At 40.3% G+C, this 57,671-nt stretch carries 39 protein-coding genes and 12 tRNA genes (1 of these 51 running past the window's edge); 24 read left to right on the top strand and 27 right to left on the bottom strand.

Annotation, left to right across the window (positions count from 1 at the left end):
* The 3 genes from M23134_RS38425 to M23134_RS18170 all read left to right on the top strand — a co-directional run.
* On the top strand, nucleotides 1–951 hold a 951-nt coding region (locus tag M23134_RS38425; RefSeq protein ID WP_002698532.1), incomplete at its 5' end, for a tetratricopeptide repeat protein.
* A 725-nt stretch (nucleotides 952–1,676) separates the two neighbouring features.
* Nucleotides 1,677–4,907 (top strand): WD40/YVTN/BNR-like repeat-containing protein, encoded by a 3,231-nt coding sequence (locus tag M23134_RS18165; protein WP_002698533.1) that lies wholly within the window; start codon nucleotides 1,677–1,679, stop codon nucleotides 4,905–4,907.
* A gap of 573 nt (nucleotides 4,908–5,480) precedes the next feature.
* Entirely contained in the window at nucleotides 5,481–6,164 is a 684-nt protein-coding gene (locus tag M23134_RS18170) for a DUF2306 domain-containing protein (RefSeq protein ID WP_002698534.1), read from the top strand.
* A 37-nt stretch (nucleotides 6,165–6,201) separates the two neighbouring features.
* Here the strand turns inward: M23134_RS18170 and M23134_RS18175 are convergent, their stop codons facing one another.
* Entirely contained in the window at nucleotides 6,202–9,450 is a 3,249-nt protein-coding gene (locus tag M23134_RS18175) for a sensor histidine kinase (protein WP_002698535.1), read from the bottom strand.
* Between the two features lie 32 nt (nucleotides 9,451–9,482).
* A complete protein-coding gene (locus M23134_RS18180) occupies nucleotides 9,483–10,223 on the bottom strand; it encodes an RDD family protein (protein WP_045113852.1) in 741 nt (246 codons plus the stop codon).
* Between the two features lie 112 nt (nucleotides 10,224–10,335).
* Here M23134_RS18180 and M23134_RS18185 point away from each other — a divergent pair, with 112 nt between their 5' ends.
* The gene (locus M23134_RS18185; RefSeq protein ID WP_002698537.1) at nucleotides 10,336–11,355 is read left to right on the top strand and encodes a stage II sporulation protein M; all 1,020 of its coding nucleotides are present in this window, start codon (nucleotides 10,336–10,338) and stop codon (nucleotides 11,353–11,355) included.
* 282 nt (nucleotides 11,356–11,637) lie between these two features.
* Here the strand turns inward: M23134_RS18185 and M23134_RS18190 are convergent, their stop codons facing one another.
* Nucleotides 11,638–12,477, bottom strand: a complete 840-nt coding sequence (locus M23134_RS18190) for a 1,4-dihydroxy-2-naphthoyl-CoA synthase (protein ID WP_002698538.1) — start codon at nucleotides 12,475–12,477, stop codon at nucleotides 11,638–11,640.
* Between the two features lie 173 nt (nucleotides 12,478–12,650).
* On the opposite strand from M23134_RS18190, the gene M23134_RS18195 reads away from it, so the two are divergent.
* The gene (locus M23134_RS18195) at nucleotides 12,651–13,763 is read left to right on the top strand and encodes an AAA family ATPase (protein WP_002698539.1); all 1,113 of its coding nucleotides are present in this window, start codon (nucleotides 12,651–12,653) and stop codon (nucleotides 13,761–13,763) included.
* 354 nt (nucleotides 13,764–14,117) lie between these two features.
* Here the strand turns inward: M23134_RS18195 and M23134_RS18205 are convergent, their stop codons facing one another.
* The 3 genes from M23134_RS18205 to ruvB form a co-directional block, all read right to left on the bottom strand.
* Nucleotides 14,118–14,498, bottom strand: a complete 381-nt coding sequence (locus M23134_RS18205) for a hypothetical protein (protein ID WP_045113834.1) — start codon at nucleotides 14,496–14,498, stop codon at nucleotides 14,118–14,120.
* 54 nt (nucleotides 14,499–14,552) lie between these two features.
* On the bottom strand, nucleotides 14,553–15,716 hold the full coding sequence (locus M23134_RS18210; RefSeq protein WP_002698543.1) for a leucine-rich repeat domain-containing protein: 1,164 nt from the start codon (nucleotides 15,714–15,716) through the stop codon (nucleotides 14,553–14,555).
* Nucleotides 15,717–15,971: 255 nt separating this feature from the next.
* The gene (gene ruvB / locus M23134_RS18215; RefSeq protein ID WP_002698550.1) at nucleotides 15,972–17,009 is read right to left on the bottom strand and encodes a Holliday junction branch migration DNA helicase RuvB; all 1,038 of its coding nucleotides are present in this window, start codon (nucleotides 17,007–17,009) and stop codon (nucleotides 15,972–15,974) included.
* 122 nt (nucleotides 17,010–17,131) lie between these two features.
* Between ruvB and M23134_RS18220 the strand changes: the two genes are divergently transcribed.
* Together M23134_RS18220 and M23134_RS18225 are read left to right on the top strand one after the other, a co-directional pair.
* Nucleotides 17,132–17,620, top strand: a complete 489-nt coding sequence (locus M23134_RS18220; protein ID WP_002698552.1) for a hypothetical protein — start codon at nucleotides 17,132–17,134, stop codon at nucleotides 17,618–17,620.
* A gap of 173 nt (nucleotides 17,621–17,793) precedes the next feature.
* A complete protein-coding gene (locus tag M23134_RS18225) occupies nucleotides 17,794–18,489 on the top strand; it encodes a hypothetical protein (RefSeq protein ID WP_002698553.1) in 696 nt (231 codons plus the stop codon).
* 4 nt (nucleotides 18,490–18,493) lie between these two features.
* Here M23134_RS18225 and M23134_RS18230 read toward each other — a convergent pair whose 3' ends face one another.
* Nucleotides 18,494–19,084 (bottom strand): hypothetical protein, encoded by a 591-nt coding sequence (locus M23134_RS18230; protein WP_002698556.1) that lies wholly within the window; start codon nucleotides 19,082–19,084, stop codon nucleotides 18,494–18,496.
* A 379-nt stretch (nucleotides 19,085–19,463) separates the two neighbouring features.
* Here M23134_RS18230 and M23134_RS18235 point away from each other — a divergent pair, with 379 nt between their 5' ends.
* Nucleotides 19,464–20,369: an NDR1/HIN1-like protein gene (locus M23134_RS18235; RefSeq protein WP_002698557.1), complete on the top strand. Its 906-nt coding sequence runs from the start codon at nucleotides 19,464–19,466 to the stop codon at nucleotides 20,367–20,369.
* A gap of 12 nt (nucleotides 20,370–20,381) precedes the next feature.
* Here M23134_RS18235 and rlmB read toward each other — a convergent pair whose 3' ends face one another.
* The 3 genes from rlmB to M23134_RS18250 all read right to left on the bottom strand — a co-directional run bounded on the left by rlmB (nucleotide 20,382) and on the right by M23134_RS18250 (nucleotide 22,209).
* Nucleotides 20,382–21,122, bottom strand: a complete 741-nt coding sequence (gene rlmB, locus M23134_RS18240) for a 23S rRNA (guanosine(2251)-2'-O)-methyltransferase RlmB (protein WP_002698560.1) — start codon at nucleotides 21,120–21,122, stop codon at nucleotides 20,382–20,384.
* A 21-nt stretch (nucleotides 21,123–21,143) separates the two neighbouring features.
* On the bottom strand, nucleotides 21,144–21,668 hold the full coding sequence (gene nuoB / locus M23134_RS18245) for an NADH-quinone oxidoreductase subunit NuoB (protein ID WP_002698562.1): 525 nt from the start codon (nucleotides 21,666–21,668) through the stop codon (nucleotides 21,144–21,146).
* A gap of 130 nt (nucleotides 21,669–21,798) precedes the next feature.
* Entirely contained in the window at nucleotides 21,799–22,209 is a 411-nt protein-coding gene (locus M23134_RS18250; RefSeq protein ID WP_002698564.1) for a DUF1987 domain-containing protein, read from the bottom strand.
* A 754-nt stretch (nucleotides 22,210–22,963) separates the two neighbouring features.
* On the opposite strand from M23134_RS18250, the gene M23134_RS18255 reads away from it, so the two are divergent.
* From M23134_RS18255 to M23134_RS18310, 12 genes are all read left to right on the top strand, one after another.
* A tRNA-Ile gene (locus M23134_RS18255) sits at nucleotides 22,964–23,037 on the top strand.
* A gap of 5 nt (nucleotides 23,038–23,042) precedes the next feature.
* Nucleotides 23,043–23,115, top strand: a tRNA-Thr gene (locus tag M23134_RS18260).
* 231 nt (nucleotides 23,116–23,346) lie between these two features.
* Nucleotides 23,347–23,420: transfer RNA gene (locus M23134_RS18265), tRNA-Met, on the top strand.
* Nucleotides 23,421–23,433: 13 nt separating this feature from the next.
* Nucleotides 23,434–23,510, top strand: a tRNA-Pro gene (locus M23134_RS18270).
* 37 nt (nucleotides 23,511–23,547) lie between these two features.
* Nucleotides 23,548–23,624: transfer RNA gene (locus tag M23134_RS18275), tRNA-Pro, on the top strand.
* 10 nt (nucleotides 23,625–23,634) lie between these two features.
* A tRNA-His gene (locus M23134_RS18280) sits at nucleotides 23,635–23,709 on the top strand.
* A 157-nt stretch (nucleotides 23,710–23,866) separates the two neighbouring features.
* Nucleotides 23,867–23,939, top strand: a tRNA-Arg gene (locus M23134_RS18285).
* Nucleotides 23,940–23,959: 20 nt separating this feature from the next.
* Nucleotides 23,960–24,032: transfer RNA gene (locus M23134_RS18290), tRNA-Arg, on the top strand.
* Between the two features lie 13 nt (nucleotides 24,033–24,045).
* Nucleotides 24,046–24,118 (top strand) — tRNA-Arg (locus M23134_RS18295).
* A 20-nt stretch (nucleotides 24,119–24,138) separates the two neighbouring features.
* Nucleotides 24,139–24,210, top strand: a tRNA-Ile gene (locus M23134_RS18300).
* 268 nt (nucleotides 24,211–24,478) lie between these two features.
* Nucleotides 24,479–24,551 (top strand) — tRNA-Lys (locus M23134_RS18305).
* Between the two features lie 159 nt (nucleotides 24,552–24,710).
* Nucleotides 24,711–24,784: transfer RNA gene (locus M23134_RS18310), tRNA-Trp, on the top strand.
* A gap of 213 nt (nucleotides 24,785–24,997) precedes the next feature.
* Here the strand turns inward: M23134_RS18310 and mtaB are convergent.
* The 4 genes from mtaB to M23134_RS18330 form a co-directional block, all read right to left on the bottom strand.
* Nucleotides 24,998–26,314 (bottom strand): tRNA (N(6)-L-threonylcarbamoyladenosine(37)-C(2))-methylthiotransferase MtaB, encoded by a 1,317-nt coding sequence (gene mtaB, locus M23134_RS18315; protein ID WP_002698568.1) that lies wholly within the window; start codon nucleotides 26,312–26,314, stop codon nucleotides 24,998–25,000.
* Nucleotides 26,315–26,613: 299 nt separating this feature from the next.
* Nucleotides 26,614–27,132 (bottom strand): hypothetical protein, encoded by a 519-nt coding sequence (locus M23134_RS18320; RefSeq protein ID WP_157558537.1) that lies wholly within the window; start codon nucleotides 27,130–27,132, stop codon nucleotides 26,614–26,616.
* Between the two features lie 354 nt (nucleotides 27,133–27,486).
* Nucleotides 27,487–27,993 carry a hypothetical protein gene (locus M23134_RS18325; protein ID WP_045113836.1) on the bottom strand — a complete coding sequence of 169 codons (507 nt, stop codon included), beginning with the start codon at nucleotides 27,991–27,993 and terminating at the stop codon, nucleotides 27,487–27,489.
* Between the two features lie 101 nt (nucleotides 27,994–28,094).
* The gene (locus tag M23134_RS18330; protein WP_157558538.1) at nucleotides 28,095–28,673 is read right to left on the bottom strand and encodes a hypothetical protein; all 579 of its coding nucleotides are present in this window, start codon (nucleotides 28,671–28,673) and stop codon (nucleotides 28,095–28,097) included.
* Nucleotides 28,674–28,876: 203 nt separating this feature from the next.
* On the opposite strand from M23134_RS18330, the gene M23134_RS18335 reads away from it, so the two are divergent.
* From M23134_RS18335 to M23134_RS18345, 3 genes are all read left to right on the top strand, one after another.
* Complete coding sequence (locus tag M23134_RS18335) at nucleotides 28,877–29,569, top strand: VOC family protein (RefSeq protein WP_002698573.1); 693 nt, start codon at nucleotides 28,877–28,879, stop codon at nucleotides 29,567–29,569.
* Between the two features lie 441 nt (nucleotides 29,570–30,010).
* Entirely contained in the window at nucleotides 30,011–30,442 is a 432-nt protein-coding gene (locus M23134_RS18340; protein WP_002698575.1) for an organic hydroperoxide resistance protein, read from the top strand.
* 118 nt (nucleotides 30,443–30,560) lie between these two features.
* Nucleotides 30,561–31,013, top strand: a complete 453-nt coding sequence (locus M23134_RS18345) for a MarR family winged helix-turn-helix transcriptional regulator (RefSeq protein WP_002698577.1) — start codon at nucleotides 30,561–30,563, stop codon at nucleotides 31,011–31,013.
* A 140-nt stretch (nucleotides 31,014–31,153) separates the two neighbouring features.
* Here the strand turns inward: M23134_RS18345 and aroQ are convergent, their stop codons facing one another.
* The 9 genes from aroQ to M23134_RS38435 all read right to left on the bottom strand — a co-directional run bounded on the left by aroQ (nucleotide 31,154) and on the right by M23134_RS38435 (nucleotide 47,028).
* The gene (aroQ, locus tag M23134_RS18350) at nucleotides 31,154–31,582 is read right to left on the bottom strand and encodes a type II 3-dehydroquinate dehydratase (protein WP_002698579.1); all 429 of its coding nucleotides are present in this window, start codon (nucleotides 31,580–31,582) and stop codon (nucleotides 31,154–31,156) included.
* A 12-nt stretch (nucleotides 31,583–31,594) separates the two neighbouring features.
* Nucleotides 31,595–32,077, bottom strand: coding sequence for a hypothetical protein (locus tag M23134_RS18355; RefSeq protein WP_045113837.1), 483 nt, complete (start codon nucleotides 32,075–32,077; stop codon nucleotides 31,595–31,597).
* Between the two features lie 243 nt (nucleotides 32,078–32,320).
* A complete protein-coding gene (locus M23134_RS18360; RefSeq protein WP_002698582.1) occupies nucleotides 32,321–34,327 on the bottom strand; it encodes a 7TM diverse intracellular signaling domain-containing protein in 2,007 nt (668 codons plus the stop codon).
* A 163-nt stretch (nucleotides 34,328–34,490) separates the two neighbouring features.
* Nucleotides 34,491–36,506 (bottom strand): 7TM diverse intracellular signaling domain-containing protein, encoded by a 2,016-nt coding sequence (locus tag M23134_RS18365; RefSeq protein WP_002698584.1) that lies wholly within the window; start codon nucleotides 36,504–36,506, stop codon nucleotides 34,491–34,493.
* Between the two features lie 262 nt (nucleotides 36,507–36,768).
* Entirely contained in the window at nucleotides 36,769–38,556 is a 1,788-nt protein-coding gene (locus M23134_RS39915; protein ID WP_085986339.1) for an eCIS core domain-containing protein, read from the bottom strand.
* A 205-nt stretch (nucleotides 38,557–38,761) separates the two neighbouring features.
* Nucleotides 38,762–39,448 carry a leucine-rich repeat domain-containing protein gene (locus M23134_RS18375; protein WP_002698587.1) on the bottom strand — a complete coding sequence of 229 codons (687 nt, stop codon included), beginning with the start codon at nucleotides 39,446–39,448 and terminating at the stop codon, nucleotides 38,762–38,764.
* A gap of 68 nt (nucleotides 39,449–39,516) precedes the next feature.
* Complete coding sequence (locus tag M23134_RS18380; RefSeq protein WP_045113838.1) at nucleotides 39,517–42,810, bottom strand: SpoIIE family protein phosphatase; 3,294 nt, start codon at nucleotides 42,808–42,810, stop codon at nucleotides 39,517–39,519.
* Between the two features lie 168 nt (nucleotides 42,811–42,978).
* On the bottom strand, nucleotides 42,979–44,847 hold the full coding sequence (locus M23134_RS38430) for an eCIS core domain-containing protein (protein WP_198145044.1): 1,869 nt from the start codon (nucleotides 44,845–44,847) through the stop codon (nucleotides 42,979–42,981).
* A gap of 150 nt (nucleotides 44,848–44,997) precedes the next feature.
* Nucleotides 44,998–47,028 (bottom strand): eCIS core domain-containing protein, encoded by a 2,031-nt coding sequence (locus M23134_RS38435; RefSeq protein WP_198145046.1) that lies wholly within the window; start codon nucleotides 47,026–47,028, stop codon nucleotides 44,998–45,000.
* 525 nt (nucleotides 47,029–47,553) lie between these two features.
* Between M23134_RS38435 and M23134_RS18395 the strand changes: the two genes are divergently transcribed.
* Nucleotides 47,554–49,782, top strand: a complete 2,229-nt coding sequence (locus M23134_RS18395) for a tetratricopeptide repeat protein (protein WP_002698593.1) — start codon at nucleotides 47,554–47,556, stop codon at nucleotides 49,780–49,782.
* Between the two features lie 848 nt (nucleotides 49,783–50,630).
* On the opposite strand, the gene M23134_RS18400 is transcribed toward M23134_RS18395, so the two are convergent.
* The 4 genes from M23134_RS18400 to M23134_RS18415 form a co-directional block, all read right to left on the bottom strand.
* On the bottom strand, nucleotides 50,631–51,071 hold the full coding sequence (locus M23134_RS18400; protein WP_002698597.1) for a hypothetical protein: 441 nt from the start codon (nucleotides 51,069–51,071) through the stop codon (nucleotides 50,631–50,633).
* A gap of 366 nt (nucleotides 51,072–51,437) precedes the next feature.
* Complete coding sequence (locus tag M23134_RS18405) at nucleotides 51,438–52,007, bottom strand: hypothetical protein (protein ID WP_045113839.1); 570 nt, start codon at nucleotides 52,005–52,007, stop codon at nucleotides 51,438–51,440.
* Nucleotides 52,008–52,215: 208 nt separating this feature from the next.
* A complete protein-coding gene (locus tag M23134_RS18410; RefSeq protein ID WP_198145047.1) occupies nucleotides 52,216–53,244 on the bottom strand; it encodes a hypothetical protein in 1,029 nt (342 codons plus the stop codon).
* An 88-nt stretch (nucleotides 53,245–53,332) separates the two neighbouring features.
* Nucleotides 53,333–57,671 carry the end of a LamG-like jellyroll fold domain-containing protein gene (locus M23134_RS18415; RefSeq protein WP_045113841.1) on the bottom strand. 4,388 nt of this gene lie beyond the right edge of the window, so 4,339 of the gene's 8,727 nt are visible here — the last part of the coding sequence; its start codon lies beyond the right edge, outside the window; the stop codon is at nucleotides 53,333–53,335.

A 57,671-nucleotide genomic window follows, 5' to 3' on the forward strand; every position in this document is an offset into this window, starting at 1 on the left:
AGGATTCAACCCAACGACGAAGATATTTGGATTAACTTAGGGGTAGCTTACGAAGGCTTAGGTAAATACGAAGATGCCATTGTGGCTTATCAAAAAGCGATTGGGATCAGACCTAACTATGAAAAAGCTTGGTTTAATTTAGGGGTAAACTATGAATGGCTGGATAAATATGAAGAGGCTATTATTGCTTACCAAAAGGCTATAGAGATTAAGCCTGGTTATGAAAATGCCTGGATTAACTTAGGGGTGGTTTATAAAGGTTTGGGTAAGTATAATGATGCGATTACTGCTTACCAAAAAGCGATCGAGATTAACCCCAATTTTGAACAGGCATGGGCTAACTTAGGCGTTACTTATGACGACTTAGGTAAATACGAGGATGCCATTGTAGCTTATCAAAGAGCGATCGAGATTAGACCTAACTACGAAAAAGCCTGGGTCAACTTAGGGGTGGTTTACAAAAGTTTAGGCAAGTATGATGATGCGATTGCTGCCTATCAAAAAGCTATCGGGATCAAGCCTGATTTTGAACAAGCCTGGATCAATTTAGGTGTTACTTATGACGACTTAAATAACTATGAAGAAGCCATTGTAGCCTATCAAAAAGCCATAGAGTTTAACTCAGCAAATAAAGAACTATTACTGGACATAGGTTGGCTTTACTTTATTCAGGGAAAATCTCAATCTGCCAAACCCTATTTTGAGCAATCCATAGAGTTATCTCATTCTCAAATGAATTTGGGGCATGTATATTTGACAGAGGGTGATGCACAAAAGGCAATGGAGTTTTACCAACAAAGCCTACATAATATTGAAGACAAAGCCGAGTTCTTTGAAGGTTTTCAAAGCGATTTCCCCTACCTCGAAAAGCAAGGTATCAATCGTGAAGCATTTGATGAAATAGTGACACAATTGAAGCAACAAAGTGTCAATGATGAATTGCCAGATTAGCGTATAAATACTTGTGGCTTGTAGCTTGCCTCTTGTTGCTGACTTGCTTAACACTTTTTTAACATCCCCAAAAAATGATAAATTCCGCCGAAAGGCACCTGCCCCACCTGTGTTTACCTGAATAAAAGCCCCCACCTGTAAAGAGTTTTGGATAGCCAAAAATGAAGATGTAGTTTGTCGGGATAAGGACTGAATTGATGGTTAAAATAATTAAGTTCATCGGGCAAGCCATTTTTTTATAAAAAAGTGATCTCCCTAATTTACAAAAGTATCACTTCTTCTTTCACCCCTGATTTTATAAGTTTAAATACCTCCAGATTATTTTTAAAGAGTTGATGTGATGGTGGCTAGTAATATTAAACATGGGAATAATACAATTTTTAGTGAGAGGCTGGTTTTGTTCCTACAAAAATAGCTTCCAAGTGGCAAGGCAAACAGTTAATTTAGGGGGATTAAAAACAACTATAGTGTCATAACATAATACTCCACTGGTTTTTTCAGTAAGGAAAACAGTGTTCTTAAAAGCTAAAGCATTGCCAAATAATGGATGTTGGCTTTACTACAATGGCTTCTAACTAACAAAATTATAAACACTTAAAAAAAGTAACTTATAAACTTGTTAGCTACCCGTGGAACAGGACATAGCATCGGTATCTAAAGACTTGCACCTGTCGTTGCTATGGACTATCGACTGAATAAGGTGGATTATTGATAACATTTATATTATGCAGAAACATATACAAAATATTTTGTGGGCAGTTTTTATCTTGCTTTGCGCCACCTTGCCAGGGCAAGCCCAAAAACTGGACATGAAAAAGCTCAAAGGAATGAAAGCCCGTAACATTGGACCTGGTGGGATGAGCGGAAGAGTTACATCAATAGATGCCTTATATGATCACCCCAACATCATCTATTGTGGTACAGCATCGGGTGGTTTGTGGAAGTCAGAAAGTGGTGGAGTGGATTGGAAACCTATCTTTGAAAAAGAAAAAATAGCCTCGGTAGGTGCCGTAGCAGTAAACCAGCAAAACCCTCATATAGTGTGGGTAGGTACAGGAGAAGGAAACCCTCGGAATAGCCAAACCAGTGGGGGAGGGGTGTTTCGTAGCCAAGACGGTGGCAAAACCTGGAAACTAATGGGACTTGAGAAAACCCGCACCATTCACCGCATTGTGTTGCACCCAACCAATCCTAATATTGTATATGTGGGAGCGCAAGGTTCTGCCTGGGGCGATCACCCCGAGCGTGGCGTATACAAAACTGTAGATGGCGGAAAAACCTGGAAAAAAATACTTTCTGCCAACGACCGCACCGGGGTAGCCGATATGGTGATGGATCCTACCAACCCTAACAAACTCATCGTAGCCTTATGGGAGTTTCGCCGTTGGCCTTATAAGTTCAAATCAGGGGGCAAAGGTTCAGGTTTGCACGTAACCTTTGATGGTGGCGAAAGCTGGAAAAAACTTAGCAGTAAAGATGGTTTGCCTAAAGGCAACTTGGGTAGAATGGGGCTTGCCATTGCTCAGAGTAATCCCAATGTAGTATATGCTTTTATCGAAGCTAAGAAAAATGGCATTTATAAATCTACCGATGGAGGGCTTAAGTGGCGCAATGTGGGGGCTAAAGGTCCTTTTGGCAATCGCCCTTTTTATTATGCCGACATTTATGTAGATACCCAAAACGAAAATCGTTTGTATAGTCTGTGGTCTAATTATTCGCGTAGCGAAGATGGCGGAAAAACCTGGAAAATGATTGGTGGGTATATGAACAATGTACACCCTGACAACCACGCCATGTGGATTCACCCTAAAAATAGTAAACTCATGATGCTGGGCAACGATGGTGGAATGTACATTAGCCGCGACCAGGCAAAGACCTGGAGGTTTATGAATAACATTGCAGTAGCGCAATTTTACCACATCAATGTTGACAATGCTACGCCTTACCATGTATATGGTGGTATGCAAGACAATGGTTCTTGGGGTGGCCCTGCCTATGTATGGCGCAGGGGAGGTATTCGTAATAGTTATTGGCAAGAGCTTAGTTTTGGTGATGGTTTCGACGTAGTACCTACTTCGCCTACTACTGGTTACTCTATGTCACAACAAGGTTTTATGGGACGATACGACCGTAAAACCGGAAGCCAGGAACTGCTACGTCCTGTGCACCCCGAAGGCAAAACTTTGCGCTTTAACTGGAACGCGGCAATTGCTATAGACCCTTTTGATAAAAACACGGTATACTTCGGTAGTCAATATGTACACAAAAGCATCAATGGTGGTGAAGACTGGAATATTATTTCGGAAGACTTGACCACCAACGACCAGGAAAAACAAAAAGAAAGCAACAAAACCGGAGGCTTGACCCCTGACATTACGGGTGCCGAAAACTTCAACTCTATTTTGGTCATTGAGCCCAGTCCTAAAAAGCAAGGCTTGTTATGGGTGGGTACCGACGATGGCAAACTACAGATTACCCGCGATGGGGGCAAAACCTGGGAAGATTTGACCAGCCGCCTGAAGGGAGTACCCGCCGGAAGCTGGATTCCCCAAATCAGGGCATCTAAGTACAACGAAGGCGAAGCGTTTGTAGTGATTAACAACTATCGTCGCGATGATTGGAAGCCTTACTTATTGCACACCACCAACTATGGCAAAAGCTGGAAGAACCTGGTAGACACCGACAAAGTATGGGGGTACATGCGCTCGTTTGTGCAAGACCCGGTAGAACCTAAGCTCATGTTTGCAGGTACCGAGTTTGGGTTGTATGTAAGCATAGACGCAGGCGCAAATTGGACAAAATGGACAAATGGTTACCCTACAGTATCTACTATGGATATGGTGATTCATCCCCGCGAGCACGATTTGGTGATTGGTACTTTTGGCCGTGCAGCGTATGTATTAGATGACATTCGCCCTTTGCGGGTGCTTGCCAAAGAAGGTAGCAAAAAAGTAATGGAGCAAAAAATCAAAGTATTTACTCCACCTACTGCAGTACTGGCAAGCTATCAGCAAGGTGCTGGCGGGCGTTTCTTTGCGCAAGGTGAGTTTGCCGGGCAAAACCGTCGTCGTGGTGCAATGTTGAGTTTTTGGGTAAGCAAGCCCCAAAAGAAGGGTGGTCAGAAAGCCAAAGCAGACAGTAAAACGAAAACTGCTACAAAAGACCCTAAGGATAAAAAGAAAATGAAGAAAAAAGGCAAGCAGGTTAAACTAGAGGTATTTGATGAAAGTGGTACTTTGATTCGAACGCTTAAAGTAAAGCCCCGCAATAACGGCTTAAATCGTACTTACTGGAGGTTAGATCGCAAAGGAGTTCGTTTTCCTTCTTATCGCAACGCAGGGCGTAAACGCCGAGGCAAAGGTGAGCCAGGTGGTGCCAGAGTGGTTCCAGGTACTTACAAGATACGTATGAGCTACTTGGGGCAAAAAGACTCTACTACCATTAAGGTAATAGCTGACCCACGCAAGAGTGAGCCAATAAGTGTAGCAAAAGCAAAGCTTGAAACTGCAGAGAAAATGATGCAAAAGGTAGCGGTATTAACCAAAGCCGTAAACCGCATGAAAGAAGCGAAAAAAACTATGAAAACAGCCATGGCACAGCTCAAAGGTCAAAAAGGTGATGGCGTGAAAGCAGCTCGCAAGAAAGGCAAAGACACCAAAAAGAAAATGAAAAAGCTAATGGAAATGGTGCTGGGCAAACAAAAACAAAAGGGAATCAACCGCAACCCAAAACTAGTAACCCAACAATTAGGCATGGCATCTTACTATATGAGCAATGCTTTTGGTGCGTTTAACAGCAACCAGAAAAACATGATGCGTCTTGCCGAAAAAGCAATGAAGGATGCTGTGAATCAAATCAATGAATTTTTTGCCACAGACTGGAAAGAGTTCCGTACTGCGGTAGAAAATGCCAAACCTAAACTGTTTAAAGACTATCAACCTTTGAAAATGGACTAACTTTTTAGAATTTGTCAATCAAAGTATATAACGCCACTGGAGCATACTCTAGTGGCGTTTTTGCGTTGACTAAAATTTAATGTTTTGAATGTCAGGTTTTTATGTATTTTTGGCTAATTTTTTTAGCAATTGATTTTTTTAATTAGCATAAACTATTAACTTTGTGTCAGCATAGTCCAAAAATGTTGGGGGTAGGTCCTTTAATTTAATTAAAGGGCTTCCTTCAATTTTTTTCCTCCCCTCCCTCTCCTTATATATTTTCAATACTCCCTCACTTATACAACCAAATGTAAACACACACACACATTAAAATAAGTATGTACCCATTTGATTTTTAGCTCGTCCTCAGGTGTTAATTTCCACACCATAGCTATGAACTATGTATTGATATTCCCAAAAAGCATAGTTTCATTCCATAAAAACATAAATACGATGTTTCCTAAAATCAATGTATTTCGTAAATTTAAAACGAGAAATTATAGTTTTTCGAATTTTATCCTAAAAATGGGAGCCATCTCTAAGCAATTAGTACCTCTAACAAAGTGAAATGAGGGCAACCTAAATCATTGCACCATGAAACAAATTCAAGCTCTAGCACGCGCAGGTTATATTACAGCCTGTATACTTACTGTTGTAGGAGTATATGCTTGCCTTAGTCGTTACATTTTACCTGAAGGAGTACATCTCTGGTTATCCAATATTTTATATGGTACAGACTATACCCGCGATGCATTACCTGCGCTTGCCTCTAAGCCTGGCATTGAAGTAGTACACCGTATTTTTGGTGCAGCATACCTTATCATAGGGCTCATGCAGTTTAGCAAAAGTTTTCGCCGAAAACGTCCTCAATTGCACCGTACTTTGGGCAAAATATTTATGGTATTCAGTATTACAGGAGCTGTGTCTGGCATCTTGTTCGCCATTTTAGTGCCTTTTGCTGGTGTAGTAGAACTGATACCCGTATTGCTATTTGCTTCGTTTATGATATATGCCACTTATAGAGCCTATGCCCATATTCGTAGGGGGGAGGTTACTCAGCACCGCGAATGGGTTGCCCGTAGTTATGCTATAGGTTTAGGAGTTGCTTCTATCCGAGTGGTGTTTTTAATCTTGAAACAAATGATCATAGCGAACGATCGCGATATTTTGATGGCAGCATTTTGGCTAGGTTGGATACTTACCCTAAGCGCAGTAGAAGTATATAATCAAATGTTACAGGCACATACCAATAAACGTAAAGCAAAAGCTACGGCATAACTTTATCAAACCACAGGAAAACTGTTGTTCCGCAGTACTAAGTCTTGTGTAGAGGAAAACTAATGGTAAACGTAGTACCTTTGTCAGGCTCGCTTGTTACGCTAATGTCAGCCTTCATCGCCTCCAGTTGAGTTTTTACCAAATATAGCCCAAAACCTTTGCCTGGGCGTTTGGGGTGAAAACGTTGGTATAAATTAAAAATTTTCTGTTTGGCATAATGCATCTCAATACCCAGCCCATTATCAGCAACAGTAATGAACACCTTTTTTTTCCTTTTATAGTGTGCAATACGAATCATTGGGTCTTCATCGTCTTTACTGTATTTGAGCGCATTATGAATCAAGTTGTAAAAAATACTTTGAAAATAAGGGCGTACCCCGTTTAAAGTCAAAGGAGCAAATTGATCAATATTGATCGTAGCATTGGTTTTATCTATGTCATCTTGCAACGACTGAATAGTTTGCATGAGCAAGGCTCTTAATTCTACCTTTTCAAAGTGTTGGTCTACTCCATTGCGTACGTCCAGTATAGTTACCAAATCACGAATTACCTGATCGAGCTCATCTATGCTTAGTTTTAAAAACCCTACTATATCAGGGGCTACTCCTTTGGGCATAATTTGCAGTAAACCTTGAATACGAGCAATAGGACCACGGATGTTGTGGGCAGTAATAAAAGCAAATTGTTCTAGCTTGGTGTTTTGTTCCAATAAATCTTCATTGAGTTGAGTGAGGTTTTGGGTACGTTCCCTTACCTTGTCTTCCAGGTTTTCCCTGATGGCCTCCAGCAATTCATTTTTCTCAATCAACATCTCTGCCTGTGTTTGTAGCTCCTCATTTTGAGCCTCAATTTCATTATTTTTGGTTTCTACCTCTTGGGTACGTTGCTTTACAGTGGCAGTAAGTTTTTGCGCTTTACGCTCTAATTGCCGGGTGCGAATAATATATAATACAAACACCAGCCAAAAAGCAAGCCCTGCACATAAGGCTACAAACCACCATTGCCGCCACAAAGGATGGGTAATGATTACTGTAACTTTGAGTCCCTTGTTTTCCCACTGCCCTTCCGAGTTAGCCGCCTTAACCTCAAGTTGATAAGTACCAGGAGCAAGGTTATTAAACTGAATATAGCGGCGTTTGCCCATTTCTATCCAGCGTGTATCAAGCGGCGTCATTTTGTATTTATAACGAGTATGCCCTGGCAACGAATAACCCAAGCCGGCTACTTCAAACGAAAACTTACGTACTGTTGATCCCAGGGTAACTAAGCCTGCTTGAGCAATTCTTTCCACACCAAAACTTTCGTCAAGACGAAGCCCTGGCTTACCGTCTATGGTAAAGCCAATCAAAGTGGTTTTTGGAATGTACCGTTGGGTTTGTAAAGCAGTACCAGGAGCAAAATAAGTGAGCCCGTTAATGCCCCCAAAATACATTCTGCCGTAAGGCGATTTGAAAAATGATGCCGTATTAAACTCGTCACTCTGGAGTCCATCGGTTTCTCTGAAATTTCTGAATTGTCGGGTTTTGGTATTAAAAAAACTGAGTCCTTTGTTGGTACTTAGCCATAGGTGTTGGCGGCTATCTTCTAATATACCATACACTACCAGGTTAGGTAAACCATCCTTTTTGCCATAATGCGTTGACTTGTGGCTTTTAGGGTTATATAAGGTCAAACCTCCCCCCCAGGAGCCTATCCATATTCGTTGTTTCGAGTCTCTAAAAATGTGGGTAATAATGTTAACCTGAACAGGAGATTGGGAGTTACCAGCTTTAAAATGATGTTTCAGTTGTCCTCGCTGATCAAACTCCCGCAGCCCCAATCTGGAGCCCTCTAGAAACCCCTGCAGCAAGGGTAGGCAAGTGTTTACTGATTTGGTATAGCTCAAGTGGGTCAATTGCTTGGTTTGGTAATTCCACAATTTAGTCCCTGCATCAGTAGCCAGCATAAGGGTATGAGGCGCTATAAGTAATATTTGATTGATCCCGATATCTCTGCTAAGTACTTGGTTGTCTACATTGATAAACTGGTCATTTTCAAGTTTCCACAAACCATCTTGAGAGCCAAGCCAAAGCCTTTGGGTGCTATCAGCTACAATACAATTGATGCGATTGCTACGTACACTGGCATTATTGGTGAGTACCCTTGATTTTTTGTTGAACAAATCAATGATATTTAAACCTAGTGCAGTACTTACATAGAGTAGGGTATCATTGGCGGTATAAATTGCCTGTGTGTACATTTCATCAAGGGTAACACGTGTATTAGGAAAAGCACCAATGTAGCCAAAACGCGATAGGTTAAGGTCTAATTTGTTGAGTCCGTAGCCATTGGTACCCAACCAAATAATGCCATCCTGTGACTCATATACTGAGGTAACCAAATCTCTGGATAAGCTAAAAGGGTTGTTTTTTTCGTAAGTGATATTACTCAGGTATTTGCCTTTGGTATCCAAAATGCTCACATTTCCCCACGACATCCACACTTGGTTATTAGATAACTCTTTCATTGCTGTCACTACCTTTTGACCTTTTGCCTGTGGTACCTTCCTGAAAACCTGTTCCAGTGCATCAAATACATAAGCATTTTCGTGTACCGATCCAATCACTACATTTTCTGAAGTTTTAATTACATAAGTAGGTGCTTGCTTACTGGCAAGACGTAGAGTCCAGCTTACTTTATTGTCCCTTATTCGTGCTTGGTAAATTCCTTGGTGGGTAGCAATCCATTCGCTGATGGGGGCATCAAAGGCAATGGCATATACATGAACTCCCTTAAACTTTTCGTAGCGTTTAGGTATGCTCACTTTGTGAGTGTTGGCATTGAACAAAATTACCCCTTTAGAGGAGGTAAGCAATGCTTCTTGTGAGTTTTTCCAATAAATTTTTTTGATAATCAGGGGTTCACTTGAGGCATTTTGGGGAAGTGCTATTGGGTAAGATACAAAGCTGTCTTGGTTTACCTGATACCTAGACAAAAAGCCTGGAGTGCTAATCCATAAGTTTTTTTGAGGATCGAGCGACAATTGCATAATGGTGCTATTGGGCAAACTTTGAGGGTTGTCTGCTTGATGATAATACTGTTTGAATGTATACCCATCGTAGCGGTTAAGCCCATCGCGACTACCCACCCACAAAAAACCAAAACGATCTTGAATGATAGAAGAAACAGCAGATTGTGACAAGCCCTCTTTTACCGTAATTTTTTTGAAACGGAAATTAAACTGAGCGTAACCAAAGTAGTTGCTCAGGCACATAAAAACTATGATTATAGAGATCCTACATCTCATATAGTTCTTTTGAGTTTGAATGAAGCATTTGTTTAAAACTCCTCCTTATTTGCCAAATAATTATAGTCTTGCAGTATTGTACGTAAAAAAGGCATGGGTTGACCATCATAAGTGATATTGAGTGTTTCTTGTATCTTTTGAGCCAGCGAGTGAAAAATTTGAGGGTCACGTATTTTTTTACGTTTTGCTATGAGATCTTTGATAATATTAATGTCATTATCAGACAATATCAACACCTGTTCATAAGTAGGTTGGTAATGTTCATCGTCTATAGTCTTAAAAATACGTCTAAGATCGGCAAGCTCTATTTTGGGTTTTACTTTTACTACTGTAGTACCTGCGGCCATGTCTGCCAAACGCTGCCCTTTGCCATTGACCGAGAGGGCTATAACCGCCACAGCACCTTGCAATAAGTAAATGTCTACAATACGCAATACCCAACGAATGAGGTAATGAGTAACAGTAGGTTGAGAACCATCTACGCATATCACCTTTATTTTTCTTTGTTTCTTACCCACAGTTTGCCCGTTGAAAAATACCTCGGAAGCCAATGTATAAAATAACACAGGTAAAAATAAAATTACCCGAAAGGGGACAAAAAGATGGCTCTGTACGAGTGATTCACCCAGGTGGTACAAAATAAAAAGGGCCACAATAAGGTAGGCCACAATAATAGCAAGATCGATAAGAAAAGCGAGTATACGATCACCAATGCTGGCTAGGTCATAATCTATTTGAACATTTTGGGTAGTTTCAATACTAACTCTACTCATCTTTTCATTGTTTTTGCGTACATTAGCAAAGAGCAGCAAGGTATGAGCCGCAAATTACAAGTTATTAAACGCTTTTTTAACCTGTTGAGACGAACAAAAAAAGTGAAAATTCATGCGTGAAACCACCTTTGTAAAGAAAAATATAGATAAATGGGAAAAGTTTGAGAACTTATTAAAGAAAAAACGTCCCAACCCCGATCAACTGGCCAATTTGTTTATCGAAATCACTGACGACTTGGCTTATGCCCGCACCAATTACCCCAGAGGCAAGACAACCGCCTATTTGAACAACCTTGCCGCCAAAGTTCACCAATCTATTTACCGTAATCGTCGCGAAGCTGGAAGCCGCATCATCAGCTTTTGGCTATATGAGTTGCCCCAACTATTTCGCAGCGTACACAAAGAGTTTTTCTATTCTTTTCTTATCTTTTTTATTGCTTGTTTGCTGGGGGCGCTTTCTACAGCCTATGACGATCACTTTGCCCGTTTGATATTAGGGGATGGTTATGTAAACATGACATTGCGTAACATAGAAAACGGTGACCCTATGGCAGTGTATAAGGGGACTCATCAAAACGATATGTTTTTTTCTATTACTATGAACAATATCAGGGTGGCTTTTAACACCTTTGCCTTGGGTTTACTTTTCTCGTTTGGCACTGGGTATTTTCTCATGGTAAATGGCTTTATGTTAGGAACTTTTCAGTTTTTTTTCTATCAAAAAGGGCTACTTTGGACATCAGTGTTAAGTATATGGATACATGGCACGCTCGAAATCTCTGCAATTATTATTGCCGGAGCAGCTGGTTTTGCTTTAGGCAATAGCATTTTATTTCCGCGTACCTATTCACGAAGTGTATCTTTTAGACGAGGAGCGGTCAAAGGAACAAAAATTATTGTAGGTCTTGTACCAGTGTTTATCATTGCTGGTTTTCTCGAAAGTTTTGTCACCCGTCTTACTGACGCCCCCATTTTTCTGAAGCTACTCATTATTGGAGTGTCAGCTGCTTTTATTGTTTATTACTTCATTATTTATCCTATTAAACTAGACAAACAAGCGCAAATTAATCCAGTGAACTATTTTGGTATGCAAGAGAAGGTAACAGAAGAAGAGAAAGAGAGCTTGGTATAAGTAAAAGACCTGGGCAAAGCATAAAAAACGATCAGCTAGTTAACTGATCGCTTGAAGTTACTCTACCCAGCTTTTTTCAAGTACCGTCATCGCCTCAACTCGTGAAGGCACGAGCTGATCGAAACCTTCAAAAATAATGTTTCCAGACGCTGTGATGAGGTGATTTAGCTTTGCTGAGCACCGACATTCATCGGTATCTAAGGATTCGTAAACTCGGTTGTGGAGACACAAACCGAGGCGAAAAAAAATAGTAGGGTAGAGTAGTTTGAAGTACTTCCTTTTTTAAGGAAACTTTGGGAATTTATCAAAGTCGGGTTTTCTTTTCTCCAAAAAAGCATTGCGTCCTTCTTCTGCCTCTTCGGTTTGATAAGCCAAGCGGGTAGCTTCACCAGCAAACACTTGTTGTCCTACAAGCCCATCATCTATGAGGTTAAAAGAAAACTTAATCATTTTGATTGCAGTGGGGCTTTTTTGCAAAATCTCTTGTGCCCATTGATACGCCTCGTTTTCTAACTCGTCATGAGGTACTACAGTATTCACCATTCCCATTTGGTAAGCTTCTTCGGCAGAGTAGCTTCTTCCTAGTAAAAAAATCTCACGAGCACGTTTTTGCCCAATCTGACGTGCCAGGTAAGCCGATCCATACCCCCCATCAAAACTTGCTACGTCCAAATCGGTTTGCTTAAAGATAGCGTGCTCTTTGCTGGCAAGCGTCAGGTCACATACTACATGCAGGCTATGCCCACCACCTACTGCCCAACCAGGGACTACCGCAATCACGATTTTGTTCATAAAACGGATCAATCGCTGTAAATCCAATACATTGAAGCGTGCAATGCCATCTAAGCCCTTATAACCTCTGGCACTTCGGGCATTTTGGTCACCCCCCGAACAAAAAGCATACTTTCCATCCTTAGGCGAAGGCCCTTCACCAGTCAGCAAAATTACACCAATTTCGTTGCTCTCGTGTGCATCGGTAAATGCATCCAACATCTCGGCAATGGTTTTGGGACGGAACGCATTCCTTATTTCAGGACGGTTAAATGCAATGCGCGCTACTCCATTGAGTTTTTTATAAGTAATATCTTCGTATTCTTTGACGGTTTTCCAATCTAAAGCCATATTGTTTGCAGATAGTTTATTGAGTAATTTTACAAAAAAATAAAGGTAAAAAAGTTAGTGGTAAGCTAAAAAAATAGCCAAGCTTTAGTTATAGCTCACTATAAGGAAAATGATGGTTATTTGCCAGTAAATATTTTCTTTTTATCTTTTCAGAAATAACGACCAATCAAAAAATGGAAGAATATTACCAAAGCATAGAAGATTTTATCTTGACGCAAATGCCGCATACCCCACAAGACATTTACAATAAAGTTCGCTTACACGGTTATATAGGACAACACAAAGCAGTACAGGCCATTAGCCTCATGGCTTGCCGCCATATTCGTCGTCTTAAGAACGTGTTTGTAGACAAAATACCTAAAGATGAATTGCCACCCAAAGACAACTATTTACTGGTAGGCCCTACCGGGTCAGGCAAAACCTACTTAGTCGACATTGTTTTCAACAAAATTCTTCACTTACCCACTACTGTGATTGATATCACCTCTTACTCCGAAACAGGGTATATTGGGCAAGATGTGGTATCTATACTTACTCGCCTGGTAAACGCAGCAGATGGTAACTACGACCTTGCCGCCTTGGGAGTAGTATGTTTGGATGAGTTTGATAAGTTGTCTACCAGTAAAAACAGTGCAGTATTTGCCGGGCAAGGCACTACTAAAGATGTCAGTGGTTTTGGTGTGCAAAAAGAGCTGTTAAAAATACTGGAAGGTGCCGAGGTAGATGTTCCCGAAGAGTTGAGTCATTCGGCGTATGCTCCCCGCGACACTATGAGCACCGAATTTATCTCTTTTGTAGCGTTGGGTGCCTTCTCAGGCATTACCAAAACCATTAATCATCATAACCAACAAATAGGCTTTGGCAGCAAAACCGAAACCGCTTATACCGATGCCATTGCCTATCAATTAAACGAAAATGACCTGAACAAAACCGTCTATTTTCAAGAGTATGGTATTATGCCAGAGCTTATTGGGCGTTTCTCACGCATTGTTCCCTTTCATCCTTTAGACAAAGCACACCTTCAGGATATTTTGGTAAAAAATACCCTCAAGCGCTATGAAAAAGAACTAGCCTTGGTAAAATCATCATTGAAAATAGACGATGATGTGCTTGAAAAGATCGTAGATCAAGCTATAGAAATGGAAACGGGAGCACGTGGGTTACGCACCTCCTTGTTTGGTTATATAGAAGATGCCTGTTTTGAATTGTATTCTCATCTGGAGCAGCAAAATACCAAAATTCATCTGTTTTTGGAAAAAGATAAAATCCAATGGGAGATTGTATAAAAACGACTTGCTTTCAGGCAACCAAACAACTGACTGATTGATCACCTTTGTGTCTTTATCAAAGAAGCCTTAAGAAGCCTTTGGTGACTTTTAAGTTCCTTTTCGAGAAGTTTAATTTTGGCCTTGTAGTACAGGCTTGAGTCTGTTTTGGGGTGTGCCGATACCTTGGTATGACTAGTGGGTCTGTAAGACACCAATAAGAAAAAAGCGATCCCTCCGATGATCATAAATAATACTCGGAGGAGTTTCCTCTGTGATTCCACGTTTGTAGGTGATTAAGTAAATAAAAAAACCGCTTTTAAACGATGGTTTAAAAGCGGAGCACAAAGTTAATGCTTTATTTTATAAATAGTGTTATTTATCTCTGCCACTTTCGGCTTTTTGAGTAGGTTTTTGCAATATTTCGGCCACCCTCTTTAAAGAGTCATGTTGATTTAACAACTTTTCATAAGCGGCTTTAGTAGCTTTCAGCTTATTTTTTAAGTGATAAACCTGGGGTAAGTCGCCCTGCACGGGTTTACTTACCTTACGAGCAGCCACTGGCCTATGAACAGGTTTGTTGGCTTGAGATAACTTGGCCGTATGTTTTGCTTGAACAGCCTGCTTGGTTGGTACTTGTTTTTTTTGTGGTTCGGGAGTTTGTTGCTTTTTTACCAAGTATGATGTAAGCCCAAACAATCCGACAAAAGCAATAATAGTTAGTAAAACATTGACAAATTTGCGTTGTGATTTCACAGGATTTAATAGTTTTTTTGAACAATTACTGTGCTCATAAAAGGCATTGCCATACTAATAAATAATGGTAGTAGTAACTGGCAACACACTTCGAAGTTTATTCTTCTCAGCGGAAGATAATCGGTTATTCGCGACGTTCAAAAGCTTTAATTTTTTGAGTTGACCAATGTTAGCAGGTATGGTAGATATTTGATTAAAGCTTAAGTTAAGTTCCTCAAGATTAGATAATTGGCTAATCTCTACAGGAAAATTGGTTAGTTTATTTTTGCTTAAATTGAGTTTCTTCATCTTTTTCCAGGCAGCAATGCCAGTTGGCAATCTACTAAGGGCATTTTGCTGCAAATTCAACTCCTCTAACTGTTGAAGGCGGGTAATACCCGAAGGTATTTGAGAAAACTTATTTTTTCGCAAGTTGAGAGAGGTCAGCTGGTTAAGCGAAAAAATATGTGAAGGAAAAACCTTGAATCGGTTTTGACGAAGGTTGAGCTTTTTTAGGTTAGCCAACTGAGTAAAAGACATAGGCAAAGTAGTGATGCGGTTTGCCTGAAGGTTTAGTTCCTGAAGCTGGGTCAGTTGACCAAACGATTTGGGCAAATTTGTAATGCCATTGGCGGTAAGATCAAGAGTTTGGAGTTGAGTAAGTGCTCCAATTTTATTTGATATTTTTGACAAACGGTTAAACTTGATATTTAATGAGCGAAGCCCACTCATATTTGCCATTACATCAGGAATGTCTTCCAGTAAATTATATTCAAGATTTAGCCTCCTCAAATACTTCATCTTTGCCATTTCAGTGGGCAAAGATGTCAGTTTATTGTTTTTCAGATTAAGTACTTGTAGATAGTCCAACGAATCGGCAATTACTGGTGGTAGTGAATCGAGCTCACTATAAACCATTTCCAGTACCTGTAGATTACGCAATTTGAGGATGTCTTTGGGAAAATAAGTAAACTTCTTGAGTGGAAAATCAAGCACAAAAACACTGTCTACATTTTTGAGTGCTTCTTTCAAGGAATGATAAGCCATTTGATCAGATAAATCTTTAGGCTTAAGCAAAATTCGCTTTCTTTTTTTAGTAGAGTCTTTAGTTACAGGAGTAACAGTAGTGGTAGTATTTTCTGTTTTATCTTTATCACGGTTACGTTTGCGACGTTGAGCATTAACAGTGTCTACCAAAAGTCCTGAAAGCAGGCATAAAATGAGTATTTTTCTCATCATAATTAATAGATATTATAAGCTTTAGAGCTTGTATAAGTTTCACCTTCAGAATCAAAAATTACTTTCAAACCAGTTGATGAAATTTAAACAAGCACTTGGGTGCCTTCAAAAACTACTTTTGCTACAAAAAGGTTGCTTAATCATTTCTTTTTTTCACTCTTTTTGTCATTGCTCAAGAAGCAATTAACTAAAAACAAGTGATTGATGGCTGGCACCCTGCAAGGTTATACACTAAATAACGCAATTATAACGCAATTAGTCAAATAAACCGGGCGATTTATTGGGCAGAGTTTTACCCAAATGTTGGTAGGCTTCTTCAGTAGCCTCTCTTCCTCTGGGAGTTCTTTTAATAAACCCTTGCATGATTAAAAATGGCTCGTACACTTCTTCTATGGTCTCTGCCTCTTCGCCACAGGCAGTAGCAATGGTAGACAAACCCACTGGACCACCCCTAAACTTGTCTATAATGGTAGTCAAAATTCGATTATCCATTTCGTCCAGTCCTTTTTGATCTACCTCTAAAGCATCCAACGCCATTTTGGCTATTTCTAGAGTAATAGTGCCATCACCCTTTACTTGAGCAAAATCACGGGTACGACGCAACAGGTTATTGGCAATACGTGGAGTACCCCGGCTACGAAAAGCAATCTCATAAGAAGCATCATGCTCAATAGGGGTGCCCAATATAGCACAAGAACGACGCACAATAGTAGATAGTAAGTCGGCATCATAGTACTCAAGGCGTGCCTTGATACCAAAACGAGCCCTTAGCGGAGAAGTAAGCAAACCTGCTCTGGTAGTAGCGCCAATCAGTGTAAAAGGATTTAACGCAATTTGTATAGTACGGGCACTTGGTCCTGAATCGAGCATAATATCAATCTTGTAGTCTTCCATTGCCGAGTACAAGTATTCTTCCACTATAGGGTTCAAGCGGTGAATTTCATCAATAAACAACACATCATTCGTTTCCAGATTGGTCAATAGCCCCGCTAGGTCACTGGGTTTGTCTAGTACAGGGCCAGAGGTGATTTTGATTTCAGTGCCTAATTCATTGGCAATAATGTTTGACAAAGTAGTTTTACCCAAACCGGGAGGGCCGTGGAGCAATACATGGTCTAAGGCTTCTTCACGTTGTTTGGCAGCTTGTACAAAAATCTTCAGGTTAGTTACAATTTTACCCTGCCCCGAAAAGTCATCAAAGTTGAGAGGACGCAAGGCTTTTTCAATCGCCTGATCACCCTCACTTAGTTGGTCTTTATCAGCCTGTATATGCTCGTTTCTTAGGTTCTCCATAATACAAATATACTAACGTGAGCAACACACAGGCAAACACTTGCTCATATTTTTGGCAAAAAGCCAATGAGAACTTTCTAATAGCATTTGCCTTCAGTAAATATGTTTTGTAATTTTCGGGTATGATTGCAGAAGTATTGGAACAAGACAGCCAGAGATTAGTTTTACACGTCAAAGGCAGGCGCAAAAACTTGAGTTTTGTTCTCAAGATAGGTGTAGCCATTATGGTTGTATTACTTATACTACTTAAGCTTATTGGTATCAATTGGTGGCTGGCAATATTGATGGCTTTAGGCGGTGCTGTGCCTTTTGTGATTGTGCTTACTACTTTGTTTTTGAGGGTTTTCAAACCTTCCCGTTATTTTGTGTTTGACAAAGCCTGGAACTTGTTCCAGTATATGAGGTTTGCTCTGGACGAAAAAGGAGAGAAAATAATGGAGACTTCTTTGTCTTCTTTGAATAAAATAGAGGGGGTATATGACAAAAAAACAGCCCAGGAGGTATTGTTACTTGCGTTTGACACTGACGATCCAATTATCTTATGTGAAGCCCCTGAAAGAGGTAGTACACTTGCTGACAAAGAGCATATTCTCTTGTTTTTGAAAGGTTAACGCCTCCTTGGGAAATGTATAAATAAACCTGAGTAAAATTGAAAAAAGTTAAAATAAATCTTTTATTTGTACAGGGAGCTATGTAAATTCTCTTTCCAACCTTTGCTGGTTATTGATCACACAAAATCAATGACCAAAGCCTTTTCGTCAACTAATATTTCAACAAAAAGCCCATGGGACATCGAACCAACTATATTTTGATAGAAAATAAAGAACATGACATTTACTATGCACACTGGGACGCCAACATCATAGGGCGCAAGCTTTTTTATGGACCAGACTCACTCGTACAATACATTAGACCCTTAAGTGTATCTGAAAAGCTGCTGGATACTGTTTGGGGCGAGGGAGCCGCATTGGTAGATATGGACCAGCAAAAACTGTTGTTCTGGGGCGACGAATTTTTATGGCATACTCCAGCATTGGTCACTTGTTTTGTACAAATGCTGCGAGAGACTACCTGGAAAGGCTGGCAGGTAGAATGGGCAAGTGAAGGACAAGTAACTATAGCCAAATACCTTGGGGTAGATACCCAAACAGTGCTCAATACTGAAGAAGAGGAAGATGATGATGAAGGGGAGGAGGTAGAAGCAAAAGAAGCTACCACATACACTGTAGCCGAGCTTGCCAATTTACTTGATCAAATGCTTCAAAATCATTTACAAAATCTTGACTATGACCCTACTGCAACCATTCGGAGTTTTATCAAAGACCACCATAAAAAAGGAAAAGAGGTGACAGTGAACCCTCACGCACTGGAGTACAACAATATAGAGGATCGCCACAGAGAACAAGTCATCCAGCAACTATCGACTTGGATCGCTGATTTGAGAGAAGGTAAGGTATCCCTTCCCCCAAATAAAGCCTAATAGGTTAAGATATTTGCAAATAGATCACAGTTGCCAGTATAATTCGCCGTAAAATATCGTTAGGAGGAACCACATCCTTTATTTCAATAAACATACGACTATTACTTGTACCTGACAGTAAGTTAGTCCACGAAAACTCACCACCTGCCTTTCTCGATAGTTCCGCCATCAATTGATTGTCCATGGTGAAAAACTGAGTTTTTCCAGTAAATGAAGGTTTAATGATAAACAATGGGTTGCGTTCAGTATCCCACACCTCAAACGGTTTACTGAAAAACAGCAAGTCACGTGGAAATTGTGCAATGATGTCCCCTTGAGGGTTTAATACATCTATAAAAGAGACTTTTCCAAACTTAGCCTCTTTTTGCAAAGTAAATACCAGCTCCCCTATGGGATTATATGCTTTAAATGCAAAAGGAATGATTCCACCCAGCATGGTCATACGCAATACCCCAGTGACCAAATCAGATTTCTCTTCTATCTCAATAATAGGTGCTTTGGTCTCGTAGTCAAAAATACTATATTGACGCAACATTCCGCGTGATACACTAATTCCTTCAAGTACATATTTGTTTCGGTTAAATATAGAAAGCATATAGTTTGAGGTTATTTGGTTATAAGTGTTTAGTTGTATATGTAATTAGTTTAGGTATTTAGTCAGGTGCCATACTATAATGTAACTGCCTTATTATAAATGACCTAAGTATACTTGTAGTTTATTGCTCATTCTAATATTGAAAAGCGTAATTTTAATTACGAAATGCCTGCTGGAAGGTTGGCAATAGTAAATAGATGAAATTTATTCAATATTGCTAATTCCATTGCCGAATAGTGTATCTTTGGACACACAACGCATACAAGAATACGGTTAGACGCATAAAAATATATTGGGGCAATCACTCTCCGCGCGATTATTGCAGCTAACCAACACTCTATGTCATTCTTAAAACATAAAAGACTTACTTTGTGATACTATGCCTGAGTTGAATTTTAAAAAAATATTTACAAGAAAAAGAGTGCTATGGTTATCTCTTTTATTGTTGTTACTGGCTTTTGCAGGTGTAGCCCTTACATTTCAAACCCCTCAGATGGTGAAAATTGGTAAAACAGAAGTAAAGCGTCTGGAAGGCAAAATTATGTATGTAGAGGCAGAAGTTGTCATTCATAACGCCAACTTTTTTCCCATTCATATCCAAAGCTTCAAAAACAATATATTTATCAATAACGCACAGGCAGCAGTAGCCCACAGAAAAGAAAAAATAACTCTGAAGGCGCAAGCAAACACTACTGTAAAGCTTCAGGTAGAGCTAGACATCAAAGCACTTGCTGAGATTCACCCTAAACTTAAGCAGCAAAAGATATGTGCTATAGACATGAAGGGAAAATATAAGCTCAATGCTTTGGTAACCACCCTTAGTTTTAATGGAAACAATCATCAAGAAGTAGACTTAAGTAAAGAAGGAGATCAAATTGCCAATTTTACTATTGGTAAAGACGGGCTAAAAGTGAAAAGACTTAAGACAGCGTCTTCTAACAAAGGAATGAACATTTCGCTGGACATAGGTTTGCAAAACAAGTACCCTTTTGACTATAAAATTAATAGGTTAGATGTAAACATTACCCCACCTGATAATGAGGCAAAGTTAGGGCATTGGAAACTATCGGAAGGGGTGGTGATTCATGCACGTACTACCGAGTACCTTCCAGTAAAATTTTACATTCCCAGTAGCAAGTTAATCGCAGCATTGTCAATTATGTATACTAAAAAAGTACAGGCAATAGGTTCTTGTCAAGTGGTGGTTGCTGACGAAGTCTTCAATATTCCCATCAAACAATCTATTCCCTTGCCTGCACACCAACTCGTAGGAAGTCAGTTCTAAAAAAAAATAAACTTACAAACTTCTCTGCCTTACAGCTTCGTATACAATCACTGCCGTGGCTACCGATACATTCAACGACCCAATTTCTCCCTGTAAAGGTATTTTAGCCAAATGGTCTGCCTTGCGTATCAATGCCTGGGAAATTCCATCTTCTTCAGAACCCATCACTATAGCCGTAGGCACCGTATAGTCTGGCGCATAAATAGTCTCACTGGTTTTTTCTGTACAAGCTACTATCTGTAAGCCGCTTTCTTGCAAAAACTCAATGGTTTTTTCCAGGTTAGCCTCCCGGCATACTGGCAAATAGTTGAGTGCACCAGAAGATGTCTTCATTGCATCACTGCTTACTTGAGCTGACCCTCTGGAAGGAATCACGATGGCATGTATACCAGCGCATTCTGCTGTACGGGCTATAGCCCCAAAATTGCGCACATCAGTCAGGCGATCCAATATCAAAACTAAAGGAGTTTTACCCTCCTCGTAAAGTTGAGGAATAATATTACTCAAAGGTTGGTAGTGCACCGCCGAAATGAAAGCAATAATGCCTTGGTGATTTTTACGGGTAATGCGATTTAGTTTATCTAATGGTACCTTAGCTACCGGCACCTCTCTTTTTTTTGCTTCTTCTAAAATATAAGCTACTTTGGGCGAATTTCTGCCCAGTTCACGTTGAATAAACAACTTATCAATAGGTTTGCCGGCGTTAATAGTTTCTGTTACCGACTGTACTCCAAACACAAAATCTGCTGCCACAATAATTAAAATTTATATAGATTAACTTTCCTGCATCTTTGCCATTAGCTTTTCCAAAGCCTGGGGTGCGCGCAAACGCTCATTTCTTACCTTTTCTTGAAGTTTCATAAAACCCCCGATCAATGCCTCTGGACGAGGAGGGCAACCTGGCACGTATACATCTACGGGTATAATACGATCTACCCCTTTTACTACATGGTAGCCATGCTCCCAGTAAGGCCCCCCACAGTTAGAACAAGACCCCATTGAAATAACATAGCGGGGTTCTGCCATTTGTTCGTACAAACGCTTAATTCTATCTGCCATTTTGAAAGTAACCGTACCTGCCACAATCATTACATCAGATTGGCGAGGCGAAGCCCTGGGAAATACTCCAAAACGATCAAGGTCGTAGCCTGCAGCAAAAGTGCTCATCATTTCAATAGCACAACAAGCCAAGCCAAAGCCCATAGGCCATAATGATGAAAGGCGTGCCCAGTTAATCAGGTCTTCAGCTTTGGTCAGAATAATATTATCTTGTTCAAACTGTTGGTCTAATAGCCCCATAAGAATAGTGTAGTATTGGTAAGTATAATCCAAAAGTTATAGACAAATTGGCTTTGAACCAATATAAAAGAAGACAAAAGTAGGAAAAGTTTGGGAGTAGCGGCTGCTTTTTGAGTTTAAACCCTATAGATTAATAAGAAATCAGGTTCATTTTTAAATTGGTAGCGTGTATATAGTCTTCTGCCTCTTCCAGAATCTCCTCGTCATCTTCAGGGTAATACCAATTAACTGTAACCACCCCTCCTGCTTGTTCATATTGTTTAAGTGCTTCTATCAACAGTAAGATTTGCTTAGATGATGCTGTACTAAAATAAATAAACTTAAAGTTAAATTCCAGAGGGCGTCCTGTTTTAGCGTAATTTCTTATCCACTGTACCAAAGGTAAATAAAAGTCACGGTCGTTTTGATGATGTGACTCCCCACTAATTTTACAAATGCCAGTTTGACCATTAAAGTTAACACTTGGGGTAATATCAAACTTCTTACTGCCTTTGATAATGATATTTGGTGGGGTAAGCTCTGGGTTTGGTTGGTTTGACATACTCAGGCAATGTTTTATGGTTAAAATTTGGACAAGTAAGTACCTAGACAAAATTAAATATATCTAATGAGTAGGTGTAACAGTCATATTATGAGCGAGTTACCCTTACTTGTAGCTTATATAATTACTTGCTGCTACTTAGTGCTATATAACCCGCTAAATTAACAGCTATTGACCAAAAATATATAAAAAAACAGTCTTTTATTGAAGTATTTTTCAGGGGACGTTGTTAGCTGTAAGTCAAACGCAACACAACAAAGTTAAAGCAGCAACACTAATATGTAGGTATAAATTGTATTTATTTTATATGAGGTAAATATTGTTTTATTGAAAGTATTTGCAAAACTCAAAACTTTTCCTTTCCTTTGTCGTATCAATGCTTAAGTAAGCTTTTTTAATTATTTATACTTATATATAGTTTGAATATTATTTAAAATAAAAAATTACATAAAAACTTGTATTAATAAAAACACGTTATTACCTTTGTATCATAATGTTACTTCAAAATAAACATATCACCCCCAAAACGATTAACCCCTGGAATCGGAAGCACATAATAAAGCGCTGGAGATTCTGTGAGGCTAATGAGGTGAATATGTTTGTACCCCAAAGTCTGAAACCTGATCAAAATAGGTATAAAGACTGACTACCCAAGAAAACAACAAACAATTATATATCTCAAAAGCCTCACAGATTCATCTGAAACTGTAAGGCTTTTTTTATGTTAAATTTTGAGTAGTGTAAAACAGTATATGTGCTCTTAGCCAAGTTGGTCAAGGCGCTTGCCTGATACGCAGGAGATCGGGGGTTCAAATCCCTCAGAGCACACTAAAGCACCCGTAGTTCAACGGCTTAGAATAACTGACTTGTAATCAGTGGATCAAGGTTCGATTCCTTGTGGGTGCTCTAAACACTTTAATGCTAAATATCTGATAAGTAAATAATGATGCCAATAAGACACATATCAAATACACCTAAACACCGTCGGAATCCTATTTGGATAAAACCCCCGAAAGCGGCAAGGCTATTACTATGACTATAGTAAAACGATGATGAGAATACCCATCTTTTAAAGCCTTGTCTCATAATGAAACAAGGTTTTTTTTATGTGCGATTGACTAAATAATGATCAAACCAGTGCCCTTAGCTTAACTGGTCAAAGCACCTTGCTCATACCAAGGAGATTGAAGGTTCGAGTCCTTCAGGGCACACTAAACAAATACTCGGATAGTGGAAGAGTGGTCATCTTCGCTGGTCTTGGACTCCAGAGGACGTAGGTTCGAATCCTGCCTATCCGACCATTGAAAACGATTAGTAATTAAGTGATTAAACTATATTCGGATAGTAGAGGAGAGGTTTATCTCGCTAGTTTTGGGTACTAGAGCACGCAAGTTCGAATCTTGCCTATCCGACCATTATACAAATGCTGACTGAGGTGGAATTGGTTGCCACACCTGTTTGTGAAGCAGGAGAATCGGGTTCGAGTCCCGGCAGACAGCCCATATTGCGTCATAGGAAGCAAAGATTCAAGCTGGAGGTTCTTCTTTAAGAAGAGCTTCTGGTAACGAATCGAGTGATTAATTACCTGAAAACTATTGGTTTTCTATAAAACAGAGGTTGGCTTACAACTTGTTGCTCGTCACTCTCAATTAAATATTGCGTCATAGTTCAACGGAAGAGAATACCTGGTTTCGACCCAGATGATGAAGGTTCGACTCCTTCTGACGCAACTACTTGTTAAACAGTATATTGCGCTGTAGTTTAATGGATTAGAATATTTGGTTTCTACCCAAATGGTGAAGGTTCGACTCCTTCCAGCGTAACTATTATTTACATTGCGTCATAGTTCAATGGAATAGAATGCTTGGCTACGAACCAGGGGATGAAGGTTCGACTCCTTCTGACGCAACTAACTGTTTAACAGTATTTTGCACTGTAGTTTAATAGGTAGAACACCCGGTTTATATCCGGACGATGAAGGTTCGACTCCTTCCAGTGTGCTATTATTTGGTTTTAACAAAGCAGGTTTATCTTGCTGATAAAGAACTTATATATTGATTTTTGTTATATAAATTACAATGTAAGTTTTAAGGTTTATTTTTGTAAAATATTTGTGATATGATAGATGAAAATAAAGTAAAATATAATAAATGGTGGAAATACCACCTTGATTGATGAAGAAATTTATTGTACTATTTTTATATATTGTAAATATTGTATAAGCCTCTTTGTCTCTTCAAAGAGGTTTTTTTTTGCCAAAAATTAAAATTCGTTCGTAGCTCAATTGGTAGAGTTCCCGGCTTTTAACCGGAAGGTTGTGGGTTCGATTCCCACCGGACGAACAAAAAGAGTGTCGTAGATAAGTGTTACTTCGATTCCACATCGCCGAGTCGGGGGTTCGAGTCCCTCCTCTCCTGCAAAATGTATGGCTCAATAGGAGAGTAGCTCAGTAGGTAGAGCAGGTAAAATGTCACTTGTCGTTAGTTACCTCTTTTTTATTCACGGATATAGTTTAATGGTAAAATAATGGTCTCCAAAACCTTTGATGAGGGTTCGACTCCTTCTATCCGTGCCAAATTTTGGTAAGGGCTCTTATTCTGTTGTTACCTGTCATTAGCAGGGTGGTACAAAAAAAGCCTCATTACTTATGAGTAATGAGGCTATGTTTTGAAACCATCTTGTCTTTGGGAATGTTAATGATTTTGATCAGGGGCAGGATATGTTGCGGGTAGTTTCATTAAAAGTCAGAAAGTAGTTCCAGACAACCAGTACTCCAGAAACTAAAACTTTAATGAGTTACATACTCTTCTACATCCTCTACTTCTGCCAACATTTGGTCGTTGATATGGCTCAGGCGTACTTTTTTTAATTCATTGATCAACAAAGGGTCATATTTGGCGGTTACTCGTACATAATTCTCAGTAAACCCTTCCATTTGCCCTTCATTTATATCTTTCTCAAACAATACTGTGTACTCCTTACCCAATTGTTGTTCATAAAAATAACGTCGTTTTTTGTCTGACAAAATGTGCAACATTTTTGACCGTTTGGCTCTTTCTTCTTTAGGTACTACAGATTTTATTTCCAGTGCGTGGGTATTGGCACGCTCCGAATAAGTAAACACGTGTAAGTAAGAAATATCCAGTTCGTTTAGGAAGTTGTATGTATCTAAAAAATCTTCTTCAGTTTCGCCCGGAAAGCCCACAATTACATCTACCCCGATACAGCAATGTGGCATCAGTTCTTTAATTTTATTTACCCGATCTACATACAGCCCGCGTTCATAGCGACGACGCATCGCCTTAAGTATTTTGTTGGAGCCCGATTGTAGCGGAATGTGAAAGTGGGGAACAAAACGTTTGGATTGAGCGGTAAACGCTATGACATCGTTCGACAAAAGGTTGGGTTCAATAGATGATATACGAATGCGTTCCAGACCATCTACTTCGTCAAGTGCTTTTACCAAGTCGATGAAACGTTCTTTGCGTCTACCCTCCTGAATGCCAAAATCGCCAATGTTTACTCCAGTCAACACCACTTCCTTTACTTCAGTTTGTCCTATCTTGTGTGCCGATGCTATGATATTTTCAATACTATCACTACGGCTTTTGCCGCGAGCCAAAGGAATGGTACAAAACGAGCAGTTATAGTTACAACCATCCTGCACTTTCAAAAAAGTACGGGTACGATCACCCATTGAATGCGAGTGAGCGAAAGTATCGGCATTGGTTACTTCTTGTACCAATACTTCGGGTTGGGCAGGTTTTACAAAGGTACCCAACAGGTCAAGCAAACGAAACTTCTCAGAAGCCCCTAATACTGCATCTACGCCTGGAATATTGGAAATTTCTTTGGGCTTGAGCTGGGCATAACAGCCAATGATGGCTACATAACCATCTGGTGATATTTTTTTGGCTTCTTTTACCACTTTGCGGCATTTTTTATCAGCATTTGCGGTTACAGAACAAGTGTTGATAATGAATATATCAGGCGAATCGTTAAAGTCTACCTTTTTATAACCTCTGCTTTCAAATTGGCGGGTTATAGTAGAAGTTTCAGAAAAATTGAGTTTGCACCCCAAAGTATAAAATGCTACCTTTTTCATCTCAATGGTTTGATTATTAATTCAAGTAACGAGGTATTATTACGTTGTGCTTGCTACTACACGGTTCAATAACTAAGCACAAAGTAGTAACAAAACACTGGTTTAAAATCATTATTTATTCCGTTCAAAAGCATACAAGGCTTGCTGCCTTGCTGCAATTAATTCACAAAAGTACAAAATTTTGCTGATGAAAGGCTTACAGTGTAATGAATGAAGAGAAAGAAGGGGAGAAAACAAAAAAACCATGAATAGAATCTCCTATTCATGGCTTACATATCATTACTCTCAAAGCAATCAGGCTAGTCAAGTAGCTTTTGAAAAAGGCTGAGTTTTTCTCCATTGATTATTTTCGCCACTATTTCAGCACGTTTACGAATTTTACGTACATGGTATTTTTTCAACGATACGCTTTCTACTTTTCGGGTGAATAACTCTCCTTTTTTAGTTGTTTTTTTGGTTTTGACCGAAGATTTAAAAATTTCGTGAATAGTTTCAAGGTATTCTTGAGCGTCTTTCAAGGGAGTACAACGTTTAGACATTTCCCATAACATTTCGGCTACGACCGCTTCGTCTGCTATTGCAAACAATACACCGGCTTCGTGCTCGCCATCGATTACTTTCGAGCAGTTTTTTTCCAGTTCAATGGCCCACTTGTAGGCACTAAAAGCACTGTCTACTACACCCTGTGCGCTTTTATTTTTGGCAATACAGGCCAATATCTCCTGATCATTTGTCTTATGCTTTTGTGCAAAGACGTTGGCAGGTAGCACATATAATACAATCATGAATCCTAATAAGCAAGCAGTTTTTTTATGCATATACATTTGTTTTGTTGATAAACACAAAGATGTGTATTTTTGGTAAATACAATATATCTATCAATACTCCGCAGTGATTTTAGTCAAAGTTGTTTGCTGGTTATCAGTTATTGATGAATTTAAAAACTATTTAATTGGGTGTTTAGGCATAAAACCGAAACACTTTTAAAAATAAAGTGAGTACGCAATCTTAATATAAAATACTGGTTTACAGCATTTAACAAGGTGAACATTTACTCAAATCAGCTATCGACTATCGACTAAATACTATGGACTATTGGTCTATGAAACGTACAAAAAAAAACGAATTATGCAAATAAGGATTGCATCATCACATATTTTTAACAAGTAGTATTACAGTTTGAGCATTCGTTTCATTTTTCTAATGTTTTTTCTTACTTCTTTAATTGTCTTGTAAGTGCCTGTTACCTTGGTACGTACAATGGTTTCGGTATTGTCGCCAAACAAAGCATTGTCTTGGTTTGTCAGTTTTTTGGTAACCACCTCAGTGATTACGTGTTTTTTAAAAACTCCCCTGAGGTTAGTCAAAGGAATCCTTAGCTTTTCGAGCTCAGGGCACCCGCCCAACATAGAATGCAATGCCTCTACAATATGTTGCTGGTGTACTACTTCTTTTACTGTGAGGTGGTGCCTACGCAATTCTTCGTTGGTACTTGCCTTATGTAACTGTAGCACCCAGTGCGAAATACTAAAAGTGCTATGTAATACCCGTTTGGCATTGGGGTGGGTTTCCAACGCTTTTTGTATCCCAACATCAGTTTTTTTGGCTATTGAATTTTGAGCCTGGGCAAACATCATAGTACATAAGAACAATGTACAAAAAGTAAAAACTTGTTTCATTGTCATCTTTTTTTGTAAAAAATAAGGCTTACTCGATAAAGTTAAACGAATGGTACTTTATAGAAGTAAGCCTTTGATTAGGTTGCTGTAATGAGGAGGTATTAATATTTTTTTGGCTTTAAGCCAGAATATTTACGAAGCTTATTTGCCAAGTCTCGTAATTTTTTTGCGCTTTTTACGTCCATTGCCACTCCAGTTTCGGTAGTGGTGTTATCACCAAATAAAGCATTATTCTGATTTTTGCTTTTAGTAGTTTCTTTTTCAGCTACTACCTTGGTATCATAAATAGCCACCATCTCGCCCAAATACTTTCCGATTTTTCCTTTTTTGTCTTTCAAGTACTTACAATCTCCTTTTGATAGTTCGTGTAAAATTTTGACCGCTTTAGCCTGTCTACCTATTACTCCTACTGCCTTGCGTCCTTTTTTAGCTGCCCGATTGGCATTTTTTACATAATAAGCTGTCCACTTCTCAAAAGGAAATTTCTCAGTTTTATCATAAGGTTGCATAATTTTATAAGCATCCAATAAGTCTTTCTTTTGCGCATCAGAGGCACAGTTGCGTATTCCCAGGTTCAGCAGTTTTACTTCTTTCGACTGTGCACTTACTGTTTGGTAAGCTCCCATCAGTAAGGTTAACAATGCAATAAATAGTGAGTTTTTTATGAAGTTTTTTTTCATGTTGGTAAAATTTAAATAAGTTACTATTGAACTTTGGATAAAGGTTTTTAAAGATGATAGTGACTGAATAAATTTAGCAAGTATCATTGCCAAAACCTAACCCAGATAACGAAACCTGTCTTCCAAACAATCAAATTGTTTGTGAGGATTAACCAAAAGGTAATGATTCGTTTTTTGAAACGTACAAATAACTATTTTGATACATGAAAATCACTAAGCTACAGCTATATACCAACCAATTGCAGGATTTAAAAGTATTTTATGTAATGGTGCTTGGTTTTGAGCTACAAAATGAAAATGAAACAGCTTTTACTCTTAAAGCAGGCAATTCTTTGCTAGAGTTTAGGTGGAACCCTCCAGGTGAAAATACCAACCCTTCTTATCACTTTGCATTCAATATTCCTGAAAATCAAATAGAAGAAGCACGACGTTGGCTGTATACACGTAGTATACCTTTACTTAAGCATGAGGGTGACGATATTTTAGATTTTCCTCACTGGAATGCCAACGCCTTGTATTTTCTTGACCCATCAAATAATATTGTAGAGTTTATCGCCCGACACGACCTAAATAATACTTCTGAGGCATCATTTAGTGCTCAAAGCATTTGTTCTGTAAGTGAAATAGGTTTGCCTGTGCCCAACCTGCCTGGCATGCACCAACAAGTAAAGGAAAAGCTGGGTTTGTCTATTTATAGCAAGGTGGGCAATACTACCAATTTTTGTCCTATGGGTACCCCTGATGGCCTATTTATTATTGTACGTACCAATCGTACCTGGTTGCCTACTGAGTTGCCCAATGGAGTGTACCCCACTGTGGTTACGATTGAGGGCGAAACACCTGACGAACTTACCTTTGACGAAGTTCCCTACATTGTGAGGGTGGCACATTCTTAAGAAAAGTTTGGGTAATTTTTCAATTACCCAAACTCGTTTTTTACTCTTTTTTATAGGTGATAAGTACCAAGGTAGGATTAAATATAGAGGTCACTGTCATACTATAAGTGAGTTATTCTTGATTGTAGCTGCATCGGTATCTAACACCTTGAGGCTACTTATATGGGTTAATTTTAAGCCTCAGCCTTAGTGCCATTCCAACAAGTTTAGAAACGATTTTTTGGCGTAAGTAACAGCAAGCCCAAACGATTAGTTAAGCATTTTGTAATCTGATGAAAGAGGATAAAGCTTATCGGTTGTTTATTTTTATCTAATGAGTAAGAGTACTGTTTTTTATTGAAAAATATAAAAACCCTGCCTAATATTTGTAATTGTGAAAGGTAATTTCATATATTTGTATCGCAAACGATATAAGCGCAAACGATTTAATTTAACAATACGATGAAAACATTATATAAAGCTCAAGCAACAGCTACTGGAGGTAGAAATGGTCAAGTAAAGTCATCTGATGATGTATTAAACCTGGAAGTACGTATGCCTAAAGAGTTGGGAGGAACAGGGGGAGACTTTACCAACCCTGAACAGCTATTTGCGGCTGGCTATTCTGCTTGCTTTGACAGTGCCTTGAACCACGTGGCTCGTCAACAAAAAATTTCGATAAAAAATACTGAAGTAACTGCTACAGTAGGGATTGGTTCAATACCTTCAGGAGGGTTTGGGTTGGAAGTAGCGCTTGAAGTAAAAATTCCTGGTGTGGCACGTGATGTTGCTGAAAAACTCTTGCAGACTGCGCATCAGGTATGCCCTTATTCTAACGCTACCCGCAACAACATTGAGGTAAGCCTTACATTGGTTAACGAGGAGTTGGTATAAGCTCTTTGACACCATTGATTACCTTGCGGTAAAAGAACACTTAAATATCAAAGCATCAGGAAATCCGTTTTCCTGATGCTTTTTGCGTATTTTAGCGTTTTGAAATAAATCAATATATATGAAACAAGACGAACTATTAAAGCTCGAAAACCAAATTTGTTTTCCTATGTATGTAGCATCGCGCATGATTACAAGAGCTTACCAACCTATGCTAGATGTCATGGGTATTACCTATCCTCAATATTTGGTCTTAATGGCTTTGTGGGAAAAAGATGAACAAACTGTAAACGAAATCGGGCAACAGTTGTACCTAAACACTAACACCATTACTCCCTTGCTTAAACGTATGGAGAAAACAGGTATAGTAGTACGTACTCGCTCTAAAAAGGATGAACGAAAAGTAATGATTACATTGACTCCAGCAGGGCAAGCGCTCAAAGAGCAGGCGTATTGCATCCCAGAACAAATTTTGAATAAAACTGGATTACCCATTGAAGGGATAAGTCAACTAAAACAGCAAATTTATGGTTTGATAAGGCAAATGGAAAAGATAGAGCAACAGGAAGGTTAGTGAGGTGCCATCTCAAAGTATTTGGTGATGAATACAATACCCAAATACTTTGTTTAAAACAATTATAATATTTCTGGCATATAAACGACTCAGAGTAGCTTTATCAAGGGCACTTGTCAAAAGTTGCCCTTGATTAGACATTACTTTTTTCTATCAATCAAATATTTGATAGCAAGTTCGTAGCCTTTTAGCCCCAACCCAGTAATTACTCCTATACAATTAGTCGCAGAGTAACTATGTTGACGAAACCCCTCTCTGGCGTGAATATTAGAAATGTGTACTTCTACCACTGGTGTGGTAACAGCAGCAATTGCATCGGCAATGGCTACTGAGGTGTGGGTATAAGCTGCTCCATTGAGTACAATACCATCATACTCGTAGCCAATCTCATGGATGTGGTCTATGATTCCACCTTCATGATTAGACTGGAAATACGTAAGAATAGCTTGTTGATCAAACTTTTCCTTAAGTGTTATAAAGTAGTCATCAAAAGTTTGGTTGCCATAAATGTCTACTTCACGCTTTCCCAGTAGATTAAGGTTGGGACCATTGATAATAGCGATTGTCATATATTGAAAAGCTTAAAAGTATCGTGATAACCAAGTAGTTTTTGCTGGAGCTTGCCACTGGCTATTCAATTCTCCCACATTGTTTACTAGATTATTAAATATGGTGGTATCTGCTTTAATCACTCCTTCATTTACTTGTTGCTTCAAACTTTTTACTGGGGTAGTTTTTACTGTATCTCCCTCAAGATAAGCTACCTCAGTGCGTACAAATAAGCTTAGGTTATAATGTTTTTCAAGTTCTTGCACAAAACGAACTGAAGCATCTATAGAGCAGCCACTTGCCTGATTATGATTTTCGTCTACAGCAAGTACTACAAATCGGTCAGGAAATACTTTCGCTGATGCTTTCAGGTCTTTAGAGTGTACCGTCCATTGGTTTACAAATGTTTTGAGGTGTTGTTCCATCTCAGCTTTTTCGCTGTCAGTCAAAGCACGATCTGCCTGATATACCCAAACACGGGCATGATCGGGCATTTCTTTAAAAGGTGTATACATTTTTCTTGGATTTTTCTTTGATAGGCAAGATAATTTAGCTTTTGGCAACAAACAATTAAGAGGGCTTTTTTTTAGTGCTTGGCAAGCCTTGACTGGTTGGGCAATTTTTTGTGAATTGATTGTGTTTCCTGCTTTTGCCAACCAATTATTTATTAGGTAGGGGTCAATGATAAAGCTTTGGCTATCAAAATTGACATATAATAAATAGTTGGGCGCTATTGGCGAATGTACTACCTTTTCTGTTTATACTTTAAAGCCCATAATTAAAATATCGTCTCGCTGGGTAGTATCCTTCATGTAGGTATGAAGGTAGTCATCCAGGTATTGTTTTTGGGTTTTTAATGGTAAGTGTACTAGCGAGCTTAATAGGGTCAAAAAATTACTTGTTCCCAGGCTTTGTCGGTGGTCATTATTTTGATCTTTATAGCCATCACTTCCCAAATACACCATATCCCCTTTTTCCAGGTGTACGTGTTGGTTTACAAATGGAATATGTTTACGTTGTTGACCTCCAATATACCTCGATGTTCCTTTGAGTACTGTTACTTCGCTGGTGCGTGGTTTAGCATAGTATAAGGGTACCTTGGCGCTTGCAAAAACAAACTGTTGGAGAGGAGCTGATGCATCAGTAGCAACGACAATGGCATCCATGCCCTGGTTATTGCCTGTATCTTCTTGTTTGAGTGATTTTACTATGTCCTGGTGTAGCCTCTCAAGTATTTTGGCAGGGTTGGTTATTTTCTCAAGCAGAATAATCTTATCAAGCAGAGTTTTGCCTATCAAAGTCATAAACGCTCCTTGTACTCCATGTCCGGTACAATCAGCTAACACCAATATAATTTCTTCATTGACTTTGTTTACCCAATAAAAGTCTCCTGATACAATGTCTTTGGGCTTGTATAACAGAAAAAAGTGTTCAAAGCAGGCAGCTAAATCTTCTTCTTGTGGCAACATGGCTTGTTGAATATTTTCAGCGGCGGTGATACTTTGGGTAATTTGTTGATTTTTAAACTCTATTTCTTGGGTGCGTTGTTTTACCTCTTCTTCCAACACTATATTGTGTGCTTTCATTGCTTGTGCTGCCGCCTCTTGTGCTTCTTCTTTTTCACGGCGATGACAGCTGATATGTTCTGCCAATGCCAATGAAAACATAAGCACTTCACTTATTACTCCTATCTCAATCAGATGAAATGCTTCTATGTCTAAAGAAATAATGTCAGCAAGATGCAGTGCAGCTAAAAATAGGGTACTCAGTAAACCCAGCCAACCCAATAGGTAGTATTTGGCGAGGTAATATTTAGGTAAAATAATGAGACTGATAACAGGTAAAAAGAGGGTGGTGAAAACTATGGCGGCTAAATTAAATGTTAAAATAAGTGATGGGTTAACAACGCCCACCACAAGCGCTATTAAAAACATATACAAAACTCCTGAAATGATTTTGTCTATCAAGGGAGCGTATTGTTTCGTTTTTAGAAAGTGCCTGGCAAAAAGCATCATAAAAATAAAGGTCAAGAGGTTGGCTATAGTATTGTAATTGTTGAGTTCAGGGTGGTTTGGCCACAAAAATTCTTCGGCATGCCCTGAAAGCATTGCTGTATATGAGGTAATGCTTAATATGTACAGTATATAATATAGATAGGACTTATCTTTTACCTTGACGTATATAAACAAGTTATAAAAAAACATAATGCATAGAATACCCAAAAAAGCACCCAGGATATTATCTTCTCGGTGGCTTTTGGCAAGAAATAAATGGGGCTTTCCCACTGCTAAATGAATCATGAGCGCTCTTGGAGATTGGCAGCGTATATAAAAAGTGTGTGGGGTATTGTTTGGCAGGTTTATCTCAAATAATACCCGTGGCACTTTGACCATTTGTTCCTTAAAACTTTTTCTTTTATTTCTCTGATAGTTACCATTGGGCAAAGGGTGAAAAAAAGTGAGGTCTAATAATACACTTTCACGTATTTCAAGCAAATATTTACCTTTGGTTCCTTGTAGTGTAAACCGAAGCCATACTGTTCCATTTCTTCCAAAAATAGGCGAGTTTCCTATTTTCGGGGTAAACCTGGCTTGTAGTTGATTAGTAATTATTTGTTGGAGGGTTAGTTGATCACTATCATCTTTCAAAAAATAGATATAAGGAGTAAGGTCGGTTACTTGATGAGAAGAGTCCAGTGATAAAACTGGTTGAGCTGATAATGTACCCCATACAGAGCAAAAAAACATAGCCAAACAAAAACGCATGAAGTAGATTTTTTAAGTATTAAAGGATAGTTTTTTTTAGGGTGATTTGCTGTAATTCTTACGTGTTATAGTTGCAAAAGTTAGAAGCAAGTCAATTATTTATTTCTAATACTTAAGGTACAATATAGCCTACCTTGCAAAGCCTGTTGTTTCCAAGCTTTGTTTATACTTTAAAGCCCATAATTAAAATATCGTCTCGCTGGGTAGTATCCTTCATGTAGGTATGAAGGTAGTCATCCAGGTATTGTTTTTGGGTTTTTAATGGCAAGTGTACTACTGAGCTTAATAAAGTCAAAAAATTACTCGTTCCCAGGCTTTGTCGGTGGTCATTATTTTGATCTTTATAGCCATCACTTCCCATGTACATCATATCACCTTTTTCCAGGTGTATGTGTTGGTTTACAAACGGCGTTTGTTTGCGTTGTTTACCCCCAATATACCTCGATGTTCCTTTGAGTATTGTTACTTCACCAGTACGTGGTTTGGCATAGTATAAGGGTACCTTAGCGCTTGCAAAAACAAATTGTTGGAGAGGGGTTGCCGTATCGGTGGCAATAACAATGGCATCCATACCCTGATCATTTCCTGTGTCTTCTTGTTTGAGCGATTTTACTATGTCTTGGTGCAGTCTCTCAAGTATTTTGGCAGGGTTGGTTATTTTCTCAAGCAGAATAATTTTATCAAGCAGGGTTTTACCTATCAAGGTCATAAACGCCCCTTGTACCCCATGCCCCGTACAGTCGGCCACTACCAATATGATTTCTTCATTGACTTTGTTCACCCAGTAAAAGTCTCCTGAGACAATGGCTTTGGGCTTGTATAATAGAAAAAAGTGTTCAAAGCAAGCGGCTAAATCTTCTTCTTGTGGCAACATGGCTTGTTGAATATTTTCAGCGGCGGTGATACTTTGGGTAATTTGTTGATTTTTAAAGTCTATTTCTTTGGTGCGTTGTTTTACCTCTTCTTCCAATACTATATTGTGTATTTTCATTGTTTGTGTTGCCGCCTCTTGTGCTTCTTCTTTTTCACGGCGATCATGGTTGATACGTTCTATCAACGCGAACGAAAACATAAGTGCTTCGTTTATAACTCCTATTTGAATAAGTTGGAGGGGGGCAATGCTTAAAAAAATAACCTCAAGAGAGTTTAACACTCCTATCAATACACTGCCTAACAAGCCTCCCCAACCTAGCAAATAATATTTAGCTAATGGGTACTTAGGCAAAATAACAAGCCCTAGCACAGGTAATAATATGGTCACAACAACTGTGGTGGCCAAAACAAGGTTGAGTGCAGCCGATGGATTAAAAAAACCTATGGTGAGCGTAAGCAGCAAGAAATATACCCCCCCGGAAATAACTTTGTCCATCAAGGGAGCATATTTCTTTATTTTTAGAAAATGTCTGGCAAAAAGTAATGCGAAGCTCATGGTCAAGGTGTTAGTGATAAAACTATAGTGGTTAAATTCAGGGTGATTTGGCCACAGAAACTCCTCAGCATAACCTGTACGTATTGATATATGTATAGTAAAGCTCGTTACATATAGTATATAATACAAGTGTGATTTGTCTCTTACCTTGAGATATATAAACAAGTTATAAAAAAACATGATGAACATCACCCCAAAAAAAGCACCCTCGAAGTTGTTTTTTTTGTGGTTTTTGCTGAGAAAAGCATAGGTGCTTCCCACAAGCAAAGGAATCGTAAGGGTTTGCCGAGACTGGCAGCGTATATAAAAAGTGTGTGGGGCATTGTCTGGCAGGTTTATCTCAAATAATGCGCGTGGTACCTTAATCTTTTGCTCTTTAAAGCTACTTCTTTTGTTTTTCTTGTAGTTGCCGTTGGGCAGAGGGTGAAAAAACACCATACCTAATAGTGCATTTTGAGGTAGTTCAAGCAAGTATTTGCCTTTAGCACCCTTTAATGTAAATCGCAGCCATACTACTCCGTTTCTCCCATAATTAGGTGATTTGCTTGTTTTAGGGGCAAACCTGGACTGAAACTTATTGGTGACTACCTCTTGCAATGTGAGCTGCTGGCTGTCATCTTTCAAAAAATAAATATAGGGGGTAAGACTGGTTACCTGGTGGGGGGAGTGCAGCGATAAAACCGATAAACCAGTCTGAGCTGATAATGTGCCCCATAGAGAGCCAAAAAATATAACCAAACAAAAACGCATGGGTTGGATATTTTAAAGGATGACTTGCTGTAATTCAATAGTTACAAAAATTAAAACAAGTTTAAATTTTATGAATAGCATCTGGTATACTTGTGTAAGAAATATAAGCATTGTTTTTTTAATAAAACAAGCAAAAGATATTTTCATTTAATTTTACTGAAAAAGAAGATACCCTTTGCTATGCTTTTAAATCAAAAAAAATGCAATAGCCGAGACAAACAACTTACCAACTAATTTGAAGCATTTTAATAGAGGCGATTTGTTAGCCAAAAAGACTTCCCATATTACTAATGCTTTGTCTTTTTTTGGGAGTATCATTATTATTGCTATTATTACCATTATTTTTAGTCACTTGGTTATTTTGCTGTTTTTTGTTTGTTTCAGGTAGTTTGTATATCCTAAGTCTTTTTAGTACCGTGGAGCCTCGCACATGTTTCTCATACTCATTTACATCCAAAAAAATCAAGGTATGATGGGCGAGAGTCTTTTTTTTCTTAAAACTCCTGGCATGATTTTGCCCTACCTGTACCAATGCTGGCGAGGATAAGGAGTTAATATTATTTTGCATGTGATATTCCCTCATAGCCGTTATTTTTTCTATTTGTTGCGCTGGTTCCAGTTTTTCGAACACTTCCTTCTTGAGTACCTTTTGGTAGACCTCTGGTTGATCCTTCTGCAAAATATTTGTGAAATAAGGCATAAGTTGTTGCAGCAATTCCTGTACTTGTATCAACTCTTCATTCTTTACATTTTTTGGTGTTGCCAATAAGTTTTTCAATTTATCACTTATCTCAGAGAACCCGTTAATCTGGTTATTCTTACAGAAAAGTGTCAGTTTAGGCAGTGATTCCTTTGCACTGTCTAAAAGGGTTATAGAGTGTTGAATCATCTTATCAATTTCCTGATTTCCTGGACGTTTCTTATATTCTTCTATATTATCTAATATCTCTGGGTTCCAACCAAGTTTATCGTTGGTCAAATAAGGTGTAAGTTGAAGTATGTCAAGTAAAGTTCGGGGTACCCCCATTATGTCAGAAATAGCCTGGACAATACTGTTTTCGATAGCCGCCTTCTCGTTGGGAGAAAGCTCATATTGTGAATTCTTGTGTTTATCATGACCTTCACTGGCTTTGGTAAACTCTTTTATACCAGTCCAGGGGTTGGCCTTTTTATCAAAGCTAGATTTTATGTGGTTTTCTCCAATAATATATATATTGTCTTCTAATACCTCCACTGTTTTGTCGTCTTTGTTGTCATTGAGGGACATAACCGTTTGGAAGTCGATCATAAAAAAACGTTTTTTGTTCTCCATTAATAGCCCTATATGTGGGTTCAACTCCTGCTTGTGTTGATCGTAATATTCTTTGTCAAGCGTTTGTTTATTTGTTATAATCACCCTTTGTACTGGAGCCTTATTTCCGCTTGGGGTGCTTTTTTGTGGCAGGGGCAAAGTTCCCCCCTGAGGGAGCTTCATCTGTAGGGCTTTATCTCCTATCTTATCTGCCTCTTGCTCTAGCTGAGGGTCATCATTGATCGAGGTGCCCCCCTTCATTTGCAGGGTTGGCTTTACCCGCCCTTGTTTTTGTTGTCCAATATGGGCGAGCTCGTGCCCCAGGTGGCGTTCTTTGCCGGGTGCCAGGTGTACCTCGTTGCCTTGGGCATAAGCTTCGGCCTTGAGTTGGGTGGGTTTATCAGAGTTGTAGTGCACTTGAGTATCGGTGACATCTACCCCCATCAGCTGGCTTACGTTCTGTTTGAGCTGGGTTTCGGTAGAGCTACTCTGGGTAGTACCTTTCTCAGCCCTTTGAATGGGGCGCTGCTTGGCTTTGATGGGGCCCAGCTTGCCCTGCTTGCTTGGGATGGGGCCCCCTAGTTTGCTTTGTTTGCTCTGAATCGGGGGTTGTTGCCCTGTGCGCGAAGGTATAGGTTGGTAAGGCGACGAAGTTTTAATTGATTGGGGTTTCCCCAAAGTTTTTTTGGTTTTGAGCTGGGTGATATGCCCATTGTCCGATTCATTGGCAGACTTGTGTCCAGGTTGTTGCATTGTCATAATGATAAGAATATTGGTGGTTGCTCAAACTTCCAAAAATACAAGCATTGCATAGCTATTGGAGGCGTTACTATAGAGACATACCTGCGCACAATTAGGCAACAAAAATAGTTAAGTTTCTCATTTATAGTACTTTATGTTGTTTTGTTTAGCGCATCTTTTCTAAGGTGTTACCAATGGTACACGAGGGCGTTCAATGTATGTTCTAAAATTTGATCTGGGTATTTGGTAGCAGATTGTTTACCTTCTCTTTTTCTTTGCCAGTCAAAAAATTACCTTGCAGCGATAAATATTTCAACTGAGCAAGCGATGCAATACTTTTGGGTATTGTTCGAATATAGTTATGGCTTAATGTGAGTGTTTTCAGCTTGGTGAGGGCACCTATGTTTTCCGGCAAATGACTAATTTTATTAAAGCTCATGTCCAGCCAGCATAGTTGATGTAACTCAAATGCTTGAGAGGGGATTTGTTGAAGTCCATTACCTACCAATGTAAGTGCCTTAAGCTTTGAAGCGTATTTTATAGCATTAGGCAGTCCTTTTAATCGATTAAAATTGAGGTATAAATATTCCAGGTTGTGCATATTCCCTATTTCGGTGGGCAATGCTTCCAGTTCATTAAAAGCCAAAATCAAAGCCTTGGCATGAACACACTGAGTCACAGCTAAAGGCAATTTTTTAAGCTTTGAAGAACACATTTGCACAGTAATAATAGGGGTAAGTGATGGTTTATTACGTTGTAAATGACTGACTTTAGAGGTTGGGTTGGGCTTTTCTGGTAACTCAACAGAAGCACCTCTATGTCTGAGTTGCTTCAAAGTTGCTGACTCATTGTGAGTAGAACTATTGCTAAGTGAGTATGCAATGTTTTTAGGGTATATTGGCTGTTTCATGACTTTAGTTGTAGTTATTAATTTATTCAGGCAATGTTTCTGTATTATATCAGGGGAAAAGCAGGTATTTACAAACGAATGCCTACCACCAAAATATCATCTCGTTGCTCTTCGCCTTGCCGGTGCTCATCCAGCAGTTGTTCCAACGCATACTTTTGCTTGAGCATTTGGTACTTACAAATGCGCTCTAATAAGTATTGCAAACACTCTTGACCAAGCTTTTGCCTTTGGGGATTGTTTTGATCAGTGTAGCCATCGCTGCACATATACAGCGCGCTTTGGGCTGGCAAGTACAAAGTTTGGTTGGCATAAGATATGTTTTGACGCTGCCACCCCCCAATAGACTTAGGTGTTCCCCGCAACTCTCTTATTTTCCCACAATTACTATTGGTGTAATAAAGTGGGCGTTTTCCTCCCGCAAAAGTGACCTTGGTTTGTTCTTCAGGTTGTTTTTCCAGTTTGCATAAAGCGATGTCCATGCCGCTTCTATCCTTGCTTTTTTCTTGTTGTAATACCCGGTAGACCTCACTATGCAGCGTATCCAGTGCCTGTGCCGGATTGTGTATGCCATTGATCCTAATGATTTGATCGAGCAATGCACAGCCCATCATACTCATAAAAGCACCTGGTATGCCATGACCCGTACAGTCTGCTACTGCTATAAATATGGCATCATCTATTGGCTCAATCCAGTAAAAATCTCCACTTACTACATCTTTGGGGCGATAAAGGGTAAAATAATCGGTAAACAAAGGGTGAATGCGTTCGGCAAATGGCAGCACAGCCTGCTGTATTTTACGGGCTGCCCTTAAGCTTTGAGATATTTTAAGGTGACTTGATTTAAGTACCTCATTTTGTAATTCGATCAAATCTCTTTGGGCAACTATTTCATCTTGTTGCTGTATCAGTTCTTTGTTTTTAATTTCGATAAAGCTTTTTTGCTGTGCTATTTTAGCAGTTCTTAGTTGTACTTTGTGTTCCAATCGATTACGTTGTCTGATTACCCGCCAGCTATAACTTTTGACGCTTGCCATGAACAGCAACATTAGCAATAAACCATAGCCAGCATAGGCATTGCCAGTGCGATACCAAGGGGACAATACCTCGAAGCAAAACAAGGTTTCTTGCCCTACATCTCCATGAATATTTTTACTTCTCACCCTAAATTCATAGTTTCCTTCGGGCAAGTTGGTGTATTCTTTCTGGGTGGTTTTGCTCCAGGCAGACCACCCCTTGTCGAAACCCCTGAGCTGGTACTGGTATTCGTTTTGCTCAGCATAAGCATAAAATAAGGCAGCAAAACTAAAGCGAATGTTGTTGGTATTGTACGAAAGCACAGCTGGTTGCTCTATGGTATTGCCCCCAGCCAAAATAAGCGAATCTTGTTGCCCTATGAGTTCTACTTTGTGGAGTTTGGTCTGAAACTTTTGATGGACTGGTTGAGGTATGGTAGGGTCATAATGCGCAATGCCCCCCTCAATAGTAAACATCACCTCCTGGTTGTTTAAAATATGTATATCGTCGTTGTAATTCCTTAGCCTTCCCCTCAGTGCGGTAAATGGTTTATGATGCAATGTGTAAGAACCATCAGGTTGTTTTTGCAACAACACAATTTGTATAAAAGATTGGGCAACCTGGTCATGCTCAGTTATCTGGCAATACACATTGCCCAGCGAGTCTTGTTCTGCCCATAGTACCCGTTTATTTTTTCCCAAAAGCTTGTTCCAGTTTTTTTTAGGTTCAAATCTGTTTGTGGCTTTATTAAAAACATAAAAACCATCACTGGTTCCAATCAATACCTGCGTTTGACTGAGTTGTAAAACCTTGTTGTGCTTGCTTGAGGGCAACCCATGTGCGGTTGTGTATAGTGTACAACTTACAATGCTGTCTAAAGAATCATTGAGCTGAAGGCGATACACCCCGTCTTGGTATAAACGCCCTATCCACAAGGTGTTCGATGAGGGAGCATACGTCATATACCTTACTTTTTCGCTAAACCCCTTGATAAAGTGGGAGTACTTTAAGCCTTGTGACGTTTTTTTGAACAATGCCACTCCTTGATTGGTACCTGCCAGCACCAGGTTTTGGTAAGAGAGTAACCGCCAGGTATTATAGTTAAATGGACCTAATTTGCGTTCCTGGTCAGGAGTAATACCTAGTATCCCATGGTTGTATGTATTGATCAATTCCTGGTTGCTAGACAGGATATCCCACATCTGAAAGTTTTTCAAGCCTTTACTCGCTTTGCTAAACTTTTGATTGAGATGCCTGGAGGTTTTCCATTGGGTTTGTAACAGCCCTTTAGAAGTCGCCAGGTAAAGTTTGTTTTGATGCAGTGTTACATTGTGCACTTTACTGTGAATGTGGTGGCTTTTTCCAAAATAAGAGATAGAAGAGTAAGGGTGGACTTGACTAAGACCTATATTCAGCGCAGCCCAAAGGTTTCCCTGGTTATCAGAAGCCATGGCAAATACCCGGTTGTTTTGTAGCCCGTTGCCCTGGTGCAGGTGCTGAATAATACGCCCACTTGTATCGATCACAACCAACCCCTTATTTCGTGTACCCAATACCAAGTGTCTTGAATTGAGCCTGGTATAAGAATACAGTTCACTTTTTTGGATAAATGTATCCAGATAAGTACCCCAATGGTATACTTCAAATAATTTTTTAGGAGTATAATAAAAAGTTTTTCCGCCTGCCATGCCAATCAAGCGATTGCCCAACATAAACATCACCCGTAACCTGGTTTTGTCGAACAAGTTGCCTCCTGGCATCAGTACAAGTTGGCCTTGTTGCAGCATAAAAAGCCCGATGCCCACTACTTGTATATAGTATTGCTGTTGTAGATAAAAACTGGATGAAAACTGATTTTTGGGTGGTTTTATCACTTTCATTTGGTTATTCTTCCAGATACACAAATAGTTACGCCCTTGAAAAATAACGCCTTGGGTAGTAACGTGTACTTGCCAAAACGCTTGTTTTTTGCAGGATGGGGGGATTTGATCTTGTAGGGAAACAAAACGAGTTTGTCCCAAAGTATCTTTCTGCAGGTAGCCTATATCTCTGCCACATACATAGATGGTACCTTGGCTATCTTTGGCAAAATCCTTGACCCTGCCTCCATTGATAAACTGTATCAAGCGCCAGTGTACCCCATCAAACTCAAGGATACCACTATTATTGCCAAAATACATCACTCCTTGGTTATCTTGCGTAACCGCCCAGTTTTGGGTATATGCCTGGTATTCGCCCACCGTATAATTTCTAATATAAGGTATTCCTTTGCTTTTAATTTTTTGTGCTACAATTGCTGGAGAAAAACTTAACAATAAAAAAAATAGAATAGCGGTTATTGGGTTCATTTGCTTAACTAATTTTTGCCTGATGAAGTAATTGTATGTAAGCCAACCATACAGAAAAAGTTTTGTGGTGTGAGGAGTTATTGTAGCCACAAGTTTGCAGCTACCCTGTAAGTAGTTGTGAACTTTATAATGAATTTACTTTCAGTTGTGTATAAAATGAAGGTTTACTCATAAGTCTCTGCTGGTGATGTCAGTGCTAAAATCAAAGCCAGATTCCTTCTCTAGATGCTTAATATATTGTTTATAGTATACCTCATCACGTGGTATATCTTTGTCAGTGATGTCGGTGCTAAAATCAAAGCCAGACTGAACTTCCTGCCTCTTTAGAGTTAGATGCTGCCCTTTAAACTTTAGATCCATATCTTTGAATACTTGCGGTAAGGCGACCATTTCTTCAAAGTTTTCAAAGTAATGATTTACCATATACCCTTTAGCCAACGCTTGCTCAAAACCTCCCAAGTGCTTTTCTATATTCTGGGCATGAATGCTTCCCATTAATGCTATAGAGGGCTTTGCTCCAAATCGTTGGATGTTTTCGAGCATGTACAATTCTCGGTAATGGTTTGCTTGTTGTAATTTGTCCTTTTTTTGTAAGGCCTTTTTTGCATACCCAGGGTTGTTTTTTTGCATGACATAGGTACTGAGCTGCTGGAGTATTTTATATTTAAGCTTTTTATCAACTTTTGTAGAGCCTAGTATTTCCCCTTGCCTGATCCGTTTTTTTTCGTCCGATAGGCTTAAAACTTTTGTTATAGTTTGAGTGAGTGCTATAGCCTCCTGCAGTGCATTTAAATATTGGCTTTGAGTACTATCAATAGCGGTTGATTGTACGTTGGTGTTCATCTCAGGTGAGGTTGCCGTAGGATACTTGAGTAAATAATCTTTTAAAATATTTAGGTTTTTAAGAAAGCTTTCTGATGTAAAAAGCCCTTTGATATATTTATCAATGGGTTTATGTCCCTCTGAAGGTAATGTGAGTAATATCATGGCATGATCTACTATTTTGTCAAAAGTATGTGGAACAAAAGACGCCCTGGCGATGGTGTTTTCCAGTGGGGGTTGCCCCTGGTTACTCTTGTCAAACTTAGGGTCGCTGTGATGGGGAGCGTGGTGCTCGTAGAGCAAAGGAACTGTATTTTTGAAGTGTTGAGTAATTTTTGATTGGGGCGATTCTGTATGTGTTTCTCCAATCAGGTAATAATAGTCGGGACGTAATAATAGAATATGGTTGTTTGTTGGTTCATCGTTGAGTTGTTGTAAGCTTGTATTGCACACAAATGTACGCCTATCCAAAAGTAGCTCTATTGTATGACTGTCTAACAAGTATTTATTTATTACCTCTGTGCCATGTTTCTTTCCATCCTTGGTTTTGACCACCCTTTGCACTGGAGCGTTATTTCCGCTTGGGGTACGTGTTTGTGGCAGGGGCAAAGTCTCCCCTTGTTGGGGCTTCATCTGTAGAGCCTTGTCTCCAATCTTATCTGCTTCCTGCTCCAGTTGAGGGTCGTCGTTGATCGAGGTGCCTCCCTTCATCTGCAGGGTAGGCTTTACCCGCCCTTGCTTTTGCTGCCCAATGTGGGCGAGCTCGTGCCCCAGGTGACGTTCTTTGCCAGGTGCCAGGTGTACCTCGTTGCCTTGGGCGAATGCTTCGGCTTTGAGTTGGGTGGGTTTGTCAGAGTTGTAGTGCACCTGGGTATCGGTCACGTCTACCCCCATGAGCTGGCTTACGTTGTGTTTGAGCTGGGTTTCGGTAGAGCTACCCTGGCTAGAGGGTTTACCCTTCTCAGCCCTTTGAATGGGGCGTTGCTTGGCTTTGATGGGGCCCAGCTTGCCCTGCTTGCTTGGGATGGGGCCCCCTAGTTTGCTTTGTTTGCTCTGAATCGGGGGTTGTTGCCCTGTGCGCGAAGGTATAGGTTGGTAAGGCGACGAAGTTTTAATTGATTGGGGCTTCCCCAAAGTTTTTTGGGTCTTGAGTTGGGTGGGGTTGCCATTGTCCGATTCATTGGCAGACTTGTGTCCAGATTGTTGCATTGTCATAATTAGTAGAATTTGATGGTTGTGAGCAAACTTCCAAAAATGTGGGCGTTGCATCGCCCTGAAAAGCGTTACTATAAAGATATACCCCTACACAATTAGGCAACAAAAGTGCTTAAGTTGTTTGTAGTCAGTGTGTTAAATGGTGCCTTGTTATAGTTGGTCATCTTCGAAGTCAGGACCAGAGTCAAAGTTAAAATCAGAGTGGTCTTGAATGCGCTTGGTCTTTTGCTTGTCTAACGGCTTGTTTTTTGGGCTGTAGTTATTATTATTTTCTAAGTTATCCCACTCAAAAAGATTATTATCGTCTATTTTTGTAGGCTTATTATTTTGTAAGTTATTCAACTCAAAAAGATTATTATCGTTCATTTTTATGGATTGATTAGTTTTTGGGCTGTTACGGTTGTTCGACTTTAGGTTAGGATGATTGTTACTTTGAGGTTTAGGGCTTAGGTTGTTGCTCTTGATGGGCGAATCTGGTGATGGTTGATTGGTGTTGTTGTTATCAAAGAAGAGTTCATTCATTGATTTATTCGAGTATATATTATCCCCGTATTTTTCATCTGAGTTAATGCTTGTATTCTGAGTCGAATCCAAGTGCTTTAATATATGTGTAGACTTTGTTTTTTGTTTAAATTCTTCAATTGATCCAGCAGCACGCATTGTAGGGGAGTGTCGGTACTGTGCCCTCAGTTCCTGCATATGCCTGTTTCCTAATCCTATAAATGCGGGTACCTGAAGTTGATTGATATACTTTACCATGTGTTTCTCCCGCAATCTGTCTAGCGTATTCAATTGCGCTTCACTATTTTGTGTTGCAAAGTTCCCATACTCTGACAACATGTTTGGTTGGTCTTCTTGCAAAACGTGCCAAACTAAACTTGAAAGTTGTTTTTGCTTATGAGTGTCAATAGAGAATGATTGTTTGTCGCCATTGCTATTGTTATTCAAGTAATTATCTAAATGGTTGTCCATATATTTCATAAGTTTATCTAAATATTCTGGTTTGTTTTTAAAGTTAAATTCATTAGAAAAGAAGTTTATCTCCTCCTTAGCACCTTCAAGAAGATCCTTATAATAATCAGCCAACTGTTGATTGTTATTTATCATAGCTTTCTGATGTTTTTTTATCATGTCTGGAATCCACAAAAAGATGCGTGCCTCTTTAACTACTCGGTCTTCAATAGGAGAGATATGGTCGTATTTAGAATCATACTTGACAGAATATTCTGTATGGTCTGATTTACCTTCAGCGGCAAAGGTTATACTGTTATTCCAACCAGGCCTCCAAATTTTTTGAGCGTATTCAAACGGGGTTTCTTTATCGGTATGTGTTTCACCCAATAAATATTTATAGGGGCCCAGCATATCTACTTCTTTTCCATTGGTAAACTGCGTTAGTGTATCATGATTGAGAATTAAGAACAAGTCAGGCAGTATCATTAGCTTTTTGACATTTTCGCTCCAGTTCCCCTGACCTGCACTATTTGAGTCATACTTAGTGCCGTCTTTTGTCATGATCACCCTTTGCACTGGGGCATTATTTCCGCTTGGGGTGCTTTTTTGTGGCAGAGGCAAAGTGCTCCCTTGGGGGAGTTTCATTTGTAGGGCTTTGTCTCCAATCTTATCTGCCTCTTGCTCTAGTTGGGGGTCGTCGTTGATCGAGGTGCCTCCCTTCATCTGCAGGGTAGGCTTTACCCGCCCTTGTTTTTGTTGCCCAATGTGGGCGAGCTCGTGCCCCAGGTGGCGCTCTTTGCCGGGTGCCAGGTGTACCTGGTTGCCTTGGGCGAATGCTTCGGCTTTGAGTTGGGTGGGTTTGTCAGAGTTGTAATGCACCTGGGTATTGGTTACATCTACCCCCATCAGCTGACTTACGTTGTGTTTGAGCTGGGTTTCGGTAGAGCTACCCTGGCTAGAGGGTTTACCCTTCTCAGCCCTTTGAATGGGGCGTTGCTTGGCTTTGATGGGATCCAGCTTGCCCTGCTTGCTTGGGATGGGACCCCCTAGTTTGCTTTGTTTGCTCTGAATCGGGGGTTGTTGCCCTGTGCGCGAAGGTATAGGTTGGTAAGGCGACGAAGTTTTAATTGATTGGGGCTTCCCCAAAGTTTTTTGGGTCTTGAGTTGGGTGGGGTTGCCATTGTCCGATTCATTGGCAGACTTGTGTCCAGATTGTTGCATTGTCATAATTAGTAGAATTTGATGGTTGTGAGCAAACATCCAAAAATGTGGGCGTTGCATCGCCCTGAAAGGCGTTACTATAAAGATATACCCCTACACAATTAGGCAACAAAAGTGCTTAAGTTGTTTGTAGTCAGTGTGTTGTGGTTGATTTTAATTAGTAAGAGTAAAATGGTTTTGTGGGAGCGAGTTTATTTACTAAAACCTGGTGGGTAAACAATGATGAATTGTTTTTTGGAATAAAAATTTGTAAAATAATGATTACAAAGTATAAAGGTTTGTCTTTATGTGTATATACATGTTTTTTAAATGTTAAAATTTAACATTAAGTTGTTTGAAATAGTTAGACTTGTGTAAACACATTTCAAATACATTGATCATCACACTTCTTCAGCTCATTTATGCAGGTTCATCATATCAGTCTGAGGTATATTTCTATTGCCTTGGGTATTTTTATGGCAATATGAGTTACTAGATAGAATTGTTTGGTGCACAAAACTTTTATTGATTAACTGATTATCACTAAATACTATGCGTTACATATTCTTTATCACTATCATTGGCATTTTTTACAGCCAAGGTCAGGCAAAATCACAAAAACAACCGCAAAAGGTAGACTCTTTAAAAAATGTGTTGGATAAAACCCAGCTCAATAAGCAAAGGGTAGATGTGTGCAATCAACTTGCCCACTTGTTTCACAATACTGACCTTAAAAAAACAAACCACTATGCATTGCAAGCCCTCAATCTTGCCTATGACCTGAAATATACTGAGGGTATTTCGTCGGCTTATTATCATTTGGGCTGGGCACGTATGCAATTGGGCAAAGACAACCGCAACAGCAAGGCTTACTTGCTTCAGGCGATTTGTTATGCCGAACAAGCCAATTATACTCAAGGCAAACTAGACGCTTACAATGGTCTGGGGGCGGTATTGATGTATGACAAAGCCTATGACGAGTCGCTCAAGTACTTCCAAAAAGCAGCCCAACTGCTTCGAACTGTCAATAATCCTGAGGCGTTGGCAGCCAATTATTGCAATAGTGCCAATGTTTTTATGTACAAGGGCGATAACAACAAAGCCATCATACTGTTAGAAAAAGCACTTGAAATTCAAAAAACATTGGGCATGCCCGAAAAGCAAGCGATTATGCATTTTAACCTGGCTATTAACTATTCGAAATTAGGGAATCACCTACAGGCACTTCGTCACTATAAAAAAGCCCTCCAGCTACAAAAAGGACAAGGTAATATAAGGCATAAAGCATTTATGCATAGCCACATTGGACGACTGTACCACAAAATGGGGCAGTATGACGAAACCTGGCACCACTTAACCAAAGCCCTTGCCTTATTTAAGAGGGTGAAATCGAAAAAATGGTTGATAAAAGTAAATATCAATATCGCCAAGTTGTTGATAGATTACGAAGATTATCCTCAGGCATTGGAGTACTTACAGCGAGCAAAAAAACTGATCCCGCAAGCAAAACAAGAAAAACGATTACCTGTCATTTATTATTGCCAGGCATTTATTTACCTCAAAACCAAAAAAATCAAACGTGCCGAGACTTTGATCAGAAAGTATTTAAGAGATACTTCCATGAGTTCGTGGCAAATAAGTAGTTTGTATAATCTTTTGGGGAAGGTGTACCTTGCCCGGAAACAATACACTTTAGCCCGTGACTATGCCGCTAAATCGGTTGCTTTACGTTCTTCAAAACAATCAAAAGCCAATAGACATAGTCCTCACAACACCTTAGGAGCAGCCTTGTATCATTTGGGTAAGCCAGAACAAGCCCTTGCACAGTACAATAAAGTGACTATATTGGGAGAAGGAGTTAACAGTCCAAGAGACTATATGGAGGCTATATATGGGATCAGTCAATGTTATGAGGCTTTAGGGCGCTCTGATGAAGCCTTGACTCATTACAAACAATACCATCAGTTAAGAGATAGTCTTACGAATCATAAAAACTTTCGAAAGCTGGGTCAAAAAGAAATGAAATACGCTTTACGTTTGCAAAAAGACTCGTTACAAAAACAATACGCCGAAGCACAATTGATCATAGCCAGGCAAGCACAAGAAAAACAAGACAAGCAGCAATACCTGTTTTTGGGGCTTTTAGGGGTGTTTTTAGTTACGATTGCTATATTTTTGTTTTACCAAAACAAACAAAAGCACGGCAAGGAGTTGTTTGCCGCTGAGCAAAAACTATGGAAAGAAACCCAAAACCGTATTTGGGCAGAGCAGCAAAAGCTCAAGAATGAAATAGAACTCAAAAATCAGCAACTTACTTCGCACACCCTGCACATGATACAAAAAAATCAGGCACTCAATGAGTTGCGTAAACTGGTGAATGCCGTGCGCCAACAAAGAACCATGGCAGAGGCTAAAAAAATGTTTCATAAATTGGCCCAATTGGTAGATTTCGGCTTGAACCTGGACAAGGATTGGGCAGACTTTCAAAATATTTTTGAACAATTGCACCCTGAGTTCTTCAAAAGCTTACAAGGGCAGTTTCCTAAGCTAACCCAGGGAGAACTACAATTGTGTGCGTTGATAAGGCTTAACCTCGACAACAAAGTGATAGCCGACATGCAGGGGATTTCTATCAATGGTATTAGAATTAAACGACACCGGATTCGCCAAAAACTAGGCTTAGAAGTAGCCGACAACTTATTGGAAGCACTTGTATTGATAGAAAAAGGAGAATATCAGGTGGAGCAGCCAGTAGAGGTAACCCGGGCACAACGTGCCTAAACAACCCTGCTTTACACACCTGTGTGATGCTACCTGGGCGGAAAGGCGTTTACAAAAAAATAATTAATACAACTTTGCTGATAGTCAGTAAAATAGCGTCGAGAATAAAGATGTAGTACCTGGTGTGAGTGTGTTTTAGTTGTCTGAATGGCTAAAAAAAATATAGCATAGCTGCAGCTATGCTATATTTTTTTTGGCGCCTGTTTAGTCACGCAGAGTTTGAAGATAACCTTACAATGGTTAAAGTGTTCAAATATGGTTTACGCGAGTTTTATGTTCAAATACTCTATTGAAGTCTTTGAGCTTAATACCTGGCAATAGAGACAAGTTTTTTACTCTCGTTTGAACGATGTGGAACACCTTTCTTTTCATCGAGGGCTCAAGTTGAAAAAACTGAGGCTAGTAGGGTTATTCCTAACGAATAAGTGGACTGGTGCGAAGCTAACTCCAGCTACTTCACGTGCGTTCAGTATGACCAGCGAACAAGTCTTTCTGAGTCCTAATCTCCTGGTTTCAAGCAACACAAATCGAGAGGACCACTCGAAACCTGAATTACGTGTCATTCTAAATAAAATGAAGAATCTGGTGGTAACAATAGACTCGCATTGCAAATGCGCGCCAGTGGGATTTCAAGCAACACAAATCGAGAGGACCACTCGAAGCACGAATTACGTGTCATTTTGAACGCAGGTGAAAAATCTGTTAGTATTTTTACTCCCTCGATGCGTTTACTTACATTAGGTACTACATCTACAAATTCCTCAAGTAGTCAAAGCCAGTGGATATGTAATAAAACCCTGCCAAATGTCCGGAAAATACAGCTTTTGGCAAGGTCTAAACAAGTTGGCTTATTGCCAAAACAACTCCTTACTGGCGCGTTGCCCGCTGGGAGCGATGACCGACACCAGGTAAATACCCGGACGGAGCTTGTCTAACTTAAGGGTGTGTGCCTGGGCGTTGGTCTGCAGGGTGTCGCTATGAATGGCAACATGCCCTACATCGGTTATGGCTACTACCACCCCATCGTTGGGTTGCATATCAAAGCTTACTTTCACTTCTTTGGCTTCAAGGCTGGGCTCCATGGTCAGTAGCTTTACTTTATAGTTTTTTTTTATTTCGTTTTTTGCTTCTGTTTCCACCTTTTTTTTGGGAGAAGGAGGTGCTTCAGACCTGTGCGTGGTCTGATTTTCGGGGATAGTTTTTTCAGTTTTTCCAGAAGGCTGGCAAGCCGCCAGCCAAAGTAAGCTACTGATGGCTACTCCCACCAAAATATGTTTCCATGTTTTCATATCATTGTTATATATTATGCTGTTGTTTCTACAATACTCCGCAGTGATTTTAGTCAAAGTTGTTTGCTGTTTAACTTTGTTGAGCACCGATATACACCGGTATCTAAGGACTCGCCAGAGGTTCGGTTATCAGTCATTGATGGATTTAAAAACTATTGAATTGGGTGTTTAGGCATAAAACCGAAACACTTTTAAAAATAAAGCGAGTACGCAATCTTAATATAAAATGCTGGCGTACAGCATTTAACAAGGTGAACATTTACTCGAATCAGCTATGGACTATCGACTAAATACTATGGACTATTGTTCTATTTATTCAATAAAAAACCACCCAAACCAAGGCTTGGGTGGCGGCCTGTCTATATACTAAAACTTACCTGGCACCAGTTTTTTCTTCACATACAAGCGGAAACGATCATTTTGGCCCGAACTATTTATATAGGTAAACTGTAGTGAGCCGTCATTTTGCGCAAACATCGCCAAATTACTTGTAGAGCTGTGTTGCAACATAACAAATAATCCGCCGTTAGGAGCTACTTCATTAGAGCGGCTTATCGTAGACATCAAACGCCACTTGTAGTTATTAGGAACATCAGCGATATTGTTATACTCTATTTTTTTAAAATTTACGGAATTTCCTAGCCTACCAAGCAAATGATTGGGAGCCGCTGCTGATGCAATGAGGAAATCCTTATTGCCCAAATTCCTAAGAATGAGATACTGGCTCAAGTCATTGGTGGCAACGTGTACTTCATCTACTGCCTTGGCAGTGGTGAGGTCGGGCTGTATGGTAATGATTCTGTTGCCCCTCTTGAATGCCAATTGATACAGGGTATAGTCACTTTGTGCCATCGCCAGGCTTGCCCACAGGCACAAGCAACTAAGTAATACGAGCTTTTTTCCCGCTGTATGGGATTTCAATTTAAATTTCAACATTGTTTGTAGGTTTTAAGGTGGAGGGAACAAAGCACAATCCACCAGGTTGCTCTGAGATAGTGCTTGTTTTTTGCCTCCAATTGATAAATATAAGTAGCGACTTGTAAGTACAGCGCAGGTGGTCATTGAATGCCTGCCAGGTTTTCAAAACCTGGCAGGCATAGCTAGAACAGCCTACGCTGTCTATGTAAATTGCTACTTGAAAAGATTACTTATTTTTTTGCTGTTTTTCCAGCTTTTCCAAACGCTTGAGCAAAGCCTTCATTTGCTGGTTTTGCTGCTTGAGTTGCTTATGCTGGGCAATGGTGTGCAGGGTAAGTTCTTCTACCTTTTCTACCAACAATACATTGATTTGCCCTACATTCATTCCATCCTTGATTACCTTTTCGGCTTTGGGTACTTTGGGCAGGTGGTGGTGGGCGTTGATATACGCCTCTACTTGCTCCAGGGGCATCAAGTCATAGCCTTTAGCAAACACATAATCGGGAAAAGAACCAATAGTGAGGTGGAGGGTTTTAAAAGTAGCACCGTTGCCATTTACTGCCCCTGAAAAAGTACCCGAGGTTCCAGTAAAAGCTCCGGTAAATTCAGCTGAAGTGCCAGTAAGGGCGCCAGTAAATTTAGCGGTACCATTTACGTGGAGTTTTGCTGAGGGCGAGTTGGTACCAATGCCTACATTGTCATTGCTATGAATACGCATGGTTTCATTTTTACTATTATTTTTGAAAATAATCTCATCATCGCCATTAGCATCCGTATCGGGTTGAAAAACAATTTCACCATAGCTAGTAAAGCTTCCATTTTGTATTTCTATATCTCCGTTTTTTACAGTCAGTCTTGCATTAATGTTATGCGACGTAGGGTCAGTGGTACCTATACCTACACTACCAGAGCCAAGGATAGTCATCTTGCGGTCAGCATTTACAAGAAAGCCCATGTTGCCACTGGAAGTTGCTATCCTGTTATTACTGGGAAGGTAAACCTGCTCTCCTCTATGTATTTCAAAAACCCCGCTAGCATGCACTGTTAGGTACTTTGAGTGTGGGCTACCATTGGATCTACCAATATAGAGGTTGTCACCTGAGAGGGAACCATCACCTTTATTACTTTCTATGAACCAATCGTTCCCAGTGTTGTTAATATGATACGCATCACGCTTATGTTGCGCCTTCAATTCAAAAGTAAGCATGGTCAATAATGCCAATGCCATGAAATGCCATGTGATCTTTTTCATCATTGTGTATTTTAAAGTGTTCTATAAAAAATTAAATAAGAAACCAGGAAGGCAGACGGTTTGCCCGCCTTCCTGGTTTGGGTGATTATTGTTATTGAATAACCAAACGTTTGGTCAAAGTACCCTGGGCGGTGCTTAAGGTGTAAAAATACACCCCTTGAGCCAGCCCCGAGGGTACGTCCCAACGCACCGAGTGCTGCCCGGCAGTTTGGGTAGCCTCTGCCAACACAGCCACCTCTTGCCCTTGAGCGTTATGCACGCTCAGGCGCACTTGCCCTGCTTCGGGCAAACGGTACCCAATGTGGGTAAAGCCTCCCGACACAGGGTTGGGGGTATTCTGGAAGAGTTGCAAACCAGTGGTTGTGGGTTGGGTAGCCTGCGCTTCCTGGCTCAACCTAAATACATAAGGTTGGGCAATGCTTCCTTCCAGGGCTGCTGCCTGTACTTTGAGGGAGTTATCCAACGGCAGGCGTTGCCCGCTGTGGCGTTCTACCAGCTCAAAGCGCAGGTTTTCGGTGGCAGTATGGGTATACGCCGTCAAGAAATAATACCGCTTATCCTCTATTTGTTGAGGAATGGCAATGCCGCGTACTTCGTTGCCCACAAAAGCCACCACCATATAGGCTTGCTCATTTTTGAGCGTCTCCTGAGTCTCTAATACCCCAGTAAGGTAACTAGAGCGAGCAAAAGCATGCGGGTTTACCTGCAGCTGCAAGCGTTGGGCATCTGTCATCACAGTTTTTACCGGAGCCGTCACCAGGCTACTGGTGCGCACATTGGCGGTACTCACGCTTGAGTAATTCAGCGTAGAGGCATTCGCCACCTTGATGGCATACCCCTGGTTGGGTATCATATGCGTCAGCGAGCCCACCCAGGCTGTACTGTTGTCGCTTAGCTGGGTATATACAGCGTTGCCTTGTTGTCCTATAATTACATCGCCTACCGTTGGGTCAGGGTTCAATCTTGCCATCGCCTGGGCTACGCTTATAGCATCAGTGCGGGTATACCCCAGCGGGTTGTAGTCAGTGCGGAAATCATTGTAGCCAGGGTTGGCTGCCAGTGCAATGGGGTGGCTGGTGTTGGCACTGTACCCGGTAATTTGTAAAGTACGAGGGGCGCGTACCTCCACCTTATACGATTGGGTAATGTCCAACTCACCATTTAGGTCTGCACGTATATAGCTCTCGTCGTGCTTGATGATGATGTCGCCTGTCTCAAAACCTTGGATATTACTCAAAGAAAGCGTGGTGCCATCCTGCACATCACTTACCCGGAAACTCACCCAGTAAATGCCCGCTGTATTAAACTTCAAGGAGTATTGCACCTTGCCCTGGTAGTCTGCATCAAGGGTTTGGGTAACAGTATTACCGTTGCTAAAACTACCTGTACCTATAGGGGTTTCCTGGCAAGCCGTTGCCTCCCACAAATACACCGTATAGTTGCCATGAGGATCGTGAGAATAAATATTCAAAGAAGCCTTGGCTTCGTTGCCTACTTGTGCCACGGTACCCTTGCCTATCAGGGTGCCCGTGTTGTTTCTCACCAGCAGGGTTTTGCCGATAGCATCGGTATAGGGTACGCCCGATTTTTCGAGGGTAAAGTTGGCGGCAATACTTACGAAAAAGTCGCTGGGATTGAGGGTCAAGTGGGTCTCGTCACAATTGACAATCACCTTTACATCCAGGGTTTCGTAACCTAGCAAAGTAGCCCCCTGGGTTACTTTGGCTTTTACCTGCCCGATATACGTACCTGCACTGAGCCAGGCAGCCGTAGTAAAGGTCACCGGATGGGTATGCCCCGAAGGCAACACATACTTGCCGTTGCTTTGCGAAGCAGGGTTATCGGCGGTTAACCACATGGGTACTTCGGTAAACTCATAAGTAAGCTCTGAAGCATTGCTGCTGACCAAACTGGCACTAAACGAGCCACTGCTACCCGCTGTTTGGCTCAGGGTATGGTTGGCGGGAGCCCAGGCTACATGGTTGCCATCTACCCTAAAAGTCCACGATTTGCCCGTAGCTGGGTTACCGTATGCATCGGTTACCCTGTCATCGGTAATATTTACCGTAAGCAAAGCCCCCTCAAGCAGTTCTGCTGCGTAAGTAGCCACCGGCTGTATAATTACCTGGGTTTGGTCGGCAGAGGTGGTTACTTCTACTGGTATGTCGTGAATAATGGTTTCCAGGTGCAGCGGGGCTGCCTGGTCTTTTTCTACATAAGTGACCCCGGTTTGGGTAGTGCCACTGGTTTTTCCGGTAAAATCACGGATGGCTTCTCCTGCCGGAGCTATGTCATCCAGCACATAATATGCCTGAAGACCGTCTTCAGTACCTATCAGGCGTTGGTGCATATTAGTGCGGATCACCCCTTCGGGCAATGCCTTGTTCCAGATACGTATTTCGTCCAGCCCTCCCTTGAAGCCTTCCGAACCATTGGGTTGGGCAATGATCAGGTCGCTGTTATTGACCGTAAAATTGCTTACCCCGCTAAAGGTACTTTTTGCCAGAACTCCATTCAGGTAAATTTTGAGGGTATTGTAGCTATCACCTTTGATGTACACCACCGCCACGTGGGTCCAACCATCAGTGTCCAATGATTGATCGGTGAGGGCATCGCTTTGCCCAGCGTATATTTTATTGCCCTGAGCAAAAGATATAGCAATATTGCTGCCTTTGGTAATAATAGGTGTATTGGCTACACTACTGTGGGTTTTGTTGGGTTTTGCCCAAAACTCCACCGTATAAGAGCCGTCCAGATCCAGTACGCTTTGGTCGGGTATGGTGACCTGGTCGTTTGTTTGGTCAAACCAAGCCGACTTGGGTGTATACGCTACCCCACCCAAAATGCCTCGCAACGATACGCTCAAAGGATTTACCCCATTGGCGTTCAAGGCTTTGTTGTAAGTAGCCGTGGCAAGGGCACCACTGGTGGTGCTGCCATCCAGCGGGGTTACACTCACAATGGTAGGCGTAGCACGTTGTATGTTACCACTGATCCAGTCACTGGGGGTATTGGTTTGCCAGGCTTCGGCTTCGTTGCCACATACTGGTATGATGCGTACCCGGTAAGCCTGATCAGCACCAATGGCGTCCGTATGGAGGGTATAGCTATAATAGTCTTGAGCATCGGCATTGCCCAGCTCTGCCAGCGCCACATCTTTGATAAACTGGGGTTCGTTGGAGTTTTCGAGGGCAAACTCAATGCGTACCTTGGCAAAAGTGCTATGCGGAGTTACTGGCTTGAACTTAAAATCCAGTTGGTTGTCCGAAGTACTGTTTACCACCCAGTTGTTGGCAGGAGCTACCACCTCCATACTGCCCGCACAAGGGGCGTGAAAGTTGGCATTCAGGCGTACCACATCGCGTACTCTGACATACTCGGTGTCATCACTGTTGTATACTACAGCTGCTTTATCATCTCCAATCACTTTGTCATCACTATATATAGGTTCACCAGTAGCATCATCAAAATCAATAATGGTTCGTTCTCCACCATAGTAGTCAAAGGGGTCACCACAATCAGTCTCTAATACCAGTGGTATATTGGAAAAAGATACAGGTGCATCATCCCCCCTTCGGTAGGCTTCTATCCGAATGGTTTTGGTTTCGCCCGGTTCTAAAGGGTACGAATACCCATCGGAAGACAATACGGCATCTGCCAGATTTTCAACCTTCATCTCAATACCAGTAGGTAAATGGTTTATAGGTATTCTGACGCGCAAATTCTTTGCAAACCCGGCATTGACAGGTTCGTTTAAAGGTTGTACATTGCTCATCTGTACCTCGAAAATGGCGGTGCCATCCAAATCAGCCCAGGCTGTAGTATTGGTTACAGTCAATTGTGCCCCAATCCGAGCCACCGTATTTTTCTCTACCGGACACATAGATTGCCCCGCTTTGGCTACGATAATTGGGGTAGGGTATAACGGGTCTTTTCGGATCAATACATTGAATTGATCTTCTACATCGTCATCGCTCAAGTTGAGCTCAAACGATTTTGAGTCGCTGCTGCCTCCTCCATAACTTTGTGTAAAGCCAAAGCCTGTTTCTATAGAACCTTCTACATTAACTACCCCAAAACCTATATTGATGAAGTTTTGATAGTGCGTGGTTAAATCCAGGCTTTCGCTAAATTCTCTGGTTTCACTTGTTGATTTGTTTCCTCCAATTTCATAATTTACATCTATGCTACCACTAAATGCCAAAGATTTGGGTAAGCTTTCGTTTCCTGCGGCATTTTTCATTTTAAAGGCTTCGTTATTGCTACCACCAAATACTGCCTGACGATTCTGGAGTGTTTTCTCCAAATGGCTTTGCCACATTTTTCTTTGTATATCATACTCTTCGATACTTGTTACCCTTTCTTTATCGTCATCAGATAAACTGTCCCACTGACCTTCATCTTCGGCGTTACTGTTGGACAGTTGCGCA

Source organism: Microscilla marina ATCC 23134 (genome assembly GCF_000169175.1).
GTDB classification, from domain to species: Bacteria; Bacteroidota; Bacteroidia; order Cytophagales; family Microscillaceae; genus Microscilla; species Microscilla marina.

Coding starts and splice junctions, on each gene's coding strand:
- nuoB (WP_002698562.1), bottom strand. CDS start 21,668: ATGGGGCTATTAGACCAACAGTTTGAACAAGATAATATTATTCTGACC.
- M23134_RS18190 (WP_002698538.1), bottom strand. CDS start 12,477: ATGGCTTTAGATTGGAAAACCGTCAAAGAATACGAAGATATTACTTAT.
- M23134_RS18210 (WP_002698543.1), bottom strand. CDS start 15,716: ATGATGAGAAAAATACTCATTTTATGCCTGCTTTCAGGACTTTTGGTA.
- M23134_RS18250 (WP_002698564.1), bottom strand. CDS start 22,209: ATGTCAAACCAACCAAACCCAGAGCTTACCCCACCAAATATCATTATC.
- M23134_RS18225 (WP_002698553.1), top strand. CDS start 17,794: ATGGGACATCGAACCAACTATATTTTGATAGAAAATAAAGAACATGAC.
- M23134_RS18185 (WP_002698537.1), top strand. CDS start 10,336: ATGCGTGAAACCACCTTTGTAAAGAAAAATATAGATAAATGGGAAAAG.
- ruvB (WP_002698550.1), bottom strand. CDS start 17,009: ATGGAGAACCTAAGAAACGAGCATATACAGGCTGATAAAGACCAACTA.
- M23134_RS18180 (WP_045113852.1), bottom strand. CDS start 10,223: ATGAGTAGAGTTAGTATTGAAACTACCCAAAATGTTCAAATAGATTAT.
- M23134_RS18400 (WP_002698597.1), bottom strand. CDS start 51,071: ATGAAAACATGGAAACATATTTTGGTGGGAGTAGCCATCAGTAGCTTA.
- M23134_RS18165 (WP_002698533.1), top strand. CDS start 1,677: ATGCAGAAACATATACAAAATATTTTGTGGGCAGTTTTTATCTTGCTT.
- M23134_RS18230 (WP_002698556.1), bottom strand. CDS start 19,084: ATGCTTTCTATATTTAACCGAAACAAATATGTACTTGAAGGAATTAGT.
- M23134_RS38435 (WP_198145046.1), bottom strand. CDS start 47,028: ATGACAATGCAACAATCTGGACACAAGTCTGCCAATGAATCGGACAAT.
- M23134_RS39915 (WP_085986339.1), bottom strand. CDS start 38,556: ATGACAATGCAACAACCTGGACACAAGTCTGCCAATGAATCGGACAAT.
- M23134_RS18360 (WP_002698582.1), bottom strand. CDS start 34,327: ATGCGTTTTTGTTTGGCTATGTTTTTTTGCTCTGTATGGGGTACATTA.
- M23134_RS18405 (WP_045113839.1), bottom strand. CDS start 52,007: ATGTTGAAATTTAAATTGAAATCCCATACAGCGGGAAAAAAGCTCGTA.
- M23134_RS18325 (WP_045113836.1), bottom strand. CDS start 27,993: ATGAAACAAGTTTTTACTTTTTGTACATTGTTCTTATGTACTATGATG.
- M23134_RS38430 (WP_198145044.1), bottom strand. CDS start 44,847: ATGACAATGCAACAATCTGGACACAAGTCTGCCAATGAATCGGACAAT.
- M23134_RS18235 (WP_002698557.1), top strand. CDS start 19,464: ATGCCTGAGTTGAATTTTAAAAAAATATTTACAAGAAAAAGAGTGCTA.
- aroQ (WP_002698579.1), bottom strand. CDS start 31,582: ATGACAATCGCTATTATCAATGGTCCCAACCTTAATCTACTGGGAAAG.
- M23134_RS18355 (WP_045113837.1), bottom strand. CDS start 32,077: ATGTATACACCTTTTAAAGAAATGCCCGATCATGCCCGTGTTTGGGTA.
- M23134_RS18380 (WP_045113838.1), bottom strand. CDS start 42,810: ATGAACCCAATAACCGCTATTCTATTTTTTTTATTGTTAAGTTTTTCT.
- M23134_RS18395 (WP_002698593.1), top strand. CDS start 47,554: ATGCGTTACATATTCTTTATCACTATCATTGGCATTTTTTACAGCCAA.
- mtaB (WP_002698568.1), bottom strand. CDS start 26,314: ATGAAAAAGGTAGCATTTTATACTTTGGGGTGCAAACTCAATTTTTCT.
- M23134_RS18375 (WP_002698587.1), bottom strand. CDS start 39,448: ATGAAACAGCCAATATACCCTAAAAACATTGCATACTCACTTAGCAAT.
- M23134_RS18340 (WP_002698575.1), top strand. CDS start 30,011: ATGAAAACATTATATAAAGCTCAAGCAACAGCTACTGGAGGTAGAAAT.
- M23134_RS18220 (WP_002698552.1), top strand. CDS start 17,132: ATGATTGCAGAAGTATTGGAACAAGACAGCCAGAGATTAGTTTTACAC.
- M23134_RS18195 (WP_002698539.1), top strand. CDS start 12,651: ATGGAAGAATATTACCAAAGCATAGAAGATTTTATCTTGACGCAAATG.
- M23134_RS18345 (WP_002698577.1), top strand. CDS start 30,561: ATGAAACAAGACGAACTATTAAAGCTCGAAAACCAAATTTGTTTTCCT.
- M23134_RS18335 (WP_002698573.1), top strand. CDS start 28,877: ATGAAAATCACTAAGCTACAGCTATATACCAACCAATTGCAGGATTTA.
- M23134_RS18175 (WP_002698535.1), bottom strand. CDS start 9,450: ATGAGATGTAGGATCTCTATAATCATAGTTTTTATGTGCCTGAGCAAC.
- M23134_RS18320 (WP_157558537.1), bottom strand. CDS start 27,132: ATGCATAAAAAAACTGCTTGCTTATTAGGATTCATGATTGTATTATAT.
- M23134_RS18410 (WP_198145047.1), bottom strand. CDS start 53,244: ATGATGAAAAAGATCACATGGCATTTCATGGCATTGGCATTATTGACC.
- M23134_RS18330 (WP_157558538.1), bottom strand. CDS start 28,673: ATGAAAAAAAACTTCATAAAAAACTCACTATTTATTGCATTGTTAACC.
- M23134_RS18170 (WP_002698534.1), top strand. CDS start 5,481: ATGAAACAAATTCAAGCTCTAGCACGCGCAGGTTATATTACAGCCTGT.
- M23134_RS18365 (WP_002698584.1), bottom strand. CDS start 36,506: ATGCGTTTTTGTTTGGTTATATTTTTTGGCTCTCTATGGGGCACATTA.